General features: G+C 68.2%; 40 protein-coding genes (1 of these 40 cut by a window edge). 14 read left to right on the top strand and 26 right to left on the bottom strand.

Translation table 11 applies throughout. The features are described 5' to 3' along the window. Window positions 1-583 precede the first annotated feature (583 nt). Entirely contained in the window at window positions 584-1,477 is an 894-nt protein-coding gene (locus tag ACFPN9_RS17005) for a methylated-DNA--[protein]-cysteine S-methyltransferase (protein WP_377817285.1), read from the top strand. A 10-nt stretch (window positions 1,478-1,487) separates the two neighbouring features. Here the strand turns inward: ACFPN9_RS17005 and ACFPN9_RS17000 are convergent, their stop codons facing one another. The 4 genes from ACFPN9_RS17000 to ACFPN9_RS16985 all read right to left on the bottom strand — a co-directional run bounded on the left by ACFPN9_RS17000 (window position 1,488) and on the right by ACFPN9_RS16985 (window position 6,457). Then, window positions 1,488-3,191, bottom strand: a complete 1,704-nt coding sequence (locus tag ACFPN9_RS17000; RefSeq protein WP_067992957.1) for a hypothetical protein — start codon at window positions 3,189-3,191, stop codon at window positions 1,488-1,490. 129 nt (window positions 3,192-3,320) lie between these two features. Beyond that, a complete protein-coding gene (locus ACFPN9_RS16995) occupies window positions 3,321-4,340 on the bottom strand; it encodes a proline racemase family protein (protein ID WP_067992961.1) in 1,020 nt (339 codons plus the stop codon). 12 nt (window positions 4,341-4,352) lie between these two features. After that, entirely contained in the window at window positions 4,353-5,282 is a 930-nt protein-coding gene (locus ACFPN9_RS16990; protein ID WP_067992964.1) for a carbohydrate kinase family protein, read from the bottom strand. Continuing rightward, complete coding sequence (locus ACFPN9_RS16985) at window positions 5,279-6,457, bottom strand: fumarylacetoacetate hydrolase family protein (RefSeq protein ID WP_067992967.1); 1,179 nt, start codon at window positions 6,455-6,457, stop codon at window positions 5,279-5,281. Before ACFPN9_RS16985 ends, ACFPN9_RS16990 begins: the two co-directional genes overlap by 4 nt. Window positions 6,458-6,661: 204 nt before the next feature. On the opposite strand from ACFPN9_RS16985, the gene ugpB reads away from it, so the two are divergent. The 4 genes from ugpB (at window position 6,662) to ACFPN9_RS16965 (ending at window position 10,864) form a co-directional block, all read left to right on the top strand. Then, window positions 6,662-7,984, top strand: a complete 1,323-nt coding sequence (gene ugpB / locus ACFPN9_RS16980) for a sn-glycerol-3-phosphate ABC transporter substrate-binding protein UgpB (RefSeq protein ID WP_067992969.1) — start codon at window positions 6,662-6,664, stop codon at window positions 7,982-7,984. Between the two features lie 63 nt (window positions 7,985-8,047). Continuing rightward, a complete protein-coding gene (ugpA, locus tag ACFPN9_RS16975) occupies window positions 8,048-8,929 on the top strand; it encodes a sn-glycerol-3-phosphate ABC transporter permease UgpA (RefSeq protein ID WP_066716297.1) in 882 nt (293 codons plus the stop codon). Then, entirely contained in the window at window positions 8,929-9,777 is an 849-nt protein-coding gene (ugpE, locus tag ACFPN9_RS16970) for a sn-glycerol-3-phosphate ABC transporter permease UgpE (RefSeq protein ID WP_067253851.1), read from the top strand. The genes ugpA and ugpE overlap by 1 nt, the downstream gene beginning before the upstream one ends. A 7-nt stretch (window positions 9,778-9,784) precedes the next feature. Next, on the top strand, window positions 9,785-10,864 hold the full coding sequence (locus ACFPN9_RS16965; RefSeq protein WP_066718256.1) for a sn-glycerol-3-phosphate import ATP-binding protein UgpC: 1,080 nt from the start codon (window positions 9,785-9,787) through the stop codon (window positions 10,862-10,864). A 114-nt stretch (window positions 10,865-10,978) separates the two neighbouring features. On the opposite strand, the gene ACFPN9_RS16960 is transcribed toward ACFPN9_RS16965, so the two are convergent. The 3 genes from ACFPN9_RS16960 to ACFPN9_RS16950 all read right to left on the bottom strand — a co-directional run bounded on the left by ACFPN9_RS16960 (window position 10,979) and on the right by ACFPN9_RS16950 (window position 14,791). Then, a complete protein-coding gene (locus ACFPN9_RS16960; protein WP_067992975.1) occupies window positions 10,979-11,620 on the bottom strand; it encodes a thioredoxin family protein in 642 nt (213 codons plus the stop codon). Between the two features lie 31 nt (window positions 11,621-11,651). Further along, window positions 11,652-13,808, bottom strand: coding sequence for a protein-disulfide reductase DsbD family protein (locus tag ACFPN9_RS16955; RefSeq protein WP_377817284.1), 2,157 nt, complete (start codon window positions 13,806-13,808; stop codon window positions 11,652-11,654). Between the two features lie 92 nt (window positions 13,809-13,900). Beyond that, window positions 13,901-14,791, bottom strand: coding sequence for a hypothetical protein (locus ACFPN9_RS16950; protein WP_067992981.1), 891 nt, complete (start codon window positions 14,789-14,791; stop codon window positions 13,901-13,903). A gap of 331 nt (window positions 14,792-15,122) precedes the next feature. Here ACFPN9_RS16950 and dnaK point away from each other — a divergent pair, with 331 nt between their 5' ends. Further along, a complete protein-coding gene (dnaK, locus tag ACFPN9_RS16945; protein WP_066718244.1) occupies window positions 15,123-17,048 on the top strand; it encodes a molecular chaperone DnaK in 1,926 nt (641 codons plus the stop codon). 155 nt (window positions 17,049-17,203) lie between these two features. Continuing rightward, window positions 17,204-18,334 (top strand): molecular chaperone DnaJ, encoded by a 1,131-nt coding sequence (gene dnaJ / locus ACFPN9_RS16940; protein WP_377817283.1) that lies wholly within the window; start codon window positions 17,204-17,206, stop codon window positions 18,332-18,334. A 93-nt stretch (window positions 18,335-18,427) separates the two neighbouring features. Here the strand turns inward: dnaJ and ACFPN9_RS16935 are convergent, their stop codons facing one another. Further along, window positions 18,428-18,619, bottom strand: coding sequence for a CsbD family protein (locus ACFPN9_RS16935; protein ID WP_067992987.1), 192 nt, complete (start codon window positions 18,617-18,619; stop codon window positions 18,428-18,430). A gap of 96 nt (window positions 18,620-18,715) precedes the next feature. Then, entirely contained in the window at window positions 18,716-19,537 is an 822-nt protein-coding gene (locus ACFPN9_RS16930; RefSeq protein ID WP_377817282.1) for a helix-turn-helix domain-containing protein, read from the bottom strand. 132 nt (window positions 19,538-19,669) lie between these two features. Between ACFPN9_RS16930 and ACFPN9_RS16925 the strand changes: the two genes are divergently transcribed. Continuing rightward, the gene (locus ACFPN9_RS16925) at window positions 19,670-20,077 is read left to right on the top strand and encodes a hypothetical protein (protein WP_377817281.1); all 408 of its coding nucleotides are present in this window, start codon (window positions 19,670-19,672) and stop codon (window positions 20,075-20,077) included. A 91-nt stretch (window positions 20,078-20,168) separates the two neighbouring features. On the opposite strand, the gene ACFPN9_RS16920 is transcribed toward ACFPN9_RS16925, so the two are convergent. The 4 genes from ACFPN9_RS16920 to ACFPN9_RS16905 all read right to left on the bottom strand — a co-directional run bounded on the left by ACFPN9_RS16920 (window position 20,169) and on the right by ACFPN9_RS16905 (window position 23,252). Next, on the bottom strand, window positions 20,169-20,969 hold the full coding sequence (locus tag ACFPN9_RS16920; protein ID WP_377817280.1) for a MetQ/NlpA family ABC transporter substrate-binding protein: 801 nt from the start codon (window positions 20,967-20,969) through the stop codon (window positions 20,169-20,171). A gap of 178 nt (window positions 20,970-21,147) precedes the next feature. After that, complete coding sequence (locus ACFPN9_RS16915) at window positions 21,148-21,828, bottom strand: methionine ABC transporter permease (RefSeq protein ID WP_377817278.1); 681 nt, start codon at window positions 21,826-21,828, stop codon at window positions 21,148-21,150. Then, on the bottom strand, window positions 21,818-22,927 hold the full coding sequence (locus tag ACFPN9_RS16910) for a methionine ABC transporter ATP-binding protein (protein WP_377817277.1): 1,110 nt from the start codon (window positions 22,925-22,927) through the stop codon (window positions 21,818-21,820). The genes ACFPN9_RS16915 and ACFPN9_RS16910 overlap by 11 nt, the downstream gene beginning before the upstream one ends. 61 nt (window positions 22,928-22,988) lie before the next feature. Continuing rightward, window positions 22,989-23,252 carry a hypothetical protein gene (locus tag ACFPN9_RS16905; RefSeq protein ID WP_377817276.1) on the bottom strand — a complete coding sequence of 88 codons (264 nt, stop codon included), beginning with the start codon at window positions 23,250-23,252 and terminating at the stop codon, window positions 22,989-22,991. A gap of 460 nt (window positions 23,253-23,712) precedes the next feature. Between ACFPN9_RS16905 and ACFPN9_RS16900 the strand changes: the two genes are divergently transcribed. The 4 genes from ACFPN9_RS16900 to cysK all read left to right on the top strand — a co-directional run bounded on the left by ACFPN9_RS16900 (window position 23,713) and on the right by cysK (window position 27,031). Beyond that, window positions 23,713-24,996: a phosphopantothenoylcysteine decarboxylase domain-containing protein gene (locus tag ACFPN9_RS16900; RefSeq protein ID WP_377817275.1), complete on the top strand. Its 1,284-nt coding sequence runs from the start codon at window positions 23,713-23,715 to the stop codon at window positions 24,994-24,996. Further along, window positions 24,993-25,499: a dUTP diphosphatase gene (gene dut, locus ACFPN9_RS16895; RefSeq protein WP_377817274.1), complete on the top strand. Its 507-nt coding sequence runs from the start codon at window positions 24,993-24,995 to the stop codon at window positions 25,497-25,499. Before ACFPN9_RS16900 ends, dut begins: the two co-directional genes overlap by 4 nt. Beyond that, window positions 25,496-25,948, top strand: a complete 453-nt coding sequence (locus tag ACFPN9_RS16890; RefSeq protein WP_377817273.1) for an RrF2 family transcriptional regulator — start codon at window positions 25,496-25,498, stop codon at window positions 25,946-25,948. The genes dut and ACFPN9_RS16890 overlap by 4 nt, the downstream gene beginning before the upstream one ends. 96 nt (window positions 25,949-26,044) lie before the next feature. Beyond that, entirely contained in the window at window positions 26,045-27,031 is a 987-nt protein-coding gene (cysK, locus tag ACFPN9_RS16885) for a cysteine synthase A (RefSeq protein WP_377817272.1), read from the top strand. 66 nt (window positions 27,032-27,097) lie between these two features. Here cysK and ACFPN9_RS16880 read toward each other — a convergent pair whose 3' ends face one another. The 7 genes from ACFPN9_RS16880 to ACFPN9_RS16850 form a co-directional block, all read right to left on the bottom strand. Beyond that, window positions 27,098-28,468 (bottom strand): sensor histidine kinase, encoded by a 1,371-nt coding sequence (locus ACFPN9_RS16880; RefSeq protein WP_377817271.1) that lies wholly within the window; start codon window positions 28,466-28,468, stop codon window positions 27,098-27,100. Between the two features lie 56 nt (window positions 28,469-28,524). Then, on the bottom strand, window positions 28,525-28,962 hold the full coding sequence (locus ACFPN9_RS16875; RefSeq protein WP_067993017.1) for a hypothetical protein: 438 nt from the start codon (window positions 28,960-28,962) through the stop codon (window positions 28,525-28,527). A 4-nt stretch (window positions 28,963-28,966) separates the two neighbouring features. Beyond that, window positions 28,967-29,329: a DUF883 C-terminal domain-containing protein gene (locus ACFPN9_RS16870; RefSeq protein ID WP_066718209.1), complete on the bottom strand. Its 363-nt coding sequence runs from the start codon at window positions 29,327-29,329 to the stop codon at window positions 28,967-28,969. A gap of 124 nt (window positions 29,330-29,453) precedes the next feature. Further along, window positions 29,454-30,587 (bottom strand): AI-2E family transporter, encoded by a 1,134-nt coding sequence (locus ACFPN9_RS16865; RefSeq protein ID WP_377817270.1) that lies wholly within the window; start codon window positions 30,585-30,587, stop codon window positions 29,454-29,456. 76 nt (window positions 30,588-30,663) lie between these two features. Next, window positions 30,664-33,714, bottom strand: a complete 3,051-nt coding sequence (polA, locus tag ACFPN9_RS16860) for a DNA polymerase I (RefSeq protein ID WP_377817269.1) — start codon at window positions 33,712-33,714, stop codon at window positions 30,664-30,666. A 109-nt stretch (window positions 33,715-33,823) separates the two neighbouring features. Next, window positions 33,824-34,753 carry a dihydrodipicolinate synthase family protein gene (locus tag ACFPN9_RS16855; RefSeq protein ID WP_067993026.1) on the bottom strand — a complete coding sequence of 310 codons (930 nt, stop codon included), beginning with the start codon at window positions 34,751-34,753 and terminating at the stop codon, window positions 33,824-33,826. A 41-nt stretch (window positions 34,754-34,794) separates the two neighbouring features. After that, a complete protein-coding gene (locus ACFPN9_RS16850; RefSeq protein ID WP_377817268.1) occupies window positions 34,795-35,481 on the bottom strand; it encodes a fumarylacetoacetate hydrolase family protein in 687 nt (228 codons plus the stop codon). A gap of 238 nt (window positions 35,482-35,719) precedes the next feature. On the opposite strand from ACFPN9_RS16850, the gene ACFPN9_RS16845 reads away from it, so the two are divergent. Next, the gene (locus ACFPN9_RS16845; protein ID WP_066718201.1) at window positions 35,720-35,929 is read left to right on the top strand and encodes a cold-shock protein; all 210 of its coding nucleotides are present in this window, start codon (window positions 35,720-35,722) and stop codon (window positions 35,927-35,929) included. A gap of 204 nt (window positions 35,930-36,133) precedes the next feature. Here ACFPN9_RS16845 and fhuF read toward each other — a convergent pair whose 3' ends face one another. The 4 genes from fhuF to ACFPN9_RS16825 all read right to left on the bottom strand — a co-directional run bounded on the left by fhuF (window position 36,134) and on the right by ACFPN9_RS16825 (window position 41,684). Continuing rightward, window positions 36,134-36,883, bottom strand: coding sequence for a siderophore-iron reductase FhuF (gene fhuF, locus ACFPN9_RS16840; protein WP_067993030.1), 750 nt, complete (start codon window positions 36,881-36,883; stop codon window positions 36,134-36,136). A gap of 6 nt (window positions 36,884-36,889) precedes the next feature. After that, window positions 36,890-38,125, bottom strand: a complete 1,236-nt coding sequence (locus ACFPN9_RS16835) for an MFS transporter (RefSeq protein WP_377817267.1) — start codon at window positions 38,123-38,125, stop codon at window positions 36,890-36,892. Next, a complete protein-coding gene (locus ACFPN9_RS16830; RefSeq protein WP_377817266.1) occupies window positions 38,122-40,221 on the bottom strand; it encodes a TonB-dependent siderophore receptor in 2,100 nt (699 codons plus the stop codon). Before ACFPN9_RS16830 ends, ACFPN9_RS16835 begins: the two co-directional genes overlap by 4 nt. 224 nt (window positions 40,222-40,445) lie before the next feature. After that, entirely contained in the window at window positions 40,446-41,684 is a 1,239-nt protein-coding gene (locus tag ACFPN9_RS16825) for a multidrug effflux MFS transporter (protein WP_245282340.1), read from the bottom strand. A 235-nt stretch (window positions 41,685-41,919) separates the two neighbouring features. On the opposite strand from ACFPN9_RS16825, the gene ACFPN9_RS16820 reads away from it, so the two are divergent. Then, window positions 41,920-42,639 (top strand): hypothetical protein, encoded by a 720-nt coding sequence (locus ACFPN9_RS16820; protein ID WP_377817265.1) that lies wholly within the window; start codon window positions 41,920-41,922, stop codon window positions 42,637-42,639. A 9-nt stretch (window positions 42,640-42,648) separates the two neighbouring features. Here ACFPN9_RS16820 and ACFPN9_RS16815 read toward each other — a convergent pair whose 3' ends face one another. Both ACFPN9_RS16815 and ACFPN9_RS16810 read right to left on the bottom strand, forming a co-directional pair. Beyond that, a complete protein-coding gene (locus ACFPN9_RS16815) occupies window positions 42,649-43,623 on the bottom strand; it encodes a lysylphosphatidylglycerol synthase domain-containing protein (RefSeq protein WP_377817264.1) in 975 nt (324 codons plus the stop codon). A gap of 160 nt (window positions 43,624-43,783) precedes the next feature. Continuing rightward, window positions 43,784-43,936, bottom strand: the 3' end of a protein-coding gene (locus ACFPN9_RS16810) for a hypothetical protein (RefSeq protein ID WP_197426548.1). It continues 423 nt past the right edge of the window; the window shows 153 of its 576 coding nt (coding positions 424-576); its start codon lies off the right edge, out of view — the gene reads right to left on this strand; the stop codon is at window positions 43,784-43,786.

The following is a 43,936-nucleotide window of genomic DNA, read 5'->3' as shown; positions in this document are numbered from 1 at the left end:
GGGGATCTCTCGGTTCAGGGTTGGCGTTCACAACCCAAACCTAACCGGCAATCGCCGGTGACCACCGTCAGCTACACCACGCTATGGGACACGACCCCTCGCCGCCCCAGCGACCGATGCCCTCCGCCGCAAATGGACTTTGCTCCGTAGTGGTATGAAAACTGGCGCGCCAGCCATTGTTGGCTTTGACACGAAATCGATCTCCATCTCGTGAGATGTGGATTTCACAAGATGGGCACTCTTCTCCGTTCGAATAAATTTGCCGCCAGCATCCCTCCAGGACATCCGCCCGGGCGATATGACACGAACACATGAGACCAAGTGCTGCCACACTCAACTTACGAGATGGACGTTTGACCATGATCTGCTCCGGCCACGCCTGCAGATTTCAGCAAGGACGCGAAGCGGTCAAGGAGCAGTCGGACTTCCCAGCTTTCGGGTGGAGGGCGGCTGCGGGCGCTCCTAGTGTCGCCGCATGATCGATGAGGCGAAGGTAACGGCGATGAACGCTCCCCTGCAAAAGCTCGCGGCGATGAAGCCGACCCGGTTCTCCGACGCGGTGCTGGCGCGCGCAGCCGAGGCGATGCCGGCGGCGGCCGAGTTCGCCTCCGTCGCGCCGGGCTCCGACTACGACACGGTGCGCCGTGTGCTGGCCTACATCACCGAGAACTGGCGCGCCCAGCCGACGATCGAGACGATCGCGGGCGCCGCCGGTGCGACGCCGACCGACATCCACCACCTGTTCCGGCGCTGGTGCGGGCTGACGCCCAAGGCCTTTCTGCAGGCGATCACGCTCTACCATGCCAAGAATCTGCTCGGCGCCTCGGCCAGCGTGCTCGACACCGCGCTGGAGGTCGGGCTGTCGGGGCCGGGGCGGCTGCACGATCTCTTCGTGACGCATGAGGCGATGTCGCCGGGCGAATGGAAGGCCGGCGGCGGCGGGCTGAGCCTGTCCTACGGCTTCCATCCCTCCCCCTTCGGCGAGGCGCTGATCGTGACGACGCCGCGCGGGCTGGCCGGGCTCGGCTGGGTCTCGGATGGGCTCGACGGCGGCAAGGTCGTCGGCGGGCGGGCGGAGGCGCTGGCGGACATGATGCGGCGCTGGCCGCATGCGCAGTACCGCTTCGATCCGCAGGCGACAGCGCCCTATGCCGCGCGCATCTTCGATCCGAAGGCGTGGTCGGCCGAGACGCCGTTGCGTGTCGTGCTGATCGGGACGGATTTCGAGGTCCGGGTCTGGCAGACGCTGCTGAAGATCCCGGTCGGCCGCGCCACGACTTATGGCGATGTCGCCTGCCATATCGGCAAGCCGAGCGCCTCGCGCGCCGTCGGGATGGCGGTGGGCAAGAACCCGATCTCCTTCGTCGTGCCCTGCCACCGCGTCATCGGGAAATCCGGTGCGCTGACCGGCTATCACTGGGGGCTGACGCGCAAGCGCGCCATCCTCGGCTGGGAGGCCGGGCAGACGGCGGGCTGAGCAAGCCGGCTCAGCCCTTCAGATGGAGGTCCCAGCAGGGCGACAAGGCGACCAGCCGGCGCCCGCGCAGCGCCTCGGCGAAATGCGCGCGGATGGCGTCGCGGGCTGCCGTCACGGGACATTTCGGCGCCAGGATCGCATCGGTGCGGGCCAGTTCCGCCAGCGTGCGCGGCTCCAGCGCGGGCGTGCTGCGGCCGGGATCCATGCCGATCGGGACATGGCGCGGCGGCTCCCGGTCCAGCAGCCTGTTGAAGGGATCGACGAAGTCGAGCGTCAGGATGCCGTTGAGCCGGCGTCCGTTGGCGGCCTCCCAGGCGCGCAGCGCGACGATGCCCTGACGGACCTCGAGCAGCCAGGTCGCCTGGTAGTCGATCTCGGAATAGAGGATTGCCGAGGGGCCGAGGCCCCGGGCAGCGAGGTCCCTGTAAGGCTCCGGGTGTTTGGCATAGTGGTCCAGCATGACCGCCGCGCGCTGCGCCGTCTCGGGCTTGAGGCTGACGCGGCCGAGCGGGCCGAGCTCGGGCGCATCGAGCGCGACATGGCCGGCCGCGCCGAGCAAGGCCCGCGCGCTACGCTCGACCACGATCACCGCGCTCGGCAGTGCGACGGCGAGCGCCAGCACTAGCACGACCGGGCGCAGCCGGTCGGAGCGGTTTCGCCAGTCGAGAAGGATCAACAGCAGGATGGGCCAGAGGCCGATATATTCGAGCGAGCCGGTGTTCTGCGTCTCGAAGAAGGTCAGCGCCAGGAAGGCCGCGGCGAGCCAGCCGAGATTTGAGGCGGCAAGCCGGCGCAGACCGTCGAGCGAGAGCGACAGGCCTTCCCGCCAGGCGGCCAGGGCCAGCGCGCCCATGAGCAGCAGGCAGGGGCCGACGACGTTGAACTTGACCGAGGCGACGGTGAGGAAGCGCGGCAGCAGCGCGCCGGTGTTGAGGGCGAGCAGAGCGAGGATGTCGGCGAGATAGGCGCGCACGATCCCGGTCGCGAGGTCGAGCAGGCCGAGCGCGGCCAGGACCAGCCCCGCCGCCAGCACGGCGTCGCGCAGACGCAGGCGGCCGGCCAGGATGGCGTATCCGACCAGCAGGGCACCGGTGACGGCGCCGGTGATCTTCACCAGGAACAGCGTCAGCATCAGGGCCGCGACGAGCCCTGTCGCGAGGCGCCCGCGCGGCACGAAGAGCAGCGTCGCGATCAGCGCGTAGAGCAGCAGCGCGACATGGCGGTTGTAGTTTCCGTAGCCGTCGAAGCCCGGCATCGGATAGAGGCCGTGGAGATTAATCGGCAGCGCGGCGAAGAGCAGCAGCGGCAGAATCAGCGCCAGAGCGAGCGGGCGGGAGCGGGCCGAGACCGACGCGGCCAGGATCGCGGCGAGAGGCAGCAGGACCGGCAGCAGAGCCCAGTTCACCAGCAGCATCGGCTGCGCCAGCGGGAACAGCCGATCCAGCAGCGCGGCGCCGTAATAGCCCAGCGGCCCGACGGGCGCGAAGAAGTCGAGGCTCGGCATCTGCCCCATGCGGATGCGCTGGACCGCATCGAGATAGACCGCCGTGTCCCAGGCGTTGGGGCCGAGCGGCAGGCTCAGCTTCAGCGTGAGTGCCGCGACCGCGGCGAGCGCGAAGGCGGCGATCCACAGCCCGGGCGAACCGGCGAGACGCACCAGCCGATCGCCGAGGGTCGCCGTCGCCGATGGTGCCCCGAGATTTCCGATCGACATGCCGCCTCCGACTTCTGCAGCGGGCAGCCTGCCGAGAAAACCTTACCCGGAGACTGCCACGATCAGCGAAACAGCCTGTAATCGGCCCGTCGGTCGAGTGGAATCGCTCGAACTGGTTTCCCGTCTGGGTTAACCGCGCGCGATTTCGGCAAAGCGGTTCGGGAGCGCGAAGCCGTGGCCGAGGGGATCGTCCGGCTCGATGGTGAAGCTGCCTTGCCCGGCGAAATGGCCGGTGCCGCCGACCGCGACCGTGACCGCCCCGTCCGCAAAACCGGCGACGGGGCCGAGCACACGGCCGGTGAAGGTGCCGCCGGTGATGCTGCGGAAGCGGCGGGTGGTGCCAGTCTCGACGAAGCCCTTCGCATGGTCGAGCGCCATGCGGGCCGTGACCCCGGAGCCGGTCGGGGAACGGTCGATCTGCGCTTCCGCGAAGATGCAGAGGTTGAAGCTCTCATCGTGCGCCTGAGCCTCGTCGGTGATGATCGTGCCGTAGAGGAAGCCGAGATCGGGCTCGCTCGGGTGCGTGATCGGCAGGCTCGCGCGCAGATGGTCCGTCAGGGCGGCCGCCGCATCGGTCAGCGCCGCGACCGGCGTCTCGAAGAGATCGAGCCCGAAGCGCGACGCCGGCAGGATGCAGTAGAAGGCGCCGCCATAGGCGATGTCGGTGACGACCTCGTCATAGCCTGGCAGGGCGACGGCGAGGTCGCGCGCGAAGACGAAGGCCGGAACGCTCTCGAAGACCACGCTGTCCACCTTGCCGTCGCGCACCGCGCATTCGAGCCGGAGCAGGCCGCAGGGCGCCTCGATCGCGAAGCGGGTGACCGGCTCCGCCGCCGGCACCAGCCCGTGCTCGATCGCATAGCGGCCGAGCGCGATCGTCGCGTGGCCGCACATGGTCGAGTAGCCCTCGTTGTGGGTGAAGAGCACGCCGAAGGCGGCCTCCGGATGCGAGGACGCGACCGGAATCACGCCATACATGCCGGCATGGCCGCGCGGTTCCAGCATCATCGCCCGGCGCAGATGATCATGGTTCTCGCGCGCGTCGCGACGCTTCTCGAGGATCGTCGCCCCCTTCAGCACCGGATAGCCGCCGGTGACGATCCGGACCGGCTCGCCACAGGTGTGATAGTCGAGATAAGCGAGATGCATCGGCGGCTCCGGTCAGGTCGCGAGGCGGCGCGGCGGATCGCAGCCCGGGCGGGTGCAGCTGTCGGCGGCGACCGCACAGGCAAAGGCGAGCGCATCCCTCAGAACTTCTCTCGAGGCTTCGGAGAAGCCGCGGCCGAGCCGTCCACGAGCGGCCAGCACGGCCAGGACGCCACCGATGAAGGTGTCGCCCGCGCCGACCGTATCGGCCACGACCACGGATGGAACGGTGGCCACCAGCGGCTCGCCGGCGCCATAGCCGATCGCGCCCTCGCTGCCCCGGGTGACGAGCACGAGACGCGCGCCGAGATTCCGCCAGTGCTTCGCCACCGCCTCCGCCGGCTCGCCGGGATGGAGCCAGGCGATATCGTCCAGGCTCGCCTTGACGATATCGGCCTGGGCGATGCGCGCCTCGATCAGCGCGCGCGCGCGGTCGCGCTCCGGCAGGACGGTCGCACGGATGTTGATGTCGTAGCTGATCGTGGCACCCCCAGTGCGGGCGCTCGCCGCCAGATCGCCCGTCGCGTCTCCGGAGGGGCCGATAGTGGCGCCGAAGGAGGCCGCATGCAGATGGGTCACACCCGGCGGCAGCGCGCGAGGTGTCCCCTGCGCTTCATCATGGGCGGTTCCCTGAAGGTAAAGCGCGAACTCCGGAATCCCGTCCGGCCCCAGGGGGGAGACGATGGCGACGGCGGTCGGGCGCGCGCTGTCGCGGATCAGCGCCGTGTCGATTCCCTCCGCCGCCAGCGCGGCACGAAAGCGCCGGCCGAGGGCGTCGGTCGAGAGCGCGGCGGCATAGGCGGGATGCGCCCCGAAGCGGGCCAGGGCCAGGGCGGCGTTGAAGCCGGAGCCGCCCAGCACCGCCTCGTAGCGGCGCCCCTCGGCGTCGCGCGGGATGAAATCGCCGATTGCCTCGCCGACGACGAGGATCGCGCCTGGCCTCACAGGAGCCCGCGCTTGGCCAGGCTGCGCATCAGATGCGACGTGCCGAAGGTCCAGGGCTCGCAATGGTCGGTGCGCTTCATGCGGTTGACCAGCGCGCCGAGCTCCGGGGCGGCGATGGTGACCACGTCGCCGTATTTGTGGGTGAAGCCGCCGCCGGGCGTATCGCGATCCTTGATCGGCGCGAACATGGTGCCGAGATAGAGCGCCGCCCCGTCCGGATACTGGTGATGCGGGCCGATCATCTGGCTCGCGAGGTCGGCGGGATCGCGGCTGATCTTCGCGATCGAGGAGGAGCCTTCCAGCACGAAGCCGTCCTCGCCCTCGACCTTGAGCGTCACGGTCGTGTTGCGGACATGGTCGAGGGTGAAGCCGGCATCGAAGAGGCGGATGAAGGGGCCGACCGCGGCGGCGGCATTGTTGTCCTTGGCCTTGCCGAGGAGCAGGGCCGAACGGCCCTCGACATCGCGCAGATTGACGTCGTTGCCCAGCGTGGCGCCGACGATGCGGCCGTCGGAAGCGACGACGAGCACGATCTCGGGCTCGGGATTGTTCCAGGTCGAGGCGGGATGCAGACCGGCGTCGAAACCGGTGCCGACGGAGGACATCGGCGGCGCCTTGGTGAAGATCTCGGCATCGGGGCCGATGCCGACCTCGAGATACTGGCTCCAGGCCCCCTGCTTGATGAGGACATCCTTGAGATGCATCGCCTCGGGCGAGCCGGGCTTCAGCTTCGAGAGATCATCGCCGATCAGCTTGCCGATCTCCTCGCGGATGGTGGCCGCGGCGGCCGGGTTGCCGCGCGCCTTCTCCTCGATGACACGCTCCAGCATCGAGACGGCGAAGGTGACGCCGGCGGCCTTCACCACCTGCAGATCGAGCGGGGAGAGCAGCCAGGGGCGCGCGGCATCGCGACCATCCGGCGGCGTGTTCGCCAGGATCTCGGCGAGCGGCGCGACGGTCTCGCCCGACGCGGCCCGCAGCGCGGCGGCGGGATCCGGCGCCTCGCAGAGGTCGCGGCTGGTCGGGAAGGTGCGGGTGACGTCGATCACGTTTCCGTCGCGGAGCGTGACCACCGCGGGCCCCGCGGCATCCGGGCGCCAGATGCGTCCCAGCAGGGCCGCGGCCTGCGCGTCTGCGGGAAGGGTCCGTTCGGGCGTCAGAGTCAGGCGGGGCATGGGAGGCATCCGTGGAAGGCGGTGGGGTCCGGGAGAACAGCGTCTTCCGGGGGATTGTGCAAGAGCCCGATCCGGGCGCGGCGAAAGCGCCCGCGCTTGCATCCGTCATCATTTTGTCATTGAACCGTCGCCCGGCCTTCATGTTAGCTTGCGCACCAACAAGAACAGCCGCCTCGGCCCACCGAGGGCGGAAGGGAGAAAGAGATGACCGTGAAATCACGTATCCTGATGTCCGTCGCGGCCTTCGTCCTCGGCGGCGCCGCGCCTGCGCTGGCGCAGACCGAGATCCAGTGGTGGCATGCCATGACCGGCGCCAACAACGACGTGGTCGTGCGGCTGGCCGAGGAGTTCAACGCCTCGCAGAAGGACTTCAAGGTCGTTCCGACCTATAAGGGCTCCTATGCCGACACGCTGAACGCCGGCATCGCCGCCTTCCGCGCCGGCAATGCGCCGCACATCATGCAGGTCTTCGAGGTCGGCACCGCGACGATGATGTCGGCCAAGGGTGCCATCAAGCCGGTGCAGGACCTGATGAAGGACGCCGGCGAGACCTTCGACCCCAAGGCCTATCTGCCCGCGATCACCGGCTACTACTCGACCACGAAGGGCGAGATGCTGTCCTTCCCCTTCAACTCGTCCTCCACGGTGATGTGGTACAACAAGGACGCGTTCAAGAAGGCGGGGCTGAACGCTGATGCGGCGCCCAAGACCTGGCCGGAGGTGTTCGACGCGGCCAAGAAGCTCAAGGCGGCCGGCTATGACAAGTGCGGCTTCTCCAACGCCTGGGTGACCTGGGTGAATGTCGAGCAGCTCGGCGCCTGGCACAACGAGCCGGTCGGCACCAAGGCCAACGGCTTCGAAGGCTTCGACACCGAGTTCGTCTTCAACAAGGGCGTCTTCCTCAAGCACCTGACCAATCTGGTCGAGATGCAGAAGGACAAGACCTATGATTACTCGGGCCGCACCAACACGGGCGAAGGTCGCTTCACCTCGGGCGAGTGCCCGATCTTCCTGACCTCCTCCGCCTTCTTCGGCAACGTCCGCGCCAACGCCAAGTTCGACTGGGGCAACGCCCCGATGCCGTATTACCCCGATGTCCAGGGCGCTCCGCAGAACTCGATCATCGGCGGCGCTTCGCTCTGGGTGATGGGCGGCAAGAAGGCCGACGAATACAAGGGCGTCGCCAAGTTCTTCACCTTCCTGTCCGATGTCGACCGCCAGGTGAAGCTGCACACGGAATCCGGCTATCTGCCGATCACCAAGGCGGCCTATGAGAAGGTCAAGGCGTCCGGCTTCTACAAGGACAAGCCCTTCCTCGAGACGCCGCTGCTGCAACTGACCAACAAGGAGCCGACGGCGAATTCGCGCGGGGTGCGCTTCGGCAGCCTCGTCCAGATCCGCGATATCTGGGCCGAGGAGTTCGAGGCCGCCCTGAACGGCCAGAAGACGCCGAAGGCAGCGCTCGACGCGGCCGTCGAGCGTGGCAACCAGACGCTGCGCCAGTTCGAGCGCACCGCCTCGCGCTGACCCTCATCCTCACGTGACACCGCCGCCCCGGCTGCCGGGGCGGCGGATTCTTTCGGACAGGCCATGCAGAAGAACGCCTATTTCAACGGGCTCACGGTGCCGGCCCTGCTGCTGCTGCCGCAGCTCGCCATCACCATCGTGTTCTTCTACTGGCCGGCCAGCCAGGCGATCTGGCAGAGCTTTCTGCTGGAGGATGCGTTCGGCGTCTCGACCGAGTTCGTCTGGCTCGAGAACTATCAGGCCCTGTTCCGCGATCCGGGCTATCTCAAGGCCTTCGTCAACACGGTGATCTTCTCGACGGCCGTGTGCTTCCTCTCGCTGTCGCTGGCGCTGCTCTTCGCGGTGATGGCGGACCGGGCGATCCGCGGCGCCGAGATCTTCAAGACCCTGCTGATCTGGCCCTACGCCGTCGCTCCCGCGATTGCCGGCGTGCTCTGGATCTTCATGTTCGACCCGTCGCTGGGCATGCTGGCGCGCGGCCTCCAGAGCCTCGGCATCGCCTGGAATCCGCGCCTGAACGGCAATGACGCGATGCTGCTCGTCATCCTCGCGGCGACCTGGAAGCAGATCAGCTACAATTTCCTGTTCTTCCTGGCGGGGCTGCAATCGATCCCCAAGAGCGTGATCGAGGCCGCCGTGATCGACGGTGCGCGGCCGATGCGGCGCTTCTGGACGATCGTCTTCCCGCTGCTCTCGCCGACGACCTTCTTCCTGCTCGTCGTCAACATCGTCTACGTCTTCTTCGACACCTTCGGCATCATCGACACGATGACGGCGGGCGGGCCTTCGGGCGCGACCGAGACGCTGGTCTACAAGGTCTATGCGGACGGCAAGGGCGGCTCCAATCTCGGCGGCTCGGCGGCGCAGTCGGTCGTGCTGCTGGTCATGGTCATCGCGATGACGGCGGTGCAGTTCAAGTTCATCGAGCGCAGGGTCAGCTACTGATGGTCGAGGACCGCCGCCTGGGCGACGCGATCGCCTATGTCATCCTGACGATCGGCGTGCTGATCGTCGCCTTCCCGGTCTGGCTGACCTTCGTCGCCTCGACCTGGGACAACGCCACCATCATCAACGGGCAATTGCCGCTCTGGCCAGGGCCGCATTTCCTCGAGAATTACGGCCAGATCCTCTTCGTCGGGACGGCGCGCACGACGCGCGAGCCGGTGGCGACGATGATGCTCAACTCCTTCATCATGGCCATGGCGATCGCGATCGGGAAGATCTTCATCTCCGTGCTCTCGGCCTATGCTATCGTCTATTACCGCTTCCCCTTCCGGATGGCGGCGTTCTGGATCATCTTCGTGACGCTGATGCTGCCCGTCGAGGTGCGCATCTTCCCGACCTTCAAGGTCGTCTCGGACCTGCGGATGCTCGACACCTATCAGGGCCTCGCGATCCCGCTGATCGCGTCTGCGACCGGCACGCTGCTGTTCCGCCAGTTCTTCATGACGATCCCCGACGAGCTGCTGGAAGCCTCGAAGATCGACGGTGCCGGACCGTTCAAGTTCTTCAAGGACACGGTCGTCCCGCTCTCGATCACCACCATCGCAGCGCTGTTCGTGATCCAGTTCATCTATGGCTGGAACCAGTATCTCTGGCCGCTTCTGATCACGACGAAGGACTCGATGCAGACCATCGTCATCGGCATCAAGAAGATGATCGTCACCTCCGACGCGCTCACCGAATGGCAGCTCGCCATGGCCACCGCCATGCTGGCGATGCTGCCGCCGGTGCTCGTCGTCGTCCTGATGCAGAGGCTCTTCGTGAAGGGCCTGGTCGAAACCGAGAAATAAGTCGCCGATGGCCCAGGTTACACTCACCAACGTCAAGAAGATCTACGCCGGCGGCGTCGAGGCGGTGAAGGGCGTGTCCTTCGACATTCCCGATGGCGGCTTCTGCGTGCTGGTCGGCCCCTCCGGCTGCGGAAAATCCACGCTGCTGCGCATGGTCGCGGGGCTGGAGACGATCTCGGCGGGCGAGGTCTCGATCGGGGATCGCGTCGTCAACGAGATCGGCCCCGCCGACCGCGACATCGCAATGGTGTTCCAGAACTACGCGCTCTACCCGCATATGAGCGTCTACGACAACATGGCCTATGGGCTGCGCAACCGCGGCACGCCCAAGGACGAGATCGACCGGCGGGTGAAGGAAGCGGCGCGCATCCTCGCCATCGAGGGGCTGCTGGAGCGCCGGCCGAAGCAGCTCTCGGGCGGCCAGCGCCAGCGCGTCGCGATGGGCCGCGCGATCGTGCGCAAGCCGCAGGTCTTCCTGTTCGACGAGCCGCTCTCCAACCTCGACGCCAAGCTGCGCGTGCAGATGCGCGTCGAGATCAAGAAGCTGCAGCGCGCGCTCGGCGTCACCTCGATCTACGTCACGCACGACCAAGTCGAGGCGATGACACTGTCCGACAAGCTGGTCGTCATGAATGGCGGCCAAGTCGAGCAGATCGGCCTGCCGGCCGATGTCTACAAGAAGCCGGCGAGCAAGTTCGTCGCGACCTTCATCGGCTCGCCGCCGATGAACATCCTGCCCGGCACGATCGACGGCCCCGGCATCGTGGCGCTGGGCGATGCGATCCTGGAGGCACGCGACCTGCGCCAGGATCTGCCGGCGCAGACGGCGGTCGAGGTGGGCCTGAGGCCGGAGGATGTCGAGATCGCCTCCGAGGGTGAAGCTGGATCGCTGCCCTTCGACGTCGAATTCATCGAGGAGTTGGGGGCGACCCAGCTCTTCCACGGCCAGCTCGCCGGCCTGCCCTTCGTGATGCAGGCGGCGACCGACGCGGTCGCGGCACAGGCGGGCCGCATCTGGATCACGGTCGATCCCGACCGTGTCCATGTCTTCGACAGCCAGACGGGCGTGCGGCTGGGGCGGGTTTAGCGAGGCGTCATTCTCGGGCGAATCGAAGCGCAGACCCGAGAATTTCCTGCATTCTGAGGTGTTGGTTTACGAGATGCCCGGGTCAAGCCCGGGCATGACGCTTAGGGTCAGCCCTCAGCTCACCGGCGCGTATTTCACTGCGCAGCCATAGGCCTTGGTGCTCGCCTCCGAGACCGGCTTGCCGGCCTTGAGCTCGGCCACCGCCTGGCGGACATAGCTCTTGGCGCCTTCGAGGCTGGCCGCGCTGGCGGAGGGCTTGTCGTCGATCGCGCCCATATAGGCGAGCGTGCCCTTGGCATCGATGATGTACATATGCGGCGTCGTGGTCGCGCCATAGGCGCGGGCGACCTTGCTGTTGGGGTCGAGCAGGACGGCCGCCGGGGCGGCATCGCGGCTCTTCGTCAGCTCATTGGCCCTGGCGCCATCGACATGGCCCTGCTCGCCGACCGGCGAGGAAATAACCGAGAGCCAGACGACGCCTTCCTTCGCCATGTCCTTCTGCAGCGTCTGCATCGTGGCGCTGTTGTAGTGCTTCCGGACATAGGGGCAGTCATGATTGGTCCATTCGAGGATCACCGTCTTGCCCGCGAATTCGGAAAGCTTGCGGGTCTGGCCATTGGAATCCACGGCCTCGAAGGCCGGGGCGGGTGCGCCGATCTTCGCGGCGGATTGGGCCAGCGCGGGCGCTGCCGCGAGAGCGAGGCCAGCGAAGGCGAGGCCGGCGAGAAAGGTCTGGCGGGTCAGGTGGGCTTTCACGTCTGTCTCCTGTCTGCGGTGGGGATGAGGCTCAGCGGGCGGCCGTCTCGACCGGCTTGCCGGCGGCGCGGCGGGCGGCAGTGACGACGGTATCGGGCGTCAGCAACTGGGGCAGCACCTCGGGCGCGGCGCCCTTGCGGCCGGGATAGAACAGATAGAGCGGCACGCCGGCCCGGCCCTGCTCGGCCAGGGCCATCGCGATCTGGCTGTTGCGGTTGGTCCAGTCGGCCTTGAGATAGGTGACCTTGAGTTCGGCGAAGGCGTCCTTGACCTCCTGCCGCGAGAGCGCGACGCGCTCATTGGCGAGGCAGGTGATGCACCAGGCCGCGGTGAAGTTGACGAAGACCGGCCGCCCTTCCGCCTGCAGCGCCGCGACGCGCTCGGGCGACCAGGCCTGGACATCGCCGGCCCGTGCCTGCGTCGCCTCCGGCACCGCGCTCTGGACCACGAACCAGCCGGCCCCGACGGCGACCAAAACGGCCGCCAGCGACGAGGCCAGCCGGCCGCGCCCGCTGCCGCGCGTGACGCCGACCAGCCAGACCACGAAGCCCGCCGCGAGCACGGCGACCAGCGCCGCCAGCACGCCGCCGGGCCCCGCCTGAACCGAGGCGACCCAGATCAGCCAGATCGCGGTCGCGAACATCGGGAAGGCGAAGGCCTGCTTCAGGATCAGCATCCAGCGGCCGGGTTTCGGCAGCAACCGCAGCAGGCCGGGCGCGAAGGAGAGTGCCACCACCGGGAGGGCAAAACCCAACGCCAGCGACAGGAAGACGGACAGGCCGAGCAGGGGCGGCTGAGTCACCGCATAGCCGATCGCCGCGCCCATGAAGGGTGCCGTGCAGGGCGTCGCGACGACCACCGCCAGAGCGCCGGTCATGAAGGCGCCGAGCCGCCCGCCCCGGCTGGCGAGGCCATGGCCGAGGCCGGCCGCCGAAGTCCCGACTTCGAAGGCGCCCAGCAGGTTGAGGCCGATCAGCGTCATCACCACAGCGAGCGCGATCACCAGCGGCGGCGACTGCAGCTGGAAGCCCCAGCCGACGCTGGTGCCGAGCGCACCGAGCGCGATCACCAGCGTCGCCAGCGCCATAAAGGTCACCAGCACGCCCGCGAGGAAGAGCAGCCCTTGCTCGCGGACCTGCGAGCGGCTGGCCTGGGCAAGCTGGGCGAAGCCCAGCGCCTTGATGAAGAGCACGGGCAGCACGCAGGGCATCAGGTTGAGGATCAGCCCGCCGGCGAAGGCGAACAGCAGGGCCGCCCAGAGCGTGAGGTCCGCGCCCTCGGCAGGGAGAGGAATGGTGACCGCCGCAGGTGCGGCTGCAGGCGCCGCCGCGGCGCCGACGAGGGCTCGATCGACATCTGCGACGATGCTCAGCGCCCGAGGAGCCCCGCCTTCGCGATAGGTCAGCACACCGGCGCTCTCGCCCTCCGCGATCTTGAAGGCGCTGGAACGGGCGAGGCGCACCGTGGTCGCCTCGCCCGCGCGGCGGATCTCCTGGGCAGCGGCGTGGTCGATCAGCGTGTCGGACAGCGGGAAGAAGCGCAGCTCCGTGGCCACGGCCGGCAGGCCCGGCAGCGTCAGGACGAGAGCCTCGCCCTCGGCGGCGAGGCGGCCTCGGAACGCCGCCGGTGCCGGAAGCTGCGCGCGCGCCTCCGCAATACGGGACTCCGCCGCGGCGTCGATGACGGCCGCCGGCGCGACCGGCAGGTCGAGCGTCAGCGTGCCTTCCTCGGGAATGCAGATCTTCTCGCAGACGAGCCAGGTGGCCGCCGCCTGCAGCGTCAGGCGTTCACCGATCTTGGCATCGGCGGGAACGGCGATCTCCACCGGCAGCAGGACCGTGCCCTCGAAGCCGAAATTGACCAGCGGCTCGACCGGGATCGCCTTCGGGGCGGGCCACTGGATCTCGCCGGCGCTCGCGCCCTGCGACAGGGTCCAGATGATGCGGGTCGCCTCGCCGGAATCGCCGGGATTGGCCCAGTAGGTGTGCCAGCCGGGCGCGATCTTCTGGACGAGCGCGACCTGGAAGCGCTCCCCCGGCGCCACGGCATCACGGCTGGAGAGGAGCGTCGCCGTTACGCGCGGGCTGGTGACGGCAGTCGACTCCGCGGCCTGCACCAGAGCGGGCGCGACCAGAGCGAGGGCGAGCGCCGCCTGGCGCCAAAACCGTCGGGTGAGGGGGTAGGCCATGATCCGCGTCATCATCCTCTCGACTGGGCGCGATCTGTGACGGATCGCAGCCCGCAAGGCCAATGACAAGGCAGTGAGGGTGCCGTGCGGCGCTATTGCGGCGTCAGCGGCAGCGGTCCCGATCCGCCCGCGGGCGGCGCGGGGCGCGGTCGAGCGGGACGCGGCGCCGGTTTGGCGGGTTCATTGGCGAGGCCGAGGCGGGCGCGGATCGAGGCAGCGCGGGCCTCCGTCAGGCGCGCGCCACAGAAGCCGTACTGACCCTCGCGCTGATACGAGCGGCAGACCAGCTCGCGCTCGGCTGAGAAACCGGCCTGCTCGCGCGCGATCGCGCGCTGCTCGACCGCATCGGCCCTCGCGGTCAGCACGCGATAGCCCTCGCGCACGGCGCGCTCGGCCGCGCCGCGAGCCGCCTCGATCTCCTTGGCGCGGGCGGCGAGCGTGCGCGCATCCGGCCCCCAGAGGCCGCGCGGATCGATGCGGCAGGCGGCGGCCTCGACGACGCATGGCTGGGTCGGCTCGACGACGAGGACAGCGCCGTCCAGCACGTCGAAGACGATCGGACAGACCGACGCCTCGAGCCGGTAGCGCGGCACGCCAGCGGGCCGGCCGAGGGCGGTCACCGGCACCGGGGTCTCGCCGAAGGACACCGCGCAGGGCTCGACCAGATTGCCGGACTGGAAGCCATCCGCCGTCAGCTTGAGACCGTAGCCCGCGCCCGACTTCTCGAAGACCGCTTCACCCGCCCCGCCATTGTGGCGCAGCACGCGGCCGAGGATGGCGTCTTCGCCAGCCACCTTGATCGGCGGCATGGAAGGCGGACGCGGCGCGGCCGGCGCGCTGGAGGGGGGCGCGGCCTGCTGCGTGCCGGGTGCATTGAAGGGCTGCGCTCCCGGCAGTTGCATCGGCTGCGCCAGAGCGGCCTGCATCGCGCCGGCAATGACCAGCGGTGCGAGGCAGAGGGCGGCATATGGCAGTCGGATCACGAAAAGCCCGCTGGATCAGGGATTCGACCCGTTTTGCATGAAATGCCGCGCCGGCCGACGCAAGGGCACCGGCGCAACACTCGGCGGCAATGAACGCCGTCAACCCTGTCGCCGAAAAGGGCGGCGGGGGTGATTCTTAATCGGCTCGCCTGTCTTGCAAGGGCGGGAACCCCCTCCCTATATACGCCGCCAAGGGGCGGTTTCACGACCGTCTGACGTGGAATGCCGGTTCGTTCGCCGCAACAGGTGGGGGCGCACCGGTCCATGGGCCGGGAGGTGGCGATGTCCGTCGCAACCCGGCGATCTGCTCCGTTCAAAAGGGATCCCATCCATGGGTAAAGTCATCGGTATCGACCTCGGCACGACCAATTCCTGCGTCGCGGTCATGGAAGGCACGACGCCTAAGGTCATCGAGAACTCTGAAGGCGCCCGCACCACGCCGTCGATCGTCGCGATCACAGATGATGGCGAGCGTCTCGTCGGCCAGCCGGCCAAGCGCCAGGCCGTCACCAATCCGGAACGCACCTTCTTCGCCATCAAGCGTCTCATCGGTCGCACCTTCGACGACCCGATGACGCAGAAGGATCTGAAGCTGGTTCCCTACAAGATCAAGAAGGCCTCCTCGGGCGACGCCTGGGTCGAGGCCGACGGCAACGACTATTCGCCGTCCCAGATCTCGGCCTTCACCCTCACCAAGATGAAGGAGACGGCGGAGGCCTATCTCGGCTCGCCCGTCACACAGGCCGTCATCACCGTTCCCGCCTATTTCAACGACGCCCAGCGCCAGGCGACGAAGGATGCCGGCCGCATCGCCGGCCTCGAGGTGCTGCGCATCATCAACGAGCCGACGGCGGCCGCGCTCGCCTACGGCCTCGACAAGAAGCAGGCCGGCACGATCGCGGTCTATGACCTCGGCGGCGGCACCTTCGACGTCTCGATCCTCGAGATCGGCGACGGCGTTTTCGAGGTGAAGTCGACCAATGGCGACACCTTCCTCGGCGGCGAGGACTTCGACATGCGCCTGGTCGAGTACCTAGCGGACGAGTTCAAGCGCGAGCAGGGCATCGACCTGAAGAAGGACAAACTCGCCCTGCAGCGCCTGAAGGAGGCCGCGGAGAAGGCCAAGATCGAGCTGTCGAGCGCGGCCCAGACCGAGATCAACCTGCCCTACATCACGGCGGATGCCTCGGGTCCGAAGCACCTCGCCATCAAGCTCTCGCGCGCCAAGTTCGAGAGCCTGGTCGACGATCTCGTCCAGCGCACGATCGAGCCCTGCAAGAAGGCGCTCAAGGATGCCGGCCTCTCGGCCGGGCAGATCGACGAGGTCGTCCTCGTCGGCGGCATGACCCGCATGCCGAAGGTCCAGGAGGTCGTGAAGCAGTTCTTCGGCAAGGAGCCGCACAAGGGCGTCAACCCCGACGAGGTCGTCGCCATCGGCGCCGCGATCCAGGCCGGCGTGCTGCAGGGCGACGTCAAGGACGTGCTGCTGCTCGACGTGACCCCGCTCTCGCTCGGCATCGAGACGCTGGGCGGCGTGTTCACGCGTCTCATTGACCGCAACACCACGATCCCGACCAAGAAGAGCCAGGTCTTCTCCACCGCCGAGGACAACCAGCAGGCGGTGACGATCCGGGTCTTCCAGGGCGAGCGCGAGATGGCGGCCGACAACAAGCTGCTCGGCCAGTTCGACCTGATGGGGATCCCGCCCTCCCCGCGCGGCATGCCGCAGATCGAGGTGACCTTCGACATCGACGCCAACGGCATCGTCTCGGTCACCGCGAAGGACAAGGCCACCAACAAGGAGCAGCAGATCCGGATCCAGGCGTCCGGTGGGCTCTCCGAGGCCGACATCCAGAAGATGGTCAAGGACGCCGAGGCCAACGCGACCGAGGACAAGAAGCGTCGCGAGCTGGTCGAGGCGAAGAACCAGGGCGAGAGCCTGGTGCATTCGACCGAGAAGTCGCTGAAGGAGTATGGCGAGAAGGTTTCCGCCGCCGACAAGACGGCGATCGAGACCGCGCTCGACGCGCTCAAGGCGGCGCTGGCCGAGGACAATGCCGAGACGATCACGGCCCGCACCACCGATCTGATGCAGGCCTCGATGAAGCTCGGCGAGGCGATGTATGCCGCCAGCCAGGCCGAAGGCGCAGGCGAGGGTGAGCCTGCGGCCGCCGACGCCAAGAAGGAGGACGACGTCATCGACGCCGACTTCAAGGACGTCAGCGACGACAAGGGTGACAAGAAGAAGAGCGCCTGAGCGTTCTTCCTTCTCGACGACGACGTCATGGCCGGGCTTGACCCGGCCATCGCGTTACGGGATGGCGTCGTGACGCAACATTCTCGTCCATGTCAGGAGCGCCGCCGGCCAGAAGCCAGCGGCGCCGTCTGCAGGGGCGAAGGGGCCGCTGTTTGATGTCCAAGCGCGACTATTACGAAATCCTCGGCGTCTCGAAAAACGCCAGCGAGGCGGAGCTGAAGAGCGCGTTCCGCAAGCTCGCGATGCAGTGCCATCCCGACCGGCACCCCGGCGACGCGGCGGCCGAGGCCAAGTTCAAGGAGCTGAACGAGGCCTATCAGGTCCTCTCCGACAGCCAGAAGCGCGGTGCCTATGACCGCTACGGCCACCAGGCCTTCGAGCAGGGCGGCGGGGGCGGCGGCAACCCAGACTTTTCCGACTTCATGTCGGACATCTTTGATTCCTTCTTCGGCGACGCCCGCCGCGGCGGGCCGCGCGGCGCCAATGGCCGCGAGCGCGGCGCGGATCTGCGCTACAACCTTGAAATCGGGCTGGAGGATGCCTTCGCCGGCAAGAACGCCTCGATCCGCGTGCCGACCTCGATCGCCTGCGAGGTCTGCTCGGGGACGGGCGCCAAGCCCGGCTCGAAGTCGCGGCAATGCCCGACCTGCGGCGGCCACGGCAAGGTGCGCGCCAATCAGGGCTTCTTCTCGGTCGAGCGCACCTGCCCGACCTGCTCGGGGCGCGGCGAGATCATCGACGACCCCTGCAAGAACTGTCATGGCGCCGGCCGCGTCACGCGCGAGCGCACGCTCTCGGTCAACATTCCCGCCGGCGTCGAGGACGGCACGCGCATCCGCCTCGCCGGCGAGGGCGAGGCGGGCCTGCGCGGCGGACCGGCAGGCGACCTCTACATCTTCCTGTCGATCCAGCCGCACGCGATCTTCCAGCGCGACGGGGCGGATCTGTTCTGCCGCGTGCCGATCGGACTGGTGCAGGCGGCGCTCGGCGGCGAGATCGAGGTGCCGACGCTGACCGGCGAGCAGGCGCGGGTGAAGATCCCCGAAGGCACGCAGACCGGCAAGCAGTTCCGGCTCAAGGGCAAGGGCATGAGCGTGCTGCGCTCGCGCGAGGTCGGCGACCTCTACATCCAGGTCGTGGTCGAGACGCCGCAGAAGCTCACTGCCCGCCAGCGCGAACTGCTGCAGGAGTTCGAGCGCGAGAGTTCGGGCGCCACCCATCCCGAGGCCGCCGGCTTCTTCGGCCGGGTCAAGGACTTCCTCGGCGGCATCGGCGGGACCGCCTGAGACGCATAGCGGTCGGCAAAAACCGTCGGCTTCAACCCACAGCAAAACGGGCCGCCTTTCGGCGGCCCGTTCTCGGTCAGGCTCTGATCGCGATCAGGCCTTGTCGACCACTTTCTTGACGGCGTCCTTGCCCTTGCCGAGCGCCTGCTGGGCCTCGCCCTTGCGCTCCTGAGCGAAGCCCTCGGCCTCCAGCTCGGGCTTGTCCAGCGCCTTGCCGGCGGCCTGCTTGACGTTGCCGGCGGCTTCGTTGGCCATGCCCTTGATCTTGTCCATGGTGCTGCCCATCGTCTTGATCCTTCTGTTGAATTTCGTGCCGCCCCCGCGGCGTCGCTTCAACAACCGGCGACCCTGCGGAAGGTTCCGGAGGAAATTCGCAGGCTTTCAGGGTTCACTCGCACGTCGCGCCGCGGCCATCGCCCGCAAGGCTGCGGCCGTCTCTGCATCGGCCGGGAAGAAGGTTTCGAGCGCCAGTTCGGACAGGGTGATGTCGACCGGCGTGCCGAAGACGGTCGTGGTCGAGATGAAGGACAGGATTGTCTCGCCGACGCGCAGCCGCAGCGGTACCGCGATCGCCGCCTCATCCGCTGACGGCCCATCGGACTGCGTGTTGGGCAGCGCGGGATAGCCGAGCAGTTCGGCCAGCAGATCCACGAGAACGGGGTCGGCCGCGATCCGGACCTGCTGGCGGAGCCGCGCCACGAGATGGCCGCGCCATTCGGCCCCGTTGAGGACCACCGGAGCCAGTCCACCCGGATGCAGCGCGAGCCGCAGGACATTGACGGGCGGCCGCAGCAGATCGGCGTTCTGCACCAGCGCCAGCAGCGGGCCGACCGCCGCATTGGCGGAGAGCAGCGTCCAGTGCCGGTCCACAGCGAGCGCGGGACAGGGATCGTGTCCCGCCAGGATGAGATCGATGGCGGATTTCGCGGCCTGCAGCGCCGGATCCTCCAGCGCCCGCTCCAGATAGACCGGCGCGTAGCCCGCCGCGAGCAGCAGCGCGTTGCGCTCGCGCAGGGGCACGCCGAGATGCTCCGCCAGCAGCAGGACCATGTCGCGGCTTGGCTGGGAGCGGCCGCTCTCTACGAAGGAGAGGTGCTTCTGCGAGATCTCCGCCTCGAGGGCGAGGTCGAGCTGGCTGAGACGGCGCTGCTGACGCCAGTCACGGATCAGGGGGCCGATGGCTGCACTGCGGTGGCTGTTCATCGGGGCACGCTACCCAGCCTCCGGCGCCGTTCCAATTACCTCGCGCTTAATCGACCGCCTGACTTGCGCCCGTCACCCTGTCTCCATCCAAGCCGAGGTGCCCTCGCGGCGCCTCTCAACAGGGAGACCCCGATGACGATGATCCAATCCTCGCCGCTGCTGCGCGGCGCTCTCGCGCTCGATGCCGCCGCGTGCGCCAGCATGGGCTTGCTGCTGAGCTTCGCAGCCACGGCGCTGTCCCATCCGTTTGGCCTGCCGGAGCCGCTCCTGCGAGGCGTCGGCCTCCTGCTGCTGCCCTGCGCGGCGCTGCTGGGCTGGCTCTCCCGCCGGCCGGAGTTGCCCCGACTGGCGGTTCTCGCCGTGATCGGCCTCAATCTGATCTGGATCGCCGACAGCCTGCTGCTGCTGGCCGGCGGATGGTTCGCACCGACCGGCCTCGGCGTGGCCTTCTTGTTGGCCCAGGCCGCCGCCGTGCTCGCCGTGACCATGGCCGAGGCGGTCGGCCTCGGCCGGTCGGTCCCGCAAGGGAAGCCGGCCTGAGGGGGATCATCCTCCACAAAAAATGCCCCGGATGCGCGTCGCATCCGGGGCAGGCGCCTGGCGAGATGAGAGCCAGGTGGGAGGAACGGGGTTACCAGCCGGCGAGCACGTTGCCCTTGAAGCGCTCGGCGACGAAGGCCTTGATCTCCGGCGACTGATAGGTCTCGACCAGCGTCTTGACCCAGGGCTTGTCCTTGTCGGCAGCGCGGACCGCGATGACGTTCACATAGGGCCCCTTCGGGTCCTCGCGCAGGATCGCCGAGGTCGGCTCAATCTTGGCGTCGACGGCATAGTTCGTGTTGATCGCGGCGGCGGCGACATCGGTGAGGGTACGCGGGGTCTGCGCCGCCTCGACCTCGATGATCTTCAGCTTCTTCGGGTTGGCGACGATGTCGACCGGGCCCGGCTTGAAGCCGACGCCATCCTTGAGCTTGATCACGCCCTTGTCCTGCAGCAGCAGCAGCGAGCGGCCGCCATTGGTCGGGTCGTTCTGGATTGCGATCGACGCCCCATCCGGCACATCGGCCCAGCTCTTGTACTTCGACGAGTAGATGCCGAGCGGGAAGTTCACGGTCAGGCCGACGCTGACGATCTTGAAGCCGCGATCCTTCACCTGGTTGTCGAGATAGGGCTGGTTCTGGAAGGAGTTGGCCTCCAGCTCGCCGGCGTCGAGCGCCTGATTGGGCACGACATAGTCGGAGAACTCGACGATCTTGAGATCGATGCCCTTCTTGGCGAGCAGCGGCTTCACCTGTTCGAGGATTTCGGCATGGGGGCCGGGCGAGACGCCGATGCGAACGATCTGCGGGGTCTGGGCGAGCCCGGGGACGGCGAGGGTAAGCGCGGCGAGTGCGGTCGCGGCCAGAGCGGTACGGCGGGTGAGGATGGTCATGCGGTCGGTTCCTTCAGTTGGGATGGGTATCGCTCAGCCCTCATCCTGAGGAGCCGCGGCACGCGGCGTCTCGAAGGATGCTCCAGCTTGCGCGGGAGCCTCCTGGAGTATCCTTCGAGACGCGCTCCTGCGGAGCGCTCCTCAGGATGAGGGCTGAAGGCGGGTTGAGTGGTGTGGTTCAGGCGTGACGCAGGCGCTTGTTGAGCCGGCGGGCGAGGCGGTCTCCGACCGTCTGGACGGTCTGGACGAGGACGATGAGGACGGCGACGACGGCGGCCATGACCTCGGGCATGAAGCGCTGGTAGCCATAGCGGATGCCGAGATCGCCGAGCCCGCCGCCGCCGACCGCGCCGACCATGGCCGAGAAGCCGATCAGGCTGACGATGGCGAGGGTCAGACCCAGCGCGATCGCCGGCAGCGCCTCGGGGACCAGCACCTTGCGGACGATCTGCAGCGGCGTCGCCCCCATGGCGCGGGCGGCCTCTACGAGGCCCTGATCGACCTCGCGGATCGCGCCCTCGATCAGGCGGGCGATGAACGGCGTCGCGGCCACGGTCAGCGGCACGATCGCGGCCTGGGTGCCGATCGAGGTGCCGGCGATCAACCGCGTGAAGGGAATGATCGCCACCACGAGGATGATGAAGGGGGTCGAGCGCGTGGCGTTGACCAGCGTTCCGAGCACCGTGTTGAGGATCGGAGCCGCGAAGAGTTCGCCGCGCTTGCTGGTGGCGAGGAAGACGCCGAGCGGCAGGCCGAGCACGGTGCCGAGGCCGGCGGCGACCGCGACCATCTGCAGCGTGTCGAGCGTCGCCTGCAGGATCAGCGCGGCGATCTGGGGCGAGATGATCTCAGGAAACATGGCCGATGACCTCCGCCTTGAGTTCCAGGCCGTTGAGCGCGCCGAGCACGGCGGCGAGCTCGGGCTCGCGCGTCGGCACCGAGACGAGCAGGCTGCCGAAGGGCTTGCCGGCGATGGCGTCTATACGGCCGGCGAGGATGTTGACGTCGACGCCGATGGTGGAGCTGAGCCGGCTGATGACCGGTGCGGTGGCGTTCTCGCCGGTGAAGGTGATGCGCAGCACGGTCTGGTCGCCCGGCCGGGCTTCCTTGCGGATGCGCCCCTCGAGATAGGCGGGCAGTTCGACGCCGGTGACCGCCTCGACGAAGCGGGCCGTGGTCGGGTGCTGCGGACGCGTCAGCACGGTGAAGACGTCGCCCTCCTCGACGATGCGGCCGTCCTCGATCACCGCGACGCGGTCGCAGATCTCCTTGATCACCGGAATCTCATGGGTGATCAGCAGGATGGTGATGCCGAGATCGCGGTTGACCTGTCGCAGCAGCGCCAGGATCGACCTCGTCGTCTCGGGGTCGAGCGCCGAGGTGGCCTCGTCGCAGAGCAGCACTTTCGGGTCGGTGGCGAGCGCGCGGGCGATGCCGACGCGCTGCTTCTGGCCGCCGGATAGTTCGGCCGGGTAGCGCCCGCGCTTGTCGGCGAGGCCGACGAGATCGAGCAGCCGCGCGACCTTGTCCTCGATCTCCGCCTTCGGCGTGCCGGCGATCTCGAGCGGCAGCGCGACATTGTCGAAGACCGTGCGCGAAGACAGCAGGTTGAAGTGCTGGAAGATCATGCCGGTCGCCCGCCGGCGGCTGCGCCAGCCGGCTTCGGTGAGGCCGGTGACGTCCTCGCCCTCGATCAGGAGGCGGCCGGAGGTCGCGCGCTCCAGGCCGTTGACCAGGCGAATCAGGGTCGACTTGCCGGCGCCCGAGCGGCCGATCACGCCGACGATGGCGCCCTTGGGCACGTCGAGATCGATGCCGGAGAGCGCAGCCACCGCGCCCTGCCCGTCCCGGGACGGGTAGGTCTTGCCGATCTGCGCGAAACGGATGATCGGCGCGGCCGGGTCCGGTGCGGGAGAGGTGTCGACGCGAAACGCGTCGGGTTTGACGGGGGCGTTCATCATGACCTCGGCAGGAGCCCGACCAGAGCGGGCGCGTGTTCGTGCGGGTTCATCGGTAACGTCAGGACGCCATGGCCCAGCCACGGCCGCGGCGGCTGCCGGCGAGTTGCCGCGCCGCGCGCTCGGCGGCGCCGGGCGTGGCGAAGCGATGGCCTTCGAGCGCATCGAAGGCGGAGGCGGCGGAAATGAAGGTGAAGAAGCGCTCCTCGCCGCGCCTGCTGACGAGACCGGCCTGGGTCTCGCCGATCTCGATGACATAGGCCTGCTGGCTGCGCGGCGGCTGGCCCTGCTCGGGCCGGCCCGCACCGGAAAGACTGGCATTCATGACGGAACTCCCGCCGCATCTGCGGCGCTGCTGGACATCGGGGACTTTCGGAAAGCTCGCCTGGCGAGCGTCTCGACGGTCAGAGTCGACAGCGGCCGGATTCGGTGCGGGCGAGGGCGGGACGCAAGGTCGTGTCGATCATGTTCGTCTCCTGTCGATGGAGCCCACGACCGCGTCGTGGCGCTTTAGCGTTTGGTGACGCGGCGCAAGCTGCTCGCTCAAATCCCCGCGGTCGCCGGGCCAAGCCGACGACACAGTCAAGATGATGCGCCGCGTCCTGTTTGTCAACTCGATCGTTCTTTTAAAGAAACAAGGAGGCACGAGGCCCGGCTGTCCTGCCCGCCTCGCCATGGAGAAAAATCTTCTCTGCCGGTCGATCCCGGGCGCTCGCGCGAGGTGACGCGGCGGCATGACAGGCGCCCCCCTGCGGTGCTAGGAAGCAGCGTCCCGGGGTCCAGGAATGTCAGCCTTGTCCGCCTCCCGCTCCATCCTGCTGATCATCGGCGGCGGCATCGCCGCCTATAAATGCCTCGAGCTGATCCGGCGGCTCAAAGATCGCGGCATCGCCGCGCGCTGCATCCTGACCAAGGCCGGGCAGGAGTTCGTGACGCCGCTTGCGGTGTCCTCGCTGGCCGGCGAGCGCTGCTTCACCGATCTGTTCTCGCTGACGGACGAGGCCGATATCGGCCATATCGCGCTGTCGCGCTCGACCGATCTGCTGGTGGTCGCGCCCGCGACCGCCGACCTGATCGCCAAGATGGCGAACGGACTCGCCAACGACCTCGCCTCGACGGCGTTGCTGGCGACCGACAAGCGCGTGCTCATCGCCCCCGCCATGAACCCGCGCATGTGGCAGCATCCGGCGACGCGCCGGAACATGGCGCAGCTCGAAAAGGACGGCGTGCTCGTCGTCGGCCCCAATTCCGGCGCCATGGCCGAACGCGGCGAGAGCGGGCCGGGCCGCATGGCGGAGCCGCCCGAAATCATCGCCGCCATCGAACTCGCGCTGGCCGGCGAAGCCGCGAACCCGCAGCGCGCCATCGGCTTTCTCGGCCGCCTGCCGAGCGCCGCCGACACGCCAGGGCCGCTGGCGGGGCAGCATGTGCTCGTGACGTCCGGCCCGACGCACGAGGCGATCGACCCGGTGCGCTACATCGCCAATCGCTCCTCCGGCAAGCAGGGCCACGCCATCGCCGCTGCTGCGGCCGCCGCAGGTGCGCGCGTCACGCTGGTTTCGGGGCCGGTCGCCCTGCCCGACCCCGAAGGCGTCGAGACGGTGCATGTCGAATCCGCCCGCGACATGCTCGCCGCCGTCGAGGCCGCGCTGCCGGCCCAGATCGCCATCTTCACCGCCGCCGTCGCCGACTGGCGCGTGGCGACGGAAGCGCCGGAAAAGATGAAGAAGGATGGCGGCGCCCTGCCGCCACTCGCGCTGGTCGAGAATCCCGACATTCTGGCCACGATCGCGCGCCGGACGGACGGGCGGCCTGATCTCGTCATAGGCTTCGCCGCCGAGACGGAGAACGTCGTCGCCCATGCCCAGGCGAAGCTCGCCCGGAAGGGCTGCGATCTCATCGTCGCCAATGATGTCGGCGGTACGGGCGTCATGGGCGGCGATGCCAACACCGTGCATCTGGTGACGCCCGAGGGCGTCGAAAGCTGGCCGACCCTGGCGAAATCCGAGGTCGCCACGAGGCTTGTCGGCCACCTCGCGCGGCTCGCCCCGAAGCGGCCTGCGGCATGAGCGGGCCGGTCGAGGTCGCCTTCCAGCGGCTGGCGCATGCGACGGGACTGCCGCTGCCGGGCTATCAGAGCGCCGGTGCGGCGGGTATGGATCTGCCGGCGGCGCTGGCGGAGGGCGAAACCCTGGCGCTGGCGCCGGGTGCTCGCGCGCTGATCCCCACCGGGTTTTGCCTCCATCTTCCCGAGGGCTACGAGGCGCAGGTGCGGCCCCGCTCCGGGCTCGCCGCCCGGCATGGCGTCACGGTCCTGAACGCGCCCGGTACCGTCGACAGCGACTATCGCGGCGAGATCAAGGTGATCCTGATCAATCACGGGCAAGCGCCTTTCCCGATCCGGCGCGGCGACCGGATCGCGCAGCTCGTCGTCGCGCCGGTCTCCCAGGCCTTCGCGCGCGAGGTGACTGCGCTGCCCGCCAGCGAGCGTGGCACCGGCGGCTTCGGCTCGACGGGCGTCGCCGGCGCTATTTCTCCTCGCGTCCCCCCTCTCGCGGATCAAACGGCATGATGCTTCTCTCCCGGCGCAGCCAGCTCGCCATTGCTGCCGTCGTCGATATCGCCCTGCACGCCCGCCCCTCCCCGGTTGCGGCCAAGCTGCTCGCCGCGCGCCATGATCTGCCGCCGCGGCATCTCGAAACGCTGCTGCAGGCGCTTGTGCGGGTCGGCATCCTGAAAGGTGTCCGCGGCCCGCGCGGCGGCTACGAACTGGCGCGCGAGCGGCGCCGGATCACCGCCGGCGACATTGCGCGCGCGGCGATGCAGGAGACCGGCGATGACGGGCTCGGACCGGCGCCGCGTTCGATCCTGGTCGAGGAGGTGATCGGACCGGAGGTCGCGCGGGCGTCACGGGCCTTTCTGTCCGTTCTCGACGGCGTCACGATCGAGGAGCTCTGTCATCGGGCCCAGGCTTCGGGTGGCGTTCCGGCCACAGAAGCAAGAGCCGATTTTACAATCTAGTTCTGTTGTTTTTTGGTTTTATCGACATGGGATGTGAAATCTGCTAACGTCGGTTTCGACCTTGCGGGCCGCGAGCCTGCGCAGCAGGAGCATCCGATGACCGACGCCGTGAGCATGACGGACTCCGCCCAGGGCAAGGCCCCCGGGCGCGGCCGTATCTACAACTCCATCACCGACACGATCGGCGATACGCCACTGGTCAAGCTGAACCGGTTGCCGGCCGAGCGTGGCGTCAAGGCGACGATCCTGGCCAAGCTGGAATTCTTCAACCCGATCTCGAGCGTCAAGGACCGCATCGGCGTCAACATGATCGACGCGCTGGAGGCGTCGGGGACGCTGAAGCCGGGCGGCACGCTGATCGAGCCGACCTCGGGCAACACCGGCATCGCGCTCGCCTTCGTCGCGGCGGCGCGCGGCTACCGCCTGATCCTGGTAATGCCCGAGACGATGTCGCTGGAGCGGCGCAAGATGCTGGCCCTGCTCGGCGCCGAGCTCGTGCTGACACCGGGCCCCGGCGGCATGCGCGGCGCGGTGGCACGGGCGGAGGAGCTCAAGGCCGAGATTCCGGGCGCGATCATCCCGCAGCAGTTCGAGAACCCCCACAATCCGGAGATCCACCGCAAGACCACGGCCGAGGAAATTTGGAACGACACCCAGGGCAAGGTCGACATCTTCGTCTCCGGCGTCGGCACGGGTGGCACCATCACCGGCGTCGGCCAGGTGCTGAAGGCCAAGAATCCGGGTGTGAAGATCGTCGCCGTCGAGCCGGAGGATTCCCCGGTGCTGTCTGGCGGTGCGCCCGGCCCGCACAAGATCCAGGGCATCGGCGCCGGCTTCGTCCCCGGCATCCTCGACCGCTCGGTGATCGACGAGGTCGTGACCGTCGGCAACCAGACCTCCTTCGAGACCTCGCGGGCGCTGGCGAAGCATGAGGGCATCCCCGGCGGCATCTCCTCGGGCGCCGCGATCGCGGCTGCGCTCGAAGTCGGGGCGCGGCCGGAAAATGCCGGCAAGACGATCGTCGTGATCATCCCGTCCTTCGCCGAGCGCTACATCTCAAGCGCCCTGTTCGAAGGCCTCTGAGCGCGACGCACGTCTCGATGGATGCCAAAGGCCCGGCCTCTCGCCGGGCCTTTTTTGCGTCTGGGCTTAGTCGCGCTTGGGAAAATGCAGAGTGATGCGTGTCCCTGGCCGAGGGCCGCCTTCCGTCACCGCTGTTGCCGTCATCGTCGCCTGCATGCTGCGCAGCAGGCTGGCGAGGACGGTCTGTCCGAGTCCCTTGGCTTCGATCTCGGCGGGCATGCCGACGCCGTCATCCTCGACGGTCAGGGCCAGCCCCGGGATGCCGTCCACCGTCTGGTGCGCGAAGCGGATGACGATCCGCCCCGGCAACCCATCCGTGAAGGCGTGCTTGATGGCGTTGGTGACGAGCTCGTTGACGATCACCACGAAGGAGACCGCATCGCGCCCGGGAAGGCGGATCTCGTCCATGGCGAGGGCGATCTCGATCGGCCGGCCCTCCGCCGCCTTGCCGATTTCGGCCAGCAGATCCTCCATGTAGGGCCGGGCCTCGATCTCGTCGGTGTCGAGGTCGAGCCGCAGGCGGCGCTGGCCGGCGGCAATCGCCTGGATGCGGGACTGGGCCTGCTGGAGGGCGGCGCGGACCGCAGGCTCGCGGCTCTGGCGGCTCTGGACGCTGAGCAGCGCCGAGACCATGGCGAGGTTGTTGCCGACGCGGTGGTTCACGTCGCGCAGCAGCGCCTCGATGCGCAGCCGCTCGTTCTCAAGCTCGCGGGTGCGATCGCCGACCAGCCGCTCGAGCTCCGCATTGCTCTCGGCGAGCGAGAGGCTGCGCCTCTGGCGGATGCGCAGCTGCTGCCAGGCGGCGAAGGCGAGTCCCGCCAGCGCCACGACGATGCCGACGCTGGCGAGGAGGCGCCGCCGCTCCTCGTTGCGGTTGAGCGAGACGAGGCGGACGTTCTCGGCATGCTGGAGTTGCTGCACGAGGTCGCGCAGGGCGTCCATGGCGCCGATACCCTTGCCCTGGCGGATGACGGCGAGCGCCTCCGGCTGCCGGCCGGCCCGCATCAGCGCCACGGTCGAATCCAATTCGTCGAGCTTGCGTTCCAAATGTTCGCGCAAGGCGGCGACGCGCTTCTGCTGATCGGGATCGCCCTCGACCAGCCGGTCGAGCGTCTCCAGCGCCGGCAGGACGGCGCCGCGGCCTTCCGTAAAGGGCTGGAGATAGCCCGAGAGCCCCGTGAGCAGATAGCCGCGCTGCCCGGTCTCGGCATCCCGAAGATGGCCGAGGAAGCGTTCCGCATGCTCACGCAGGGCGGTGGCCCGCGTCACCCGCTCGGCGGTATGCTGGGCCTGGAGGTTGATCCAGGCCGCAAGCACGACCGCCAGCGCGACCACGCCGATGGCGACGACCGTCGTGGTCGCGGAGCGCAGCCTCGCCTTGAGCGCCGGGATCGCGGGTATCGGAAAGCGTGTGCGGGGCCTCGCCTGAATCGCCATGCGCTTCGTTCTATCGGGCGCGGCCCCAAACCCCTACGTCAAATGACAGGCCCGCCTCAGGCATTGCCCTCATCGGCGTCGTCGCCGGTGAAGAACTGCCGGCCGAGCAGAGCACCCAGAACCACGACCCCGCCGACCGCTGCCAGGCGCCAACCCTTCTTCGAGGACAGGCCGGAGCCGACGATCTTGGCGGCCAGCGGCGCAGCCACCAGCGCGGTGGCGGCGATCGGCCGGCGCGGCCGCGGCCGGTTCTTGACGTAGAGCGCAATGCCCATCGTCAGCAGGCCGAGGACGAACAACCCGGCAGCGACGATGAGGCTGGCCTCCGCCGAGCCGTAGCGCAGCGCCAGGACCGTGTGCAGCGCTGCCACCAGATAGCCGCCGGCGCAGAGCAGCAGAAGCAGCCCGAAGGCCAGCAGACCGTAGACGGTGGCGTTGCGGCGCACGGCACCGGACACTTCCGTCGCGATATAGGCGCCGATTCCCCCCAGCATGGGATCAGCGCGCCGACAGGAAGCCGACGAACAGGCCGACAGCCGCCGCCAGACCGAGGGCGCGCAGCGGACGCTCGCGGATTTCGTCCTCGATGAGGCGCTGCAGCTCGCTGGCCTGCTCCTTCGCGACATCGGCCATGCGGTCGGTATCGACTCCGACCGAGCGCAGCTTCTCGCCGACGGTCGCCACAAGATCCTCGGCGCCGCGGGTCAGGCTCTCCTCGATCGCGCCGGCCTCGCGCTTGACCTTCGCGGCCGTCTCCCGGGCCTCGCCGGCGATCTCCTCGGCGCCGGAGACGACCTCGTCCTTGACGCGCTTGGCGGCGGAGGCGGCCTGGCGCTTTGCGGAAGTGGTGGTGGTGGCCATGTCGCTCATCCTGTCATTGCCTCGTGAAGTGTTCGATCGCGAACGGGGGGAGCGGCCGACCCAAGCCGGACCGCTCGATACCGACGCCAACGCGACGGCTGCCCTGGTGTTCCCCGCCCGCCTCTCAGGTGGGAGCCGGCGCCTGCTCCCCGGCCTGGGCGGCGCGATAGCGGGCGAACTCCTCCTGCGCCACCATGGCGACGAGCAGGATCGGAGTCGAGAGGACCGCGCCGACCGGACCCCAGAGCCAGAGCCAGAAGATGAAGCCGATAAAGACGAGGAAGGGTGAGACCGTCAGGCGGTTGCCGACGAAGACCGGCGTCACCGCGTTGCCCTCAATCAGATGAATCACGAAATAGGCTGCCGCCGGCCAGATCGCGGCAAGCGCCGACGGCGCGTCGATCAGCGCGCCGGCGAACAGGGTCGCGGTCACGATGATCGGGCCGATGAAGGCGAGATAGTTGAGGATGAAGGCCAGCGCCCCCCAGAAGACAGGATAGGGCAAACCGGCGAGCCAGGCGATGCCCATGGTCAGCAGGCCCATGCCGAGATTGATCACGGTCACGAGGGTGAAGTAGCGCGCGACGCGGGACTCGATCTCCTGGAAGAAGGCACCGGCAGATTTGCGGGCACCGCGGCCGAGACAGAGGCGCAGCGCGCGGGCCTTGAGGTGGCGCCGCGTGGCCAGCCAGAAATAGACGGTGGCGACAAAGATCAGCATCCCTCCGGCGATGGCCGAAGAGGACATGGCGAGATCGATCAGCGGATTGCCCTGCGAGATGCTGAGCTCGGTGCCGCTCTTGCCCATGAGGGAGCCGATCGCGGCCTTCGCGTCCTCCATCATGACGAAGATGCCGGCGAGCTTGCTCTTGAGCGCCGCCACCATGGCGGGCCCCTGATCGCTCCAGCCGGCCACCGGCACGGCCAGCACCATGATGGCCGAGACGATCACCGACAGAAAGGCGAGCACCACGATCGCAGCCGCCAGATGCTGCGGCACGCTGCGGCGTACGAGTGCGTCCACGGCCGGCCCGAGCACGAGCCCGAAGATGATGCCGGCCGTGATCGGCAGCGCGATGACCCGCGTCAGATAGAGCGCGGCCGTGGCCAGAATGACGAAGATGCCGATGATCGTGTAGCGGACGATGAGATCATGCTCGGAGGGCGTGACGTCCTCGTGGAGATCGTCGGCGACGTCCTCGACCTCGGGCTCCGCCATATAGCGCGGGAACGGCCTCCAGGCTGATGTGTTGAGCATGATTCCGATTCCGACGCGCGGCTGCGCCCCCCGGCGCGTGCGGAATCAGAACGTCGCTTTGCCGGGGAAGGTTCCGCTAGTGCGCCTCGTCCCAGTTGCCGGCGGCGCGGGCATCGACCTGCAGCGGGACCCGCAGCTGCACCGCCGGATGGGGCGCCTCGACCATGACCTTCGTGATCACCGGCAGCGCCGCCTCGACCTGCGCGTCCGGCACCTCGAAGACGAGTTCGTCATGCACCTGCAAGAGCATGCGGACATCGAGCCTCGCCGCCGCCAGCGCGTCCTCCATACGGATCATGGCGCGGCGGATGATGTCGGCGGCCGAACCCTGGATCGGCGCGTTGATCGCCTGGCGCTCGACGAAGGCGCGCTCGGAAGGGTTCTTCGAGGCGACCGCCGGGAAATGGCAGATCCGACCGAAGATCGTCTCGACATGACCGTTGGCGCGCACGAAGGTCTTGGTCTGCTCCATATAGTCCCGGATGCCGGGGAAGCGCTCGAAGTACTTGCGGATATAAGCGCTCGCCTCCTCCCGCCCGATGCCGAGCTGGTTGGCGAGGCCGAAGGCCGAGATGCCGTAGATGATGCCGAAATTGATCGCCTTGGCGCGGCGGCGGACCTCGCTCGGCATGCCCTGCACGGGCACGCCGAACATTTCGGAGGCCGTCATCGCATGGATGTCGATGCCGTCGGCGAAGGCCTGCCGCAGCTGCGGGATCTCGGCGATATGCGCGAGCAGCCGCAGCTCGATCTGGCTGTAATCGGCCGAGACCAGCTTGTAGCCCTTCTCCGCGACGAAGGCCGTGCGGATCTTGCGGCCGGCCTCGGTGCGGATCGGGATGTTCTGCAGATTGGGCTCTGAGGAGGAGAGCCGGCCGGTGGTCGTCGCGGCCAGCGCGAAGGAGGTGTGCACGCGCTGGGTCTGCGGGTTCACATAGGCCGGTAGCGAGTCGGTGTAGGTCGATTTCAGCTTGGCGAGCTGGCGCCATTCCAGGATCTTGGCCGGCAACGGGTGGCCCTGCTCGGCCAGTTCCTCGAGCACGCCGGCACCCGTCGCCCATTGGCCCGTCGCGGTCTTCTTGGCGCCCGACAGGCCCATCTTGCCGAAGAGGATGTCGCCGAGCTGCTTGGGGGAGCCGATGGTGAACTTCTCGCCGGCGATCTCGTAGATCTCGTCCTCGAGCCGCGCCAGCGACTGGGCGAAATCGCCCGAGAGGCGCGACAGGATCTGCCGGTCGATCGCGATGCCATGCGCCTCCATGCGGGCGAGCACGGCGATCAGCGGGCGCTCCAGCGTCTCGTAGACGGTGGTGCGGCCTTCCGCGGCGAGACGCGGCTTCAGGGTGCGCCAGAGCCTCAAGGTGACGTCGGCATCCTCGGCGGCATAGTCCGTCGCCTTGTCGAGCGCGACCTTGTCGAAGGTGACCTGCGCCTTGCCGGTGCCAGCGACCTGGCCGAAGGTGATCGTCTCATGGCCGAGATGCAGCTCGGAGAGCCGGTCCATGCCGTGGCTGTTGTTGCCGGCATCGAGGGCGTAGGAAATCAGCATCGTGTCATCGATGGGCGCGACGTCGACGCCGTAGCGCTTCAGCAGGACGAGATCGTATTTCAGGTTCTGCCCGATCTTGATCACGCCGGGGTCGGCGAGCAGCGGCTTCAGCGCCGCCAGCGCCTGATCGATCGGAATCTGCCCCTCCAACATGCCGCCGCCGAAGAGATCGCTGCCGCCGCGATGCTGCAGCGGGATGTAACAGGCCTTGCCCGGCGCGACCGCCATCGAGATGCCGACGAGATCGGCCTGCATCGGGTCGATCGCGCTCGTCTCGGTATCGATCGCGACATGACCGGCCTCATAGGCCGCGGCGATCCAGCGCTCCAGCACGGCCAGATCACGCACGCATTCATAGGCCGTCCGGTCGATCTTCGCCGCCAGCGCCTCGTTCTTGCGGGCGGCGGCGAGGTCGGCCGGCTTCAGCCAGCCATCGCCTCCGTTCGCCGCGACCGGCTGGGTGACCGCCGCCCGCGCCATCTCGGCCACGGAAGGCGCTTCCTCGGCTGCGTCAGCGCCGGCATAGAGCGCCTTGAGCTCGGCCGCGCGCGTGCTGCCCGGCGCCAGATCGGCGGCGGCTTCGATCGCCGCGACATCGGCCTCATAGGCCTCGGCCACGCGCTTGGTGATGGTGGTGAATTCCATCGCCTTGAGGAAGGCGATGAGCCGGGCGGGATCGGGCTGGCCGAGCGTCAGGTTCTCGATGGGCGTCTCGACCGCGACATCGTCGACCAGCGAGACCAGCTTGTGGGAGATGCGGATCTTCTCGACGATCTCCGGATTGGTCAGGGTCTCGCGGCGCTTGGGCTGCTTGATCTCGCCGGCCCGCGCCAGCAGCGTCTCGAGGTCGCCATACTCACCGATGAGCTGGGCCGCGGTCTTGATGCCGATGCCGGGCGCGCCCGGCACATTGTCGGTGGCGTCGCCGGCCAGCGCCTGCACATCCGTGACCTTGTCGGGCGTGACGCCGAAATACTCGACGACCTCGGGCTCGCCGATCTTGCGCTCGGCGCGGAAGCCCGCGCCCTTCTTGGCGTCGCCGGAGGCAGGATCGTACATCGCCACGCCCGGCCGGACGAGCTGCATCAGATCTTTGTCGGCCGAGACGATCAGCACGTCGGCGCCGGCCTCGCGCGCCTGTTTCGCATAGGTCGCGATCAGGTCGTCGGCCTCGTAGACGTCCTGCTCGACCGGCAGCAGGCCGAAGGCGCGCACCGCCTCCCGCATCAGCGGGAATTGCGGGATCAGGTCCGGCGGCGGATCCGAGCGGTTGCCCTTGTAGGCGGGGTAGATCGCCTTGCGGAACGAGTTCTCGGATTTGTCGAAGACAATGGCGAGATGGGTCGGGCGGATGCCGAGCACGCCCTCGCGCACGAACTGGAAGAGCTTGGTGGCGAAGAGCCGGACCGCGCCGGAGGGCAACCCGTCCGAGCGGACATTGTATTTCCGGTCTTGGTTGATCGACTGGAAATAGGCCCGGAAGATGAAATTGGAGCCGTCGACCAGGAAGAGATGATCGCCGGGCTTCAGGGCGGGCCCTGTGGGGGTCTCGGCGGCGGTGCTGGCTGTCTCGCTCATGGCGCGGACCATAGTGGCCCGGCGCAGCCCGTGTCCATCGGCGCGGGAGGCCGATCCGCAAGATGCTGTCAGGAGCGGGGCCGCCCCGTGAGGCGGCCCCTTGTGCCGATCAGAGCGCGGCGCGCGGGTCGGTCTTCGCGACGCGCGCGAGCAGATAGTCGACTTCGGTCTTGGCCAGGGCGCTGATCGCCGAGCCCGGCTTGCGCTGCGCGTCGCTGGCGAGGATGCCGCGCTTCATCAGCGTGTATTTGCGAACCGCGAGGCCGGCACCGAGCTGCTGCTCGTAGCGCAGCAGCGGCAGATGCGCGTCGAAGATGTCATGCGCCTCGTCGCGCTTGCCGGCCTTCTGCAGTTTCACGACGTCGATCAGCAGTTCCGGGAAGGCGTAGCCGGTCATCGCGCCGTCGGCGCCGCGCTCCATCTCGAAATCGAGGAAGAGGCCGCCATTGCCGGTGAGGATCGAGATCGGGCGAAGCGAACCCTCCTTCTGGAACTTGCGGAGCGTCGAGATCTTCTCCAGCCCCGGCCAGTCCTCGTGCTTGAGCATGACGCAGGAGGGATTGTCGGTGACGATCTTGCGGATCACGGCCGGCGTCATCACCACCGAGAGCGTCAGCGGATAATCCTGGATGACGAAGGGGATGTCGGTGCCGATCGCCTCGACGGCCTGGGCGTAGTAGCCGGTGATCTGGTCGTCGGTGCGCAGGCTCGGCGGCGGCGCGATCATGACGCCGGCAGCGCCCAGCTCCATCGACTGGCGCGCCAGCGTGCGCATGGCGGCGAAGCCCGGCGCCGAGACGCCGACGATCACCGGCTTGCCCGGCATGCCGGCCACCGCCGTCTTGACGATGCGCAGCGATTCCTCCGGCTCGAGCTTGGGCGCCTCGCCCATGATGCCGAGCACCGTCGTGCCGTCCGAGCCGATCTCGTCATAGAAGGCGAAGAGCTTCTCGGTCGAAGCCCAGTCGACGGAGCCATCCGGATTGAACGGGGTCGGCGCGATCGGGAAGACGCCAGCGGCGTCGGCGGTCAGGGTCATGGACACGGCTTTCCTGCGGGATGGAGACGGGTTGGGGCGGCTCAGGCGATCCGGGTGCGGACGGTGCCGACGCCGGCGATCTCGCCTTCGAGCACGTCGCCGCGGACGACCGCCGCGACGCCTTCCGGCGTGCCGGTGAAGATCAGGTCGCCGGGCGCGAGCTCGACCAGCCCGGAGAGATAGGCGATCGTCTCGGGCACGTTCCAGATCTGCTTGGCGAGGTCCGAGCTCTGGCGCGGCACGCCGTTGACGACGAGTTCGATCTTGCCGGCGGCGGGATGGCCGATCTGGCTGGCGGGGGCGATCTCGCCGATGGGGCCGGAGAGATCGAAGCCCTTGGCCATGTCCCAGGGACGGCCGGCCTTCTTGGCGGCGGCCTGGAGATCGCGGCGGGTCATGTCGAGGCCGGCGGCATAGCCGAAGACATGGGCGAGCGCGTCGGCCTCGGCGATATCCTTCCCGCCGGTGCCGATGGCGACCACCAGCTCCATCTCGTGGTGGAGATCGGCGGTCTTGGTCGGATAGGGCGTGTCGGCGCCGTTGATGACCAGCGCGTCGGCGGGCTTGGTGAAGAAGAAGGGCTCCTCGCGGTCGGGATCGCCGCCCATCTCGCGGGTGTGTTCGGCGTAGTTGCGGCCGACGCAGAAGACGCGGCGCACCGGGAACATCCCGCCGCCCGCCACCGGCACGGCCGTCACCGCCGGCGGATCGATCACGTAAGTCGTCATGGGGAGGCTCTCCTGCGCTCTTGTCGGCGTCGTTCATGCGTGAGCGCGGCGCGGCGGGCAAGGCCCCCGCCCGCGCCCTGCCTTGCTCCTGCGGCATGTCGCGCCGGCCGGACCGGCGCAGCTCAAGATGATTCAAATTCTCGTTGTGCGGCGCGTCATTGCAACCGGAGCGAATTGCCCCCTACAGTAGGTTCGGCTCGGCATGTGCCGGGCTGAACTGAGACCGAAGGAACATCACGTGGCCACAGGTACTGTGAAATGGTTCAACGAGACCAAGGGTTATGGCTTCATCACCCCTGATCAGGGCGGACAGGACGTGTTCGTGCATATCAGCGCGGTCGAGCGCTCCGGCATGCGCGGCCTGAACGAGGGCCAGAAGATCAGCTACGATCTCGAGGCGGACCGCAAGACCGGCAAGTCGTCGGCCGTCAATCTCAAGACGGCGTGAGTTGACTGCGAGACGGGAGGCCGATCGGCGGCGTCGCTTCCCGAGCCACTGCGAATCTCTCTCGATCTACCCGGACTGAAGACGATTCCCGGCATGCCCGTCGCCTCGATGGCGGCGGTGAGGTTTCCCGAAAGACAAGGCCAGGCCTCCGCGAGCGGAAGGCGGCCACTCCCTCCCCGATCCGTTGCATCCCATCCGGGCGTCTCACGCCGCGGCGGCGCGTGAGTGTCGTGGCAGCGGGCAGAACGAGCCGCAATCGGCCATGCCGGGCAGCAGATAGCGCAGGCAGCAGATCTTCCGCTGGCAGTTCTCCATCGGCGCGAGTGCGGAGGGCCGCAGGGCGCCGTCGAGCGGGTTTTTCCGGCCTGCCGACGTGAGGGCCGCGGTCAGCAGCGCCTGGGCCTCGGCCAAACCCTGGCGATCGACGCGCGGATCGGCCGCGCATTGCTGGACACTCCAGGCCAGGCTGACGGCGGCATTGTTCCAGAGCAGCTTCGCCGAGACCCCGAAATGGCCCGCGAGTAACGTAATCAGCGGGGAGACATGCCTCTCGATCAGGGATTCGAGCCCAACCTTCGCCGGGCGGGGCGGGAGCGGATGCTCGGGCGGGATCACGACGCCGGCCGTGCAGCCATTGTCATGCAGGGCGAAGCGCCCTCCTTCGAGGGCGACCGGCAGGCCGACCCCGCCCAGAAGCTGGACCACCGTGGCCGGGACAATCGTGTTGGAGAAGTGCCACTGGCTCCACATCGAAACGATGGCGCGCGGCTCGCCGCCGGCTTGGGTCGCGCCGAAGCGGTCGATCAGCTCGCGCAACGTGGCCAGTTCCAGCAGGCGGCGCCCGTCCAGATGCGCCGCGCCGTCATCGACGCGCAGGCTGCCGGCGAAACGGGCCAGATCCCCCGCGAAGAGGCCAGCCAGATCGAACGCCGCCGGAACCGGGACCGGGGCCATGGCCTCTCAGCCTGCCTGCGCGCGCGCGAAGCGCGGGATCAGCGTCGACACGCCGAGGGCGAGCACGGCGGCGGCGGCGAAGCAGGCGGCATAGCCCAGCCTGTCGCCCGCATATCCCGCGATGCGCCAGCCGACGAGGCTGACGATCGAATCCATGCTCTGGAACAGGGTGAAATCGACGCCGGCCTGGTCGAGCGAGGCGCGGCCCATCAGCTCCGAATAGAGCGCGACGAAGCCCAGTGCGAGCGTGCCGGCCGAGGCGAGATAGATCGCCATCAGCGCCACCGGCGCATCGAGCTTCAGATGGGCGACGACGGCGAAGGCGAGCATGACGAGCATCTGGATGCCGAGCGTCCAGCCCATCACGCGATAGGCGCCGATGCGACGCAGGATCCAGCCGCCGCCGAGCGCGCCCGCCAGCCCGAGCGCGGTGACGCCGAGCCCGTTCAGCGTGCCGATCGCGGTGAGGCTGAGGCCGGCATCGACCAGGAAGGGGCCGACCAGCAGCATCGACACCTTCTGGCCGAGCACATAGAGCGCGACCAGAGCGAGGCCGGAGCGGATCTCGGGGCGCTTCAGGGCCTGCTTGAGCGACTGGGGCGGCTTGTCCTGGCGGGCCGCCACCGCGCCGTCCGGCGTCAGCAGGAAGGGGGCCGCGAGCGCGACCAGCGCGCAGGCCATGACCAGCGTCGCCGGCTGCCAGCCCCAATGGTCGATCAGGACGAGGAAGAGGCCGCCGCCGATCGCCGAGCCGAGATAGGCGCCGCCGACCTGGGCGGCATTGGCCCAGCCGCGGTCGCGCTCGGCGAAACTCTCGACCGCATGGCCGTCGCAGGCGATGTCGATCGTGGCCGACGAGAAGGAGGCCACCATCATGGCGACCGTCAGCGGCCCGAGCGCGGTCGGGCCGATCAGCGCGCAGGCGATGACGGCCCCGACCGCGAAGGCGCCGAAGAGCGCGATCGCGCTGCGCGAGCGCCGCACCCCGCCATGGGGCGAGCGGAAGCGCTCCACCGCCGGAGCCCACAGGAACTTGAAGGACCAGGGCAGGACGGTGAGCAGGATGAAGGCGATGTCGTCGAGCGAGGCGCCGCTCTTGCGCATCACCGCCGGCAGGCCGGTGAAGATGACGCCGCCGATGACGCTCTGCGCCACGTAGAGCCCGCCCAGCCCGACGACGAGCCGGGCAACCGGGCCCCGGTGCGCAGCGTCGGCGAGGGCCGCGCCCGCCGCCGCGCTCACCAGCGGTACCGCAGGCTGGCGAGGACCTTGCGGCCCTGGTTGAAGTAGCAGTAGCCAGCGGTGCAGACCTGATCGACCTTGTCGAGCAGGTTCTGGGCGTTCACCTGCGCGCTGATGCCCTTGAGCTTCGGATCGAGCTTCTCGAAATCATAGGTCAGGCGGGCATCGACATAGGCCGTCGCGCTGTTGCGGATGATCAGCCGGTTGTAGTCGTCGCCGAAATTGGCGCCGGTGTAGCGCACGCCGGCACCGAGCCCGAGTCCGCGCAGCGGACCGGTGGCGATGTCGTAGCCCGCCCAGACCGAGAAGGCGTGCTTGGGCACACTGTTGATCTGGTTGCCGACCGTGTCGGGCGAGAGCTTGGTGATCTCGGTGTCGGTATAGGCGTAGGAAGCCTGCAGGCTCACCCCGTTGCCGAGCGAGGTCGTCGCATCGATCTCGAAGCCGCGGGACTGGAAATCGAGCTGAGTCTGGCGGTTCACTGCATCGACCACGGTGTAGACGATGCCGTCCTTCTGCTTCAGCCAGAAGACCGAGGCATTGATGAAGGCGTTGTAGCCCGGCACGGCATATTTCACGCCCGCTTCGGCCGTCTCTCCCTTGGTCGGCTTGGCGACGCCACCATTCAGCACCGTGCCGGGATTGGGGTTGAAGGAGGTGCCGTAGCTGACATAGGGCGTCAGCCCGAAATCGGTGACGTAGCTCAGCCCGGCGCGGCCGGTGAAGGCGCCCTCGTCCTGCTTGGAGGGCGCGGTGCCGGGCACGGTGTAGGTGCTCGAGAGCCAATCGTGCCGGCCGCTCAGCAGCAGGCGCCAGGGGCCCATCTTCATCTCGTCCTGGACATAGGCGCCGATCAGCGTCTGGCGCTGCTTCGTCGGCTCGGGCAGAGCCGGATCGGAGATGCTGGCGAAGTTGTAGCCGATCCGCGACCCGTAGCTCGCGCGGCCGATGTCGAGCCCGGTCAGGACCGTATGGCTGATCGGACCGGTGCGCAGGAGCATCTTGAGATAGGTGTCGGTCGAGATCGCATCGAGGTCTTCCTTGACGCGGCCGGCATAGGTGGTGGTGCCGAACTTTTCGTCTGTCGACAGCGTCGAGACGCGCAGGTTCTGGTGGACCGAGACCGTGTCCGAGAATTTGTGCTCGAACTCGTAGCCGATGCGGCCCTGCTTCTGGGTGAAGTCGTTATAGGCCGGGTTGAACAGGATCGTCCGCTTGGCGCCGACCGTGGGGAAGATCACCGTCCCGTCGCGCAGCCTGAAGCTGCCATAATTGTTGTCATAGGCGGTTGAGCCGCCGGTCTTCGAATCCATGTATTCGCCGAGGATGGTGAGCTTGGTGTTCTCGTTCGGCTTGAAAGTGATGGCGGGGGCGATGAAGAGGCGGTCGTCGGGGACGCCGGGCAGGCTGGTGTTCGACTCCCGCAGCAGGCCGGTGATCCGGTAGAGGACCGTGCCGGCCTGATTGGCCGGGCCGCCGAGGTCGAAATTGATCTGTCGGCGGTTGAAGGACCCGCCCTGGATCTCGACCTCGCCAAATCTCGTCTCGGTCGGGCGCTTCGAGATCGCGTCGATGATGCCGACGGAGGCGCTGGCGCCATAGAGCGAGGAGGCCGGGCCTTTGAGGATCGAGATCGACTCGAAGCCGTAGGGCTCCATGCGGAACAGGCCGCTCGGGCTGTTGAAGTTCCGCAGGCCGTCGCGGAAGACGCCGGTATAGGTGATGTCGACGCCGCGGATGGTGAAGCTGTCGAAGCGCGGGTCGAAGCCGTAGCCGCCGGTGCGGACGCCCGGCGTATAGCCCAGCGCCTCCGTCAGCGATTGCGGGCGGCGCTCCTCGAGTTGCTTCTGCGTGACCGTGTTGACGGTCTGGGGCGTCTCCGCGACGGGGGTCTCCGTCTTGGTGGCGGTCCGGCTGGTCTTGGGCACGAAACCGTCATTGGCGACGATGCCGGTGGCACCGCTACCGGGCCGACGCGCCGCTTCGCCCTGCACGACGATCTCGTCGAGCTGCTCGACGCGCGCCTGCTGGGCGCCGGCAGGCCAGGCTGGAACCAGGGCGGCAACAGCCGACAGCGCCATGATCGAGCGGTTCATTCCACGTCTCCGGAAGGTGATCTGCCCGGACCCGTAGCGCGATACACAGTCTCGGATCAACTCTGATCCGACATTGCGCTGTCGATTATTATATCAATACTTGTTTAGACAAATTAAAAGGTAAGACAATGACGATGGGTTATCTTTCTCGCCTCACTGTTTCCGGTCTTTCTCGAAACACCGACCGGTCCGCCGTGAAGCGCGCGCGTTCAACCCGTCACCCGTCAATGCCGCCCCGCCGATGGCCGAAACAGGCGCCCCTTTTCCGCCACCAGCACGATCCCGAGCGCCGCGACACCGCAGAGCGCCACGCTGAGTGTCAGCGGCAGCACGGTGCCGTCGAAATGCTGGCCGATGTAGAAGCCCAGCAGCGCGCCGACGATCGTCGTGACGAAGCCCTGGACTGAGGAGGCCGTGCCGGCGACATGGCCGAGCGGATCCATCGCCATGGCGCCGAAATTGGGCGCGACGAGCCCGAAGCAGAACATCGTACCGCCCTGCAGGATTGCGAAGCTCCACAGCGCTTCGTACCCAGACCAGGCGAGGAGGGCATGCAGCCCGGTCAGGCCGATATAGGCGAGCAAGGCGCCATGCGAGACGCGGCGCATGCCGAGCCGACCGACGATGCGCGAATTCAGCAGCGAGGCCGCGGCCATGAACATCGCGATCAGCGCGAAGATGGTGGTGAACCACTCCGGCGCGCGGAAAACATCAACGAAGACCTGCTGGGCCGAATTGATGAAGCCGAACAGTCCGCCGAGTACGAAGGCCATCGCCAGCATGTAGCCGACGGCGAGCCGCGTCGTCAGTGTGGTCCGGAACGCCGCGACCACTGTAGCGACCTCGATCGGCTTGCGATCCTCGGGCGCCTGCGTCTCGCGCAAGCGACGCATGGCCCAGAGCATGACCAAGGCCCCGAAGATCGTCAGCACGCCGAAGATCCAGCGCCAGGGCGCGACCCACAGGATCGCCTGACCGATCGACGGCGCGAGGATCGGGACAGCGAGAAAGACGATCATGGCGAGCGACATGACCCGAGCCATGTCGCGGCCGGAATAGCAGTCGCGCACGATCGAGACGACGAGCACGCGCGTCGCCGCGGCGCCGATGCCCTGGGCGACGCGCGCGGCCATCATCGTCTCGAAGGAGCCGGCGAAGGCCGCCGCGATGCTGGCCGCGACATAGACGATCAGGCCGAAGAGTAGGATCGGACGGCGCCCGAAGCGGTCGGCCAACGTACCATAGACGATCTGGGCTGAGCCGAAGCCGAGCAGATAAGCGGTGATGATCCATTGCCGCTCATTGGCGCCCGCGATTCCGAGCGCCTCCGCCATCTGGGGGAGCGCCGGCAGCATCGAGTCGATCGCCAGCGCATTGGCCGCCATCAGAGCGGCCATCAGGGCGACGAAGGAACGGAAGCTCATGCCGTGGCGGGGCCCGGCGGTCGTCGAAGCGTCGGTCATGGCAGCCTGTCTGGGCGCCTCACGCCTGACGGCGGGCGCAGATGATCGTAAGCCCCTGCCTGTCGCTCTAGGGCTTCGCGAAACGCGTGACAACCCGGCGATCTGGCCGCTTGTCATGCGCCTGATGCAAAAAATGGGACCGCGGCAGCGCCGCCCGCGCACCCGGTCGGGTCGCTGTTTCGCCGCTGAGGAGTGACCTGCTATCGTCGCGGCCAGTTGGGGGAGCCGTGATCCGATGGTCGATACAGGCGCGACGCGACGTGTCGCCGTGGCACAGGGCCTGATGACGGTCGAGGGGGGGTCCGATCGCTATGTGCAAGGCCTCGGCCGACCGCTCCGGCTCGTGGCGACGGGGCTTCGACCGATCGGCGGCTTTATCCTCCGCGACGGGCAGATCGAGGATGCGATGCGGCTGGAGGGCCGCGCGGAGCCAGACGTCGATCGGCTGATGCGGGTCGGCCATCCCGGTGAAGCGACATCGCTCGGCCTGACCATCCGCCCGGTGGCCGCGCTGGGCGAGGCGCGCGCCCTGATCGTTCTCAGCTTCGACGACGGGGCGGACAGGCCGGAAGAGGGGTTCCGGGCCGAAATCTTCACTCCGTTGGCGGTCTTCGATGCCCTCTCCAGTGCAGTTCGCGACGGAAGGGCGCAGCGACTGTCGATCGCGGCGATGACGAGCCTATGGGTGCGGGAGAGCGAGCGCGACGCCCCCGCCGGCTTGCCGGTGTCCTGGCATCTGGGGCTCGATGCCGAGGGACGGGCGAGCGAACCGGCGCGTGGCCTGGTCGAGAGCCTGGAGTGGCAGCCGACAGGCGTGAACCCCGTCACGGCCCCGGCCGCCATCGACGAGGAGCCCGAGGAGACGACGACGGATCTGCTCGCCCGCATCGACTGGAGCCTGAAGCAGATCGCGCTCGTCCTGCTGTTCCTGCTGATTGTGGTGGCGCTGAAGTGAGGGCCGGCCTCAGCGTTCGTGGCGGCGGATGCGCCTGATCATCTCGTTGAGGGCGAGCAGCACCAGAGCGAGGATGAAGGGCAGGATGTAATAGATGATGCGGAAGATCAGCAGCGCCCCGAGCACGGGCTCGAAGGGCAGGCGGCTGAGCGCCACCAGCATCGTCGCCTCGAAGACGCCGAGACCGCCCGGCGCATGGCTGGCGATGCCTACGAGGCAGGCGAAGACATAGACGGCCAGGAAGCTCGGATAGTCGATACCGTGCCCCCCCGGCAGCAGCACGAAGAGCACGGCCGCCGCCGCACAGACCTCCGCCGCGCCGAGGAACATCTGGCCCAGCGTGATGCCCAATCCCGGCAGAGGCAGGTTCCATCCGCGCACGCGGATGGTGCGCTCGCCGCTCGCGATCCAGACCAGATAGCCGAGGGTCCCGGCCGCGACGGCCGCCCCGACCGCCTGAACGACGAGCGGCGAGGTGCGCGCCAGAACCGCGACCGAGGGCGTGGCATAGAGCAGGCTGACGCAGAGGATGGCGCCGAGGCCGAGCCAGAAGGTCAGCCCCGCGATCACTGTGAGGCTTGCGACCTCGGACGCGCGCACGCCCTTCGGAGAATAGATCCAGTAGCGGACGGTGCCGCCGGTCACGATCGGAAAGCCGAGCGTGAAGGAAACCGAATAGCTGGTGAAGGAGGCGAGAGCGGTGGTGCGGTACGGGATCGACAGGCCGAGCCGTTTCAGCGCGAGCGCGTCGTAGCCCGTCAGCAGGAGATAGCTCAGCGCCGTGAAGCCGCAGGCGAGACCCAGCTGGCGCAGGCTCGCATTGGCGAAGGCGTTGGCCAGCTCGCCCGGTTGGATTTCGCGGACGATGTGCCAGAGCACCACCAGCGAGGCGCCGAAGATGATGACGCTGGCAAGCGGGCCGACCCACCACCAACGGCTGCGCCGGCGTGGCGGCATTCCAGGCTCGAGCGGGCCGAACGACATGCGCACTCATGACGGGTTCTGGCGCCGGCCGGAGAGCGGCGGCGCCGATTGCGGACACGAGGCGCCGAAGGGCCCCGGCCGCAGAGATAAAGCCTGTGCACCAATCCACAAGGCGGGACCGCCTGCCGAATGGGACCCATGAGCCCGGCGCGGGGGTGGCTCAGCCGGTCTTGCGGAACACCCGCAGCGTCTTGAACGAGGCAACCTCTTCGACAGCGGCGGTCTTAGCCCAGTCGGCGATGATGGGCTCCGCCGTCGCATAGGCGAAGGAGCCGGTGTAGAACAGCAGGTAGCCGCCGGCGTCGGTCTGGCC

This window comes from Allobosea massiliensis, from assembly GCF_042655245.1.
Lineage (GTDB): Bacteria > Pseudomonadota > Alphaproteobacteria > Rhizobiales > Beijerinckiaceae > Allobosea > Allobosea massiliensis.
Note: the sequence above shows the minus strand (reverse complement) of the source record. Positions and strands in the feature narration are given on the sequence as shown.

Bases quoted from the DNA above. Each gene is read 5' to 3' on its own strand.
- ACFPN9_RS17005 (WP_377817285.1), top strand. From the start codon at position 584: ATGCCGGCGGCGGCCGAGTTCGCCTCCGTCGCGCCGGGCTCCGACTAC.
- ACFPN9_RS17000 (WP_067992957.1), bottom strand. From the start codon at position 3,191: ATGTCGATCGGAAATCTCGGGGCACCATCGGCGACGGCGACCCTCGGC.
- ACFPN9_RS16995 (WP_067992961.1), bottom strand. From the start codon at position 4,340: ATGCATCTCGCTTATCTCGACTATCACACCTGTGGCGAGCCGGTCCGG.
- ACFPN9_RS16985 (WP_067992967.1), bottom strand. From the start codon at position 6,457: ATGCCCCGCCTGACTCTGACGCCCGAACGGACCCTTCCCGCAGACGCG.
- ugpB (WP_067992969.1), top strand. From the start codon at position 6,662: ATGACCGTGAAATCACGTATCCTGATGTCCGTCGCGGCCTTCGTCCTC.
- ugpA (WP_066716297.1), top strand. From the start codon at position 8,048: ATGCAGAAGAACGCCTATTTCAACGGGCTCACGGTGCCGGCCCTGCTG.
- ugpE (WP_067253851.1), top strand. From the start codon at position 8,929: ATGGTCGAGGACCGCCGCCTGGGCGACGCGATCGCCTATGTCATCCTG.
- ACFPN9_RS16965 (WP_066718256.1), top strand. From the start codon at position 9,785: ATGGCCCAGGTTACACTCACCAACGTCAAGAAGATCTACGCCGGCGGC.
- ACFPN9_RS16955 (WP_377817284.1), bottom strand. From the start codon at position 13,808: ATGGCCTACCCCCTCACCCGACGGTTTTGGCGCCAGGCGGCGCTCGCC.
- dnaK (WP_066718244.1), top strand. From the start codon at position 15,123: ATGGGTAAAGTCATCGGTATCGACCTCGGCACGACCAATTCCTGCGTC.
- dnaJ (WP_377817283.1), top strand. From the start codon at position 17,204: ATGTCCAAGCGCGACTATTACGAAATCCTCGGCGTCTCGAAAAACGCC.
- ACFPN9_RS16935 (WP_067992987.1), bottom strand. From the start codon at position 18,619: ATGGGCAGCACCATGGACAAGATCAAGGGCATGGCCAACGAAGCCGCC.
- ACFPN9_RS16930 (WP_377817282.1), bottom strand. From the start codon at position 19,537: ATGAACAGCCACCGCAGTGCAGCCATCGGCCCCCTGATCCGTGACTGG.
- ACFPN9_RS16925 (WP_377817281.1), top strand. From the start codon at position 19,670: ATGACGATGATCCAATCCTCGCCGCTGCTGCGCGGCGCTCTCGCGCTC.
- ACFPN9_RS16920 (WP_377817280.1), bottom strand. From the start codon at position 20,969: ATGACCATCCTCACCCGCCGTACCGCTCTGGCCGCGACCGCACTCGCC.
- ACFPN9_RS16915 (WP_377817278.1), bottom strand. From the start codon at position 21,828: ATGTTTCCTGAGATCATCTCGCCCCAGATCGCCGCGCTGATCCTGCAG.
- ACFPN9_RS16910 (WP_377817277.1), bottom strand. From the start codon at position 22,927: ATGAACGCCCCCGTCAAACCCGACGCGTTTCGCGTCGACACCTCTCCC.
- ACFPN9_RS16905 (WP_377817276.1), bottom strand. From the start codon at position 23,252: ATGAATGCCAGTCTTTCCGGTGCGGGCCGGCCCGAGCAGGGCCAGCCG.
- ACFPN9_RS16900 (WP_377817275.1), top strand. From the start codon at position 23,713: ATGTCAGCCTTGTCCGCCTCCCGCTCCATCCTGCTGATCATCGGCGGC.
- dut (WP_377817274.1), top strand. From the start codon at position 24,993: ATGAGCGGGCCGGTCGAGGTCGCCTTCCAGCGGCTGGCGCATGCGACG.
- ACFPN9_RS16890 (WP_377817273.1), top strand. From the start codon at position 25,496: ATGATGCTTCTCTCCCGGCGCAGCCAGCTCGCCATTGCTGCCGTCGTC.
- cysK (WP_377817272.1), top strand. From the start codon at position 26,045: ATGACCGACGCCGTGAGCATGACGGACTCCGCCCAGGGCAAGGCCCCC.
- ACFPN9_RS16880 (WP_377817271.1), bottom strand. From the start codon at position 28,468: ATGGCGATTCAGGCGAGGCCCCGCACACGCTTTCCGATACCCGCGATC.
- ACFPN9_RS16875 (WP_067993017.1), bottom strand. From the start codon at position 28,962: ATGCTGGGGGGAATCGGCGCCTATATCGCGACGGAAGTGTCCGGTGCC.
- ACFPN9_RS16870 (WP_066718209.1), bottom strand. From the start codon at position 29,329: ATGGCCACCACCACCACTTCCGCAAAGCGCCAGGCCGCCTCCGCCGCC.
- ACFPN9_RS16865 (WP_377817270.1), bottom strand. From the start codon at position 30,587: ATGCTCAACACATCAGCCTGGAGGCCGTTCCCGCGCTATATGGCGGAG.
- polA (WP_377817269.1), bottom strand. From the start codon at position 33,714: ATGAGCGAGACAGCCAGCACCGCCGCCGAGACCCCCACAGGGCCCGCC.
- ACFPN9_RS16855 (WP_067993026.1), bottom strand. From the start codon at position 34,753: ATGACCCTGACCGCCGACGCCGCTGGCGTCTTCCCGATCGCGCCGACC.
- ACFPN9_RS16850 (WP_377817268.1), bottom strand. From the start codon at position 35,481: ATGACGACTTACGTGATCGATCCGCCGGCGGTGACGGCCGTGCCGGTG.
- fhuF (WP_067993030.1), bottom strand. From the start codon at position 36,883: ATGGCCCCGGTCCCGGTTCCGGCGGCGTTCGATCTGGCTGGCCTCTTC.
- ACFPN9_RS16830 (WP_377817266.1), bottom strand. From the start codon at position 40,221: ATGAACCGCTCGATCATGGCGCTGTCGGCTGTTGCCGCCCTGGTTCCA.
- ACFPN9_RS16825 (WP_245282340.1), bottom strand. From the start codon at position 41,684: ATGACCGACGCTTCGACGACCGCCGGGCCCCGCCACGGCATGAGCTTC.
- ACFPN9_RS16820 (WP_377817265.1), top strand. From the start codon at position 41,920: ATGGTCGATACAGGCGCGACGCGACGTGTCGCCGTGGCACAGGGCCTG.
- ACFPN9_RS16815 (WP_377817264.1), bottom strand. From the start codon at position 43,623: ATGTCGTTCGGCCCGCTCGAGCCTGGAATGCCGCCACGCCGGCGCAGC.